The organism is Marinobacter sp. H13, from assembly GCF_059072335.1.
The window spans coordinates 3,946,808-4,004,478 of sequence record NZ_JCACRU010000001.1 but is presented as its reverse complement, the minus strand read 5'-3'; the positions used below and the strand labels follow the sequence as shown (position 1 = coordinate 4,004,478).

56 protein-coding genes and 4 pseudogenes (1 of these 60 cut by a window edge) are annotated in these 57,671 nt (G+C 53.6%); 12 read left to right on the top strand and 48 right to left on the bottom strand.

Annotated elements, in window-relative coordinates; genetic code table 11:
- A protein-coding gene (locus tag AC5JQH_RS18685; protein WP_493805844.1) for an aldehyde dehydrogenase family protein crosses the window boundary here: on the bottom strand, positions 1-834 show its 5' portion. The gene continues 435 nt to the left of window position 1, outside the view; only the first 834 of its 1,269 coding nucleotides appear in the window; its start codon is at positions 832-834; the stop codon falls past the left edge of the window.
- A gap of 665 nt (positions 835-1,499) precedes the next feature.
- On the opposite strand from AC5JQH_RS18685, the gene AC5JQH_RS18680 reads away from it, so the two are divergent.
- Positions 1,500-2,321, top strand: a complete 822-nt coding sequence (locus tag AC5JQH_RS18680; protein WP_168450401.1) for an IclR family transcriptional regulator — start codon at positions 1,500-1,502, stop codon at positions 2,319-2,321.
- Between the two features lie 58 nt (positions 2,322-2,379).
- Here the strand turns inward: AC5JQH_RS18680 and AC5JQH_RS18675 are convergent, their stop codons facing one another.
- From AC5JQH_RS18675 to AC5JQH_RS18585, 19 genes and pseudogenes are all read right to left on the bottom strand, one after another.
- Positions 2,380-3,345 (bottom strand): AraC family transcriptional regulator, encoded by a 966-nt coding sequence (locus AC5JQH_RS18675; RefSeq protein ID WP_493805843.1) that lies wholly within the window; start codon positions 3,343-3,345, stop codon positions 2,380-2,382.
- A 115-nt stretch (positions 3,346-3,460) separates the two neighbouring features.
- Positions 3,461-4,181, bottom strand: a pseudogene (locus AC5JQH_RS18670) (transposase); the annotation flags it as partial.
- A gap of 855 nt (positions 4,182-5,036) precedes the next feature.
- Positions 5,037-5,717 carry an acetyltransferase gene (locus tag AC5JQH_RS18665; RefSeq protein WP_342632597.1) on the bottom strand — a complete coding sequence of 227 codons (681 nt, stop codon included), beginning with the start codon at positions 5,715-5,717 and terminating at the stop codon, positions 5,037-5,039.
- A complete protein-coding gene (locus AC5JQH_RS18660; protein ID WP_210425228.1) occupies positions 5,674-6,060 on the bottom strand; it encodes a type II toxin-antitoxin system TacA family antitoxin in 387 nt (128 codons plus the stop codon). The genes AC5JQH_RS18665 and AC5JQH_RS18660 overlap by 44 nt, the downstream gene beginning before the upstream one ends.
- A gap of 701 nt (positions 6,061-6,761) precedes the next feature.
- On the bottom strand, positions 6,762-7,211 hold the full coding sequence (locus AC5JQH_RS18655; RefSeq protein WP_374815936.1) for a MipA/OmpV family protein: 450 nt from the start codon (positions 7,209-7,211) through the stop codon (positions 6,762-6,764).
- Between the two features lie 113 nt (positions 7,212-7,324).
- Positions 7,325-7,411 (bottom strand): annotated as a pseudogene (locus tag AC5JQH_RS18650) (MipA/OmpV family protein); the annotation flags it as partial.
- 139 nt (positions 7,412-7,550) lie between these two features.
- Positions 7,551-8,642, bottom strand: a complete 1,092-nt coding sequence (locus tag AC5JQH_RS18645) for an aldo/keto reductase (RefSeq protein ID WP_168450398.1) — start codon at positions 8,640-8,642, stop codon at positions 7,551-7,553.
- An 84-nt stretch (positions 8,643-8,726) separates the two neighbouring features.
- Positions 8,727-9,533, bottom strand: a complete 807-nt coding sequence (locus AC5JQH_RS18640; RefSeq protein ID WP_342632598.1) for a dienelactone hydrolase family protein — start codon at positions 9,531-9,533, stop codon at positions 8,727-8,729.
- Between the two features lie 144 nt (positions 9,534-9,677).
- Positions 9,678-10,244, bottom strand: coding sequence for a TetR/AcrR family transcriptional regulator (locus AC5JQH_RS18635; RefSeq protein WP_041336046.1), 567 nt, complete (start codon positions 10,242-10,244; stop codon positions 9,678-9,680).
- 43 nt (positions 10,245-10,287) lie between these two features.
- The gene (locus AC5JQH_RS18630; RefSeq protein WP_008170339.1) at positions 10,288-10,956 is read right to left on the bottom strand and encodes a cupin domain-containing protein; all 669 of its coding nucleotides are present in this window, start codon (positions 10,954-10,956) and stop codon (positions 10,288-10,290) included.
- A gap of 63 nt (positions 10,957-11,019) precedes the next feature.
- The gene (locus AC5JQH_RS18625; protein ID WP_041654905.1) at positions 11,020-11,640 is read right to left on the bottom strand and encodes a glutathione S-transferase family protein; all 621 of its coding nucleotides are present in this window, start codon (positions 11,638-11,640) and stop codon (positions 11,020-11,022) included.
- A gap of 236 nt (positions 11,641-11,876) precedes the next feature.
- A complete protein-coding gene (locus AC5JQH_RS18620) occupies positions 11,877-12,347 on the bottom strand; it encodes a GbsR/MarR family transcriptional regulator (RefSeq protein ID WP_053115209.1) in 471 nt (156 codons plus the stop codon).
- Positions 12,331-13,767, bottom strand: a complete 1,437-nt coding sequence (locus tag AC5JQH_RS18615) for an efflux transporter outer membrane subunit (protein WP_342632599.1) — start codon at positions 13,765-13,767, stop codon at positions 12,331-12,333. Before AC5JQH_RS18615 ends, AC5JQH_RS18620 begins: the two co-directional genes overlap by 17 nt.
- Positions 13,757-16,924, bottom strand: a complete 3,168-nt coding sequence (locus AC5JQH_RS18610) for an efflux RND transporter permease subunit (RefSeq protein WP_342632600.1) — start codon at positions 16,922-16,924, stop codon at positions 13,757-13,759. The genes AC5JQH_RS18615 and AC5JQH_RS18610 overlap by 11 nt, the downstream gene beginning before the upstream one ends.
- Positions 16,921-17,568, bottom strand: coding sequence for an efflux RND transporter periplasmic adaptor subunit (locus AC5JQH_RS18605; protein ID WP_493805842.1), 648 nt, complete (start codon positions 17,566-17,568; stop codon positions 16,921-16,923). Before AC5JQH_RS18605 ends, AC5JQH_RS18610 begins: the two co-directional genes overlap by 4 nt.
- Before the next feature lie 275 nt (positions 17,569-17,843).
- Positions 17,844-18,857 carry an IS110 family RNA-guided transposase gene (locus AC5JQH_RS18600; protein WP_286816921.1) on the bottom strand — a complete coding sequence of 338 codons (1,014 nt, stop codon included), beginning with the start codon at positions 18,855-18,857 and terminating at the stop codon, positions 17,844-17,846.
- Positions 18,858-18,922: 65 nt separating this feature from the next.
- Positions 18,923-19,543 carry an efflux RND transporter periplasmic adaptor subunit gene (locus AC5JQH_RS18595; RefSeq protein WP_493805841.1) on the bottom strand — a complete coding sequence of 207 codons (621 nt, stop codon included), beginning with the start codon at positions 19,541-19,543 and terminating at the stop codon, positions 18,923-18,925.
- Between the two features lie 56 nt (positions 19,544-19,599).
- Positions 19,600-20,532: a lipid A deacylase LpxR family protein gene (locus AC5JQH_RS18590; protein ID WP_493805840.1), complete on the bottom strand. Its 933-nt coding sequence runs from the start codon at positions 20,530-20,532 to the stop codon at positions 19,600-19,602.
- Between the two features lie 336 nt (positions 20,533-20,868).
- Complete coding sequence (locus AC5JQH_RS18585; RefSeq protein ID WP_041335715.1) at positions 20,869-21,315, bottom strand: MarR family transcriptional regulator; 447 nt, start codon at positions 21,313-21,315, stop codon at positions 20,869-20,871.
- Between the two features lie 701 nt (positions 21,316-22,016).
- Between AC5JQH_RS18585 and AC5JQH_RS18580 the strand changes: the two genes are divergently transcribed.
- On the top strand, positions 22,017-22,367 hold the full coding sequence (locus tag AC5JQH_RS18580; RefSeq protein WP_493805839.1) for a hypothetical protein: 351 nt from the start codon (positions 22,017-22,019) through the stop codon (positions 22,365-22,367).
- Positions 22,368-22,767: 400 nt separating this feature from the next.
- Here AC5JQH_RS18580 and AC5JQH_RS18575 read toward each other — a convergent pair whose 3' ends face one another.
- Both AC5JQH_RS18575 and AC5JQH_RS18570 read right to left on the bottom strand, forming a co-directional pair.
- The gene (locus AC5JQH_RS18575; protein ID WP_493805838.1) at positions 22,768-23,784 is read right to left on the bottom strand and encodes a hypothetical protein; all 1,017 of its coding nucleotides are present in this window, start codon (positions 23,782-23,784) and stop codon (positions 22,768-22,770) included.
- Between the two features lie 149 nt (positions 23,785-23,933).
- Entirely contained in the window at positions 23,934-24,863 is a 930-nt protein-coding gene (locus AC5JQH_RS18570; RefSeq protein WP_493805837.1) for a hypothetical protein, read from the bottom strand.
- A 218-nt stretch (positions 24,864-25,081) separates the two neighbouring features.
- Here AC5JQH_RS18570 and AC5JQH_RS18565 point away from each other — a divergent pair, with 218 nt between their 5' ends.
- Positions 25,082-26,353 carry an IS4 family transposase gene (locus AC5JQH_RS18565; protein WP_339779678.1) on the top strand — a complete coding sequence of 424 codons (1,272 nt, stop codon included), beginning with the start codon at positions 25,082-25,084 and terminating at the stop codon, positions 26,351-26,353.
- A gap of 158 nt (positions 26,354-26,511) precedes the next feature.
- Here the strand turns inward: AC5JQH_RS18565 and AC5JQH_RS18560 are convergent, their stop codons facing one another.
- Both AC5JQH_RS18560 and AC5JQH_RS18555 read right to left on the bottom strand, forming a co-directional pair.
- Positions 26,512-27,069, bottom strand: a complete 558-nt coding sequence (locus AC5JQH_RS18560; protein WP_493805836.1) for a hypothetical protein — start codon at positions 27,067-27,069, stop codon at positions 26,512-26,514.
- Positions 27,070-27,254: 185 nt separating this feature from the next.
- Positions 27,255-28,715 carry a hypothetical protein gene (locus AC5JQH_RS18555; RefSeq protein WP_493805835.1) on the bottom strand — a complete coding sequence of 487 codons (1,461 nt, stop codon included), beginning with the start codon at positions 28,713-28,715 and terminating at the stop codon, positions 27,255-27,257.
- A 619-nt stretch (positions 28,716-29,334) separates the two neighbouring features.
- Between AC5JQH_RS18555 and AC5JQH_RS18550 the strand changes: the two genes are divergently transcribed.
- Positions 29,335-29,640 carry a hypothetical protein gene (locus AC5JQH_RS18550; protein ID WP_493805834.1) on the top strand — a complete coding sequence of 102 codons (306 nt, stop codon included), beginning with the start codon at positions 29,335-29,337 and terminating at the stop codon, positions 29,638-29,640.
- Between the two features lie 299 nt (positions 29,641-29,939).
- Complete coding sequence (locus AC5JQH_RS18545; RefSeq protein ID WP_493805833.1) at positions 29,940-30,800, top strand: hypothetical protein; 861 nt, start codon at positions 29,940-29,942, stop codon at positions 30,798-30,800.
- Positions 30,801-30,806: 6 nt separating this feature from the next.
- On the opposite strand, the gene AC5JQH_RS18540 is transcribed toward AC5JQH_RS18545, so the two are convergent.
- The 9 genes and pseudogenes from AC5JQH_RS18540 to AC5JQH_RS18500 all read right to left on the bottom strand — a co-directional run bounded on the left by AC5JQH_RS18540 (position 30,807) and on the right by AC5JQH_RS18500 (position 38,589).
- On the bottom strand, positions 30,807-31,580 hold the full coding sequence (locus AC5JQH_RS18540) for a tetratricopeptide repeat protein (protein ID WP_493805832.1): 774 nt from the start codon (positions 31,578-31,580) through the stop codon (positions 30,807-30,809).
- Positions 31,577-31,774: pseudogene (locus AC5JQH_RS18535) on the bottom strand (IS110 family transposase); the annotation flags it as partial. The gene AC5JQH_RS18540 and the pseudogene AC5JQH_RS18535, both read right to left, overlap by 4 nt.
- Positions 31,775-31,801: 27 nt before the next feature.
- Positions 31,802-32,092: a hypothetical protein gene (locus tag AC5JQH_RS18530; RefSeq protein WP_493805831.1), complete on the bottom strand. Its 291-nt coding sequence runs from the start codon at positions 32,090-32,092 to the stop codon at positions 31,802-31,804.
- A gap of 106 nt (positions 32,093-32,198) precedes the next feature.
- Positions 32,199-33,476 (bottom strand): hypothetical protein, encoded by a 1,278-nt coding sequence (locus AC5JQH_RS18525; RefSeq protein ID WP_493805830.1) that lies wholly within the window; start codon positions 33,474-33,476, stop codon positions 32,199-32,201.
- A complete protein-coding gene (locus AC5JQH_RS18520) occupies positions 33,460-34,272 on the bottom strand; it encodes a metallophosphoesterase (protein ID WP_493805829.1) in 813 nt (270 codons plus the stop codon). The genes AC5JQH_RS18525 and AC5JQH_RS18520 overlap by 17 nt, the downstream gene beginning before the upstream one ends.
- Before the next feature lies 1 nt (position 34,273).
- On the bottom strand, positions 34,274-35,500 hold the full coding sequence (locus tag AC5JQH_RS18515; RefSeq protein WP_493805828.1) for a cyclic-phosphate processing receiver domain-containing protein: 1,227 nt from the start codon (positions 35,498-35,500) through the stop codon (positions 34,274-34,276).
- A gap of 2 nt (positions 35,501-35,502) precedes the next feature.
- Positions 35,503-36,267: a hypothetical protein gene (locus AC5JQH_RS18510; RefSeq protein ID WP_493805827.1), complete on the bottom strand. Its 765-nt coding sequence runs from the start codon at positions 36,265-36,267 to the stop codon at positions 35,503-35,505.
- Between the two features lie 135 nt (positions 36,268-36,402).
- Positions 36,403-37,704 carry an IS1380 family transposase gene (locus AC5JQH_RS18505; RefSeq protein WP_493805826.1) on the bottom strand — a complete coding sequence of 434 codons (1,302 nt, stop codon included), beginning with the start codon at positions 37,702-37,704 and terminating at the stop codon, positions 36,403-36,405.
- A gap of 156 nt (positions 37,705-37,860) precedes the next feature.
- A complete protein-coding gene (locus AC5JQH_RS18500; protein ID WP_493805825.1) occupies positions 37,861-38,589 on the bottom strand; it encodes a response regulator transcription factor in 729 nt (242 codons plus the stop codon).
- Between the two features lie 82 nt (positions 38,590-38,671).
- On the opposite strand from AC5JQH_RS18500, the gene AC5JQH_RS18495 reads away from it, so the two are divergent.
- The 7 genes from AC5JQH_RS18495 to istB all read left to right on the top strand — a co-directional run bounded on the left by AC5JQH_RS18495 (position 38,672) and on the right by istB (position 45,483).
- A complete protein-coding gene (locus AC5JQH_RS18495) occupies positions 38,672-39,526 on the top strand; it encodes a hypothetical protein (protein WP_493805824.1) in 855 nt (284 codons plus the stop codon).
- A 62-nt stretch (positions 39,527-39,588) separates the two neighbouring features.
- Positions 39,589-40,920 (top strand): sensor histidine kinase, encoded by a 1,332-nt coding sequence (locus tag AC5JQH_RS18490; protein ID WP_493805823.1) that lies wholly within the window; start codon positions 39,589-39,591, stop codon positions 40,918-40,920.
- A 160-nt stretch (positions 40,921-41,080) separates the two neighbouring features.
- Positions 41,081-41,308, top strand: a complete 228-nt coding sequence (locus AC5JQH_RS18485; RefSeq protein WP_493805822.1) for a hypothetical protein — start codon at positions 41,081-41,083, stop codon at positions 41,306-41,308.
- A 33-nt stretch (positions 41,309-41,341) separates the two neighbouring features.
- Positions 41,342-42,426 (top strand): IS3 family transposase gene (locus AC5JQH_RS18480; protein WP_493805821.1). Its coding sequence is split into 2 segments (ribosomal slippage): positions 41,342-41,603 and positions 41,603-42,426, totalling 1,086 coding nucleotides; the frame shifts between segments, so codons are not numbered across the junction.
- Positions 42,427-42,597: 171 nt separating this feature from the next.
- Positions 42,598-42,975 (top strand): hypothetical protein, encoded by a 378-nt coding sequence (locus AC5JQH_RS18475; protein ID WP_493805820.1) that lies wholly within the window; start codon positions 42,598-42,600, stop codon positions 42,973-42,975.
- 193 nt (positions 42,976-43,168) lie between these two features.
- Positions 43,169-44,713, top strand: a complete 1,545-nt coding sequence (gene istA, locus AC5JQH_RS18470) for an IS21 family transposase (RefSeq protein ID WP_011786424.1) — start codon at positions 43,169-43,171, stop codon at positions 44,711-44,713.
- Between the two features lie 14 nt (positions 44,714-44,727).
- A complete protein-coding gene (gene istB / locus AC5JQH_RS18465; RefSeq protein ID WP_011786423.1) occupies positions 44,728-45,483 on the top strand; it encodes an IS21-like element helper ATPase IstB in 756 nt (251 codons plus the stop codon).
- Positions 45,484-45,533: 50 nt separating this feature from the next.
- Here istB and ltrA (AC5JQH_RS18460) read toward each other — a convergent pair whose 3' ends face one another.
- The 15 genes and pseudogenes from ltrA (AC5JQH_RS18460) to AC5JQH_RS18390 all read right to left on the bottom strand — a co-directional run bounded on the left by ltrA (AC5JQH_RS18460) (position 45,534) and on the right by AC5JQH_RS18390 (position 57,614).
- Positions 45,534-46,838 (bottom strand): group II intron reverse transcriptase/maturase, encoded by a 1,305-nt coding sequence (ltrA, locus tag AC5JQH_RS18460; protein WP_405419182.1) that lies wholly within the window; start codon positions 46,836-46,838, stop codon positions 45,534-45,536.
- Between the two features lie 470 nt (positions 46,839-47,308).
- A complete protein-coding gene (locus AC5JQH_RS18455; protein WP_430417040.1) occupies positions 47,309-47,800 on the bottom strand; it encodes a hypothetical protein in 492 nt (163 codons plus the stop codon).
- Positions 47,801-47,908: 108 nt separating this feature from the next.
- A complete protein-coding gene (locus AC5JQH_RS18450; RefSeq protein WP_449288392.1) occupies positions 47,909-48,253 on the bottom strand; it encodes a DUF6930 domain-containing protein in 345 nt (114 codons plus the stop codon).
- Between the two features lie 101 nt (positions 48,254-48,354).
- Positions 48,355-48,657 (bottom strand): type II toxin-antitoxin system RelE/ParE family toxin, encoded by a 303-nt coding sequence (locus AC5JQH_RS18445; protein ID WP_405419176.1) that lies wholly within the window; start codon positions 48,655-48,657, stop codon positions 48,355-48,357.
- Entirely contained in the window at positions 48,654-48,935 is a 282-nt protein-coding gene (locus AC5JQH_RS18440; protein ID WP_405419173.1) for a type II toxin-antitoxin system Phd/YefM family antitoxin, read from the bottom strand. The genes AC5JQH_RS18445 and AC5JQH_RS18440 overlap by 4 nt, the downstream gene beginning before the upstream one ends.
- Before the next feature lie 206 nt (positions 48,936-49,141).
- Positions 49,142-49,414 (bottom strand): hypothetical protein, encoded by a 273-nt coding sequence (locus AC5JQH_RS18435; RefSeq protein WP_286893498.1) that lies wholly within the window; start codon positions 49,412-49,414, stop codon positions 49,142-49,144.
- A 122-nt stretch (positions 49,415-49,536) separates the two neighbouring features.
- A complete protein-coding gene (locus AC5JQH_RS18430; protein WP_138441980.1) occupies positions 49,537-49,842 on the bottom strand; it encodes an NIPSNAP family protein in 306 nt (101 codons plus the stop codon).
- Between the two features lie 622 nt (positions 49,843-50,464).
- Entirely contained in the window at positions 50,465-51,082 is a 618-nt protein-coding gene (locus AC5JQH_RS18425; protein WP_075267703.1) for a DUF2931 family protein, read from the bottom strand.
- Positions 51,072-52,637 carry a DUF2235 domain-containing protein gene (locus AC5JQH_RS18420; protein ID WP_273045867.1) on the bottom strand — a complete coding sequence of 522 codons (1,566 nt, stop codon included), beginning with the start codon at positions 52,635-52,637 and terminating at the stop codon, positions 51,072-51,074. Before AC5JQH_RS18420 ends, AC5JQH_RS18425 begins: the two co-directional genes overlap by 11 nt.
- A 156-nt stretch (positions 52,638-52,793) precedes the next feature.
- Positions 52,794-52,952: pseudogene (locus AC5JQH_RS18415) on the bottom strand (PAAR domain-containing protein); the annotation flags it as partial.
- A gap of 149 nt (positions 52,953-53,101) precedes the next feature.
- The gene (locus tag AC5JQH_RS18410; RefSeq protein ID WP_493805811.1) at positions 53,102-53,422 is read right to left on the bottom strand and encodes a helix-turn-helix transcriptional regulator; all 321 of its coding nucleotides are present in this window, start codon (positions 53,420-53,422) and stop codon (positions 53,102-53,104) included.
- Between the two features lie 8 nt (positions 53,423-53,430).
- Complete coding sequence (locus tag AC5JQH_RS18405; protein WP_008174260.1) at positions 53,431-53,712, bottom strand: type II toxin-antitoxin system RelE/ParE family toxin; 282 nt, start codon at positions 53,710-53,712, stop codon at positions 53,431-53,433.
- Positions 53,713-53,866: 154 nt separating this feature from the next.
- Complete coding sequence (gene ltrA, locus AC5JQH_RS18400) at positions 53,867-55,192, bottom strand: group II intron reverse transcriptase/maturase (RefSeq protein WP_405418922.1); 1,326 nt, start codon at positions 55,190-55,192, stop codon at positions 53,867-53,869.
- An 885-nt stretch (positions 55,193-56,077) separates the two neighbouring features.
- The gene (locus AC5JQH_RS18395; RefSeq protein ID WP_138441980.1) at positions 56,078-56,383 is read right to left on the bottom strand and encodes an NIPSNAP family protein; all 306 of its coding nucleotides are present in this window, start codon (positions 56,381-56,383) and stop codon (positions 56,078-56,080) included.
- Between the two features lie 502 nt (positions 56,384-56,885).
- The gene (locus AC5JQH_RS18390) at positions 56,886-57,614 is read right to left on the bottom strand and encodes a hypothetical protein (protein WP_493792076.1); all 729 of its coding nucleotides are present in this window, start codon (positions 57,612-57,614) and stop codon (positions 56,886-56,888) included.
- Between the last annotated feature and the right edge of the window lie 57 nt (positions 57,615-57,671).

Sequence of the window (57,671 nt, the reverse complement as noted above, 5' to 3'; positions counted from 1 at the left end):
TGCAGCGCAACTGGCGGCTCCATCAAGATCTGCATCAGGCAAAACGATGTGGACATTGTTTCCGCCGAGCTCAAGCGCAACCTTTTTCAACATTCCCCCGCATTTCTCTCCAATCAACCGACCCACCTGGGTCGACCCGGTAAAAGAAATCATGTCAATTTCTGGACTCGCCACCATTGACTCCCCCGCTTCTGCCCCCCCCGGAAGGACGTGGAGAACGCCATCTGGCAAACCCGCCTCGGAAAATATCTCAGCAATGAGCGCGCCTCCAGTGATGGCAGTCTGAGGGTCGGGTTTTAAGACTACGGCATTACCCAGCACCAACGCTGGCGCTACCGAACGCATAGACAGGAACAGCGGGAAGTTCCACGGTGCAATCACACCGACCACGCCAACTGGAACTCGCTGACAAAGGTTCAGCCGCCCTGCAACGGCCGATGGAAACGACGTACCATCAGGCAAGAACGCCAAACTCGCAGCCTGATGCATCTGCTGATAGGTAATCCCGGCCTCCCACAAGCCTTTCTGTCGAATCGCGCCGCATTCCCGAACGTTCCAATCGGCGAACTCATTTTCGCGCTCTTTCAGTTTTTCCGCAGCCTTTCGTACAATCTCGGCTCTTTCACTGAAGGGTATTGCAGCCCACCCCTTTTGAGCTCGCCTGGCTGTCTGCGCAGCAGCGGCGACATCCTCACCATTTGCAATGCCCGTAACGCCAAGCAGATCGCCATTGGATGGATCGGTAACATCACAGACACCACCCCGCGCTTCTACCCACCCAGAGCTGAACACTTTTCCAGACCAAATAGAGGCCTCTCTTCTTTCTTGCTGCATCACTCCCCCTCGACATTTAATAGTTATTGATTATTGCGCCCGCATCAAATACATTCCGACCCCGGAGTCAAGCGGAATACGAGAACGCACTACTGCCTAACCTTCTGACCAGATTGCGTCTTGGACTAACTGTTAAAATTGTGCCCTGGTTTCCATGCGCCAGACAGACGTTACTATCCCCCCCGCATTCTTCGTCTGTGCTCGAACAACTCAGGATCAACAACCATGCCCCAACGGTCACGACAAAGGTGTTTTTCGTCGTAGTCTTTGATAACGCTGCCTACTTTTGCCATTCGATTGCCTTGCGTGGATTCCTTTATTCTTCTTGATAATGATATAAGTCCCCTGGGGTGACTATCCGGACAGCGCATTCTTTGTCCTGGTACTGCAAATGTTATATTTTGGAATGCATCACACTATTAACAACACCGAAAGCAACAGCCTGAATTATTCCCAGAGTCCCGGATAAGCATTCAGTGAAATGAGCGATATATGGCGGCAAGTGACCAAGGCAGGTTGATATTCAGTGACAATTCCGAGCAGCTGATGGCACGGCTGGACGAGGTTGAGTCCAACCTCGCTGTCTGAACAACTTACTTGCCACCCGATCCGGATCGGTTACGAGTACAATCCCCCATCCAAGCAGCACTACAGGGACCCCGCCTATGACTGCAGAAATAGAAAAAAATGCCAACCCCCCACGTCAAGGGATCGGTTCTCTTGAGATCGGCTTGCGAATTCTGGATACCATTGCAGAGTCACCCAGGCCCGTGACCCTCAAAAACCTGTCCGACCGGCTGTCGCTTTCGCCCAGCCGACTGCACAAGTACTTGGTCAGCCTGCTGCGCATGGGCCATATCGCTCATGACACCGGCAACGGCTACACGCTGGGCAGATCCTGCCTGACACTCGGAGTAGCAGCCATTCGCCGCATCGATCCGATTCGACTGGTTTTCAGTGCGGCTGAAGAGCTGAATAAGGCCAGCAACAGGACCGTATCGGTGACAATCTGGAACGGCCATGCGCCGCTGGTAATCAAATGGCTGGACTCCACCTCTCCCGTCGCTGTCAATATACGGTTGGGGCTGGAACTGTCTCCCTTCTTCTCAGTGTCAGGCCGAATTTTCCTTGCCAGCCTACCCCATGAGCGCCGTGAAGAGATACTGGAGCAGTTTTTCCAGCATCCACCGGCCCTGCCTCGTCATGGCGGCCGTGCCCTTGAGCGCGAACAGTTTCGACAACACCTGCTTCAGGTTAGGAACGACAACCTGTGTTGTTTCTACGGCGACTACTTACCGGACCTGAACGTGGCGGGCAGCGCCATTTACGATATCAACGGCCACATCTCATCGGCCGTCAGCCTGATAGGGATGGCCTGCGACACCGACATCACCTCGGGTTCACCGCTACGGCAACAGCTGATAACCTGCGTACAGAAGGTCACGGATGAGATCTGCGGTCAGCCACAACTGAAACGGCACGCCTAAATCAGGCGTGCCGCTCATATTAACCGAGTGAGCTACCACTTGGTGGCATTCAGTGGCTTCAGCGCCTGCGCTGCAGCGTTTCCGACGGCAGCTCACCAAACATCTTGCGATAGTCGGATGAAAAACGCCCAAGGTGGGTAAAGCCGTAGTCCAAAGCAACTTCCGTCACATTGCGAATAGCCTTGCCACCGGCCAAATCTTCACGCAGGCTTTTCAGCTTGGCTTGCTTGATGAACAGCTTCGGCGTCACACTAAAATACTTGGCAAACAAGTTGTAGACGGTGCGGGTACTCACATTCCCCACCTGCGCCAGTTCTTCAACGCTCAGGTCAGCGCGGATATTGGTCTCGATGTAAGCCAAGAGGTGGCAAAAACTGGGATCATTGGCGTGTAGGTCATGCTCGGAGGCAATATTGCTGCTGAACTGATGCAGCAGCTTGCGGATCAGAATTTCGCGATAGGGCCGCTGCACATGCTCCAGACCCAACTCGCTGCCATTGGCCTCTGCTAACAGCACATCCAGCAACCTCAGGAAACATGCCGATTCACTCAAGTCTATAACATCAGATGAAAACTTAACCCCTTCACGAGGCAATGAGCCTGCCTGATCAAGGCATATTTCGTTGATCAGCGCTGGAGGCACTGTAACAATAACTTTTTCGCAATCAGCAGAATACGTTAGCGATACTCGATCATAGGGATTAACCATAAGTGCTTGACCAGGCAACAGCCGAATGTTCTTGTCCGGGAAGCGCCAAAGGCATTCACCTCGGGCCACAAACTGAAAATGGTAGATCTCTCGAGGTTCGGGACAACGAACATTCACCTTATCACCGTAGCTGATGGATGCCAGCCCGAGGCCAGCGAAATCACGGTAATTGAGGCGAGAGGCTTGCGTGCGACTGCAAACCCGATCCGCAAATTCCAGTATGTGGTGCCCGACATGACGACTGAAGTAATCGGATACTTCTAGCGGGTGTGCCTGAGCAAAAACCACGGCATTACTGAGCACGTTTGATAACATGGCTTGCACCGTATGTTGTAATTATTGTCAACGCTTTAATTATGGGTAAATTTGGGAGGGGTTGCAACGCCCCTTTTTTTGATTACACATCAATCCGCACTATCTGGAGTTATTATCAAATCTGGCAAATGGCCATAAGGCGGCGTCTCTGCCAGATTGATTGATCATCCACGCGTTCTCCATCCCGAAACTGGACGTTGTTCACCACCAGCTTCAGTTGGTTGAACCCCTTGATCCGCTTCCAGCGTTTCTGAACGGAATGGAGCAATTTGAACACCATCGATAACGTGGTGTCGGGTTGCCACAGGACCAGGTTCGCTTTGTACTCAGCCTTACCTTGGCGAAGGTGGACTCAATCAGATTGGTGGTCCGCAAATGAATCCAGTGCGCTGCCGGGATGTCGTAAAAGGCGAGCAGTTCATCCCGATCCTTTTCAAGGTTTTCCATGGCCTTCGGGTACTTGTCCCGGAATCGCTTCAAGGTGCTGTCAAAGGCTTTGTGAGCGCCCTCACGGGTCTTCGCCAGATAGAGAAACCAGAGCCCTGTCGCCTACGGCCAGCTTGGAGGCATAATCCAGGCCCCGCTCCCGCAAGCCGGTGAGCAGCTCTCGCCAGCTGGCTTCAGACCCCCGATGGCCATCTTCAACCGCGACCAGTTCCTTGTGGCCATACTCGGTAACTCCTATGATCACCAACAGGCAGAGCCTGTCATCTAGACAACCATTGCTGTAGACACCATCCGTCCACCAGTAGATGAGCGCTTCTTCTCAGCTCACGGCGACGCCAATCTTGGCGCTCTTGCAGCCACCTCGTCTTGAGACGTGACACCGTGTTAGCGAATCAGCCTCCGGATAAGCCAGCTCAATAACGGCCTTCACCCTGGGATCACCCGGAAACTGTGCCGGGGCAATCGGGTATTGTAGGAACATCAGGCTCCGGTCTCAAAATAATCAATCTCGGGCAGCTGACCGAACCTGTCCTAGGCATTTCCGCCATCAACAAACCGGCTTTGGCTAGATTCCAGGGAAAATTGGCTTGAGTCCTGCCCGGGTGAGTATATTCAAGCGTAGAGTCACTGATTCAGGAACAGGCCACAAGCCTCTATAGCTGAGAAGAAAGCTACTTCTGCTTCCTCCGTACCATGGGAGGAGCTACGTTTCAGAAGGTCATTGATCGACATACGCATCTTCCCATCTGGATCCAGTTACCATTGATCACTCTAGGCTATTGCAAATAAAAATCCTATTCTATTAATCTATAATATTTTAACTCATTGTTTTTACGAGATAAATTAAGGATAGTCTGAATTCATTGTGCTACTAAATGGAAATCTGATTATTAGCCCAGGCAGTTCAACTTAAATTTTTCAATGGTGCCCGCGTAGCCTTTTGATGGAGCACCGAGGCCCAATCGAACAACTTCCGACTCGCTACGACCAATTTCAATACGATGGCGGCCTTTACTGGGGCACGAAAGGTTCTGGCTCTGGCACTGCTATTGCCTGCTGGTAAGCGGGCCATGTCGTCTGTGACACAGGAGATCACGTGGCCAAGTGGAGGGAAAACTGGTACACAACCTGGTTTCGAAACTTGATCCAGGCGCTGAGCATGTCATTCCCCCCGATAGCGTAAAAACAGCTCAGGAAGCTGAAACTGATCTGTAAACAAGAATCAGAGCTGACGCGCGCCGCCTTCAACTCTCATAGATCGCATCTTCCAAAATGCCGACGCCACCGACTACATCGATCATCTTTCGAGGCGAGAGATCACCAAACAGTGAATCAGGTGTATCAAACCAACGTTCAGCTTTCGTTCTTGAGCCAAACTTTTCCTCGGCCCCCAGAAGCAGATCCGCTTCAATCATCTGTCGGATTTTTCTCATCGGCAAATAGAGAGTTTCTTGACCATGGAAAGAGCGCCCAATTTCCTGGAAATCGTATTTCCGGAAAAAGTCTTCACTTTTCTGGGTTAACGGGTCAACAACTAAGGCAACACCTAGTTGAGTGTGGGTAAAGAGCTCCCAAGACTGAAGCAGTGCCTCTACTAGCAGTTCTTCACCAACGCGCATTGGAGTGCCCTGATATTCATTATGAACACCGAACCAGGCTAACTTAAAAGCGGGTAATGGGTAGTGGGGATAGTTCCCCTGGATGTCTGTATGAGCCACCGTACAACTGGTTAGAGTGTAAAACCCAACTATTGGCGTTGGATGAAAATCCACCATTTCATCATCGAGTGCCACCCAGGTTCTATTGATGGATTGCTGGGCTTGCTGACTCGCCCGCTTTTTCAGGAACTCATTGACGTCAGCAAGCCCGCAATCAAACGTTTTACGGTCGTGAAGTTTCTTGTTCAGTTCTTCTATAAAAAGCACTTTCCTGTTTCCGTTTATGTCGGCGGCGCATGGCTGCTGACAACGCTTCATTTGCTGTCTCTGGTGACTCGCATGTCGCCTTAAAGGCAGCAAAGGCCTCGCTGTTCAACCGCACAACTTCTGCTTCCTCGATTGCTCGACTGGCTTTTTCGCGAATTGCTTGCACTACAAAATCGCTCAAAGTTTTCGAGCCCACTAAAGCAGAAGCCCGCGCCGCAAGGTTCTTGATGTCTGGATCCAATCGTAGGTCCAGCCTTGCGACTTTATGCTGCATTTTTTCATCTGCTGGAAATTTCTCTTTAAAAGAGTTTTCCTCAGCATCTCCCGTTATTGTGTTGGACAATATTTCTCTCTTTCTTCAGCGCCTTTGAAAGACACACCCAAATTGTACGGACATTTACCGTACAGAGCAAGAAGCCATTTATGGTTTGAAGGATAGGCCCCACTCCTGGCCCTATGTCACAAAAACAGGGTAAGGTTGTCATGCTGGGATTTCTTCACCGGAATTGACTGCATGCGAATAATCCGGGGATAACTTCCCAAGATGGACCAGCCCCAGAGGCTATGCCCGAGTCAGTACAACTGACCAGAATCCAGAACTTCAGGTTGAGGGTCTTGGGTATTGAGCGTTAACAGAAACGGCTTCGCCACTGGGTTACTCCAGAACTTGTTTTGCCCATTTGAGCTTTCCGCTGAACGTCGCCAGTAATTTCGCTTGCCCCTTGGGCGTCAGTTCACTGAAAGCTCTCACAAACGCTTGCTTTTCACGAGCCGCATGGCTCGCTCCCGCGTGCTCAAGCGCAACTCATAATTTTGCGGCGAGCGTTTTTTCATCAATGGACCGCCCCGTACAACTTGGCCGGGTCCTGAATCTTGTTTTGAGCCTTGGTGAAGATCTGCCCAAGCATTCCGGTCTGCCTGCCCAATTCACGCAATAGCTCAACATACAACACTTCGAGCTCAGCCCCCTTCTTACGGGTGAGCGACTGCCAGCTATACTACTCCGGGACCGCCACATCGCGACTGTAGGGCGTCTTGCTGTACTCATCCGCCATTTTCAGGAACATCAGGTAGGTAAGTGGCTCCAGATAGTCCCCCTAGCCCACGCCATCGTCTCGGAGAGTTGTACAGAAGCCCCCTAATGCTGCCGGTCAGACCAAAACGAAAGTAGCCATCAGGGCTGTAGGTACTCAGGCCAGACCGGACACTTTCGCTCGGGGAAATGCCAAACATGTCTTCGGTCCAGTCTTCACTGCTGTATGTCAGGCTTGGTCCGAAGGAAGCGGACCATTTCTCACTGAGTTGATCGCGCCATTGCGCCTTGAACGCCAATTGATAACCATTTACGTCGCCGGTAAAGGGTGTCTGTGCGGTGGCGCTGTAGGACCAGGCATTATCAGCGCAGGCAATGCGTAGACCGGCAATGGCGCCGCCATCAACCTTTTCCAGTAATTGAAGATCATTATCATTGTCACGCCCTGCTGTATAGCCAATGAAGGGTGAGACCCGCCAATTACTTTGGCGAATAGCATTCCAGCCCAGCCCATCGCGAACGTTAAATTAAAATAGAAACGATCGCCATAGCTCAGCCTCAGTATCGGCAAGGCCCGGGTTTCGTAGTCATCACTGCCCAGGTAATCAGGAGCATAGAGCGCACCGGCCCCGAGACTGGTTTCCCATTCTTCGCCTGCCACGCTTGGCGCTGCAACAGCCAGCAAATACAATGCAGCGATCAGTGAGCATGCGCTTCTGCGTTTTACAATATATTCATGCTCTCCTCCCCCGGTAGCCGCACCAGAGCGGCGCGGCTACCCGTGATATCAATTGGCGACATCATTCTCCCGGCTTTACCGGATCCCGGTACCCCGCCATCATCTTCATCATCCAGCCAGGGTACTCCTCGGGCAGGCGGCTGACTTCATCCAGGGCTACCAGTTCATCGTCGGACAAGCGGATTTGGGCCGCGCGGATATTGTCCCTGAGCTGCTCGGGCCGCTTGGCGCCAACGATGATGCTGGTCACAGGCTTCTGGTGTAGCAGCCATGACAGGGCAATCTGTGCCACATTGACCGGTTCGCCGTCGATCTGTTTGCCATCGGCAATCTCCCGCATAACCTTGATGACTTCGCTGCCCCGCTCGCGGTTGACGGGCGGAAAGTCAAACTTGGCGCGCCGGTTTTCTTCGGAAACGTCCGGCCCCTCGTATTTACCGGACAGGTAACCCCCGGCCAGTGGGCTCCACACCATCAGACCGACGTTCTCAGATTCCAGCATCGGAATAATATCCCGCTCCAGATCGCGACCTACGAGGGTGTAGTAGGCTTGCATGGATATGATCGGGCACAGGTTGCGGGCCCGGGTGATGCCGATGGCTTTCATCACTTGCCAGGCGGCCCAGTTGGACAGGCCCACGTAACGCACATGGCCTTGCTGCACCAGGGTGTTCAGTGCCTCCAGAGTTTCCTCGATCGGCGTGGCCGGGTCAAAACCGTGGATCTGGTACAGGTCAATATAATCCGTTTGCAGGCGCGCCAGGCTCGCCTTGCATTCGCTCATTATATGGCCGCGGGAAGCACCACGGGCATTGGGGCCAGCCCCCATAGGGCCAAGCACCTTGGTCGCCAGCACCACATCTTCGCGGCGAACGCCGAGATTCTTCAGGGACTGGCCGACGATGCGCTCACTGGCGCCGAAACCATAGATGTTGGCGGTATCGATAAAGTTGATCCCCGCCTCCAGGGCGATCTTCACGAGTTCGTCGGCCTGTTCCTGCTGCAACTGGCCGATCAGGCCCCAGATGTCCTCATCGCCGCCGAAGGTCATGGTGCCCAGGCACAGTTCGGATACGAACAGCCCCGAGTTGCCCAGCGACTTATAGTCTGGACGATTGTCTCCATCGAACAGTGGTAAACTCTCAGTTGCCATGTTGCACCTCATCATGCTTTTCGGTTGGTGTTCCAGAATTCACTGTAAATACTGCCGGTTTCGGTTTGTTTGCACTCGCTTGTGTTACTGGGTGAAGATGGCCTTGTAGAAACGCATGGTGCCATCCCAGGAACGGCTGGCAGCCTCTTCGTCATAACCAACCGGCATACCAAACTTTTCGGCGATCTTGTCGGCGCCCGGGTTGGTGAATGAGTGCAGCACGCCGGGGAAGCTCACCAGTGTAAGGTCGACTTCGGCATCCTGCATCTCCTTGACCAGGCCCGCGACCTGATCCGAGGGGACCAGCTTGTCGGCACCGCCGGTGTACACCTGGATCCTGGCTTTCACGGACCCGGGTTCAGCCGTGAGGGGGCTGCCGAGCGCGCCGTGGAAGCTGACAACGCCGTCCAGATCGACGCCCATGCGCGCCATGTTGAGAACCACGGCGCCGCCAAAACAGTAACCCTGTGCCGCAATTTGGGACGCATCAACACTTTCGTGGTTCTTCAGGATGTCCATCGCCTTCATGAAGCGCGCCTTGACCTGACTCATGTCCCGGGTGGCTTCCTGCATGAACTTCTGGGCGGTATCGGGATGGTCGGCTTGTTTGCCAGAGCCATACATATCCAGCGCAAACGCCGTATAGCCGGCTGAAGCAAGCCGTTCTGCCTGATTCCGGGCAAATTCATTGTGCCCCCACCATTCATGGACCACCAGAACGCCCGGACGCTTTTGCCCGAATTCATCATCCCAGGCCATGTAGCCGGTGAAGGTCTCGTCGCCGACTTGATACTCGATGGTTCTGGTTTGCGTTTCTGCCAGTACCTGCGTACTTGCAACAGTGAGTGACAGCGTGGCTGCTGCCAGTGCTGTTTTCAGGGTGCTCATCATCTGTTTGCTCCTTTTCGCTCGTTATGAGTCAATTTGCGTAGCGATTATGTACGGGTAGACATCGACCAAAGCTCACAGGAAATGTCGCCGGGTGAGCGAACACGAATTTAATCGCTCGCTCAAAGCGCGATTCCTGTCCCGTCGTTACTGGCAGCGGGCGCGCAGCAGTCGCGTTGCGGCATCAAACACGGCGAGGTCTTCTTCGGTGCGCGCGGCAAGGTGGGCCCCTTCCAGCATCGCCAGGGTCGCCTGCGCTTCATCGGCGGGACCCAGGATGGCCGAGACGGATCCATCCCTTTGTCCCAGTTCAAACGTTGCCGTAATCCACTGCAGAACCATTGCGCGAACGGCGCCGACTCTGGCAATGACGGTGTCGGAGAGGCTTTCGCGGCAGGTCGAAAAGGCAACGCACAGACACACGGTCTGGCCATCATGCAACGCCCCGCGGTACAGGGCAATGAGTGCCTTGAGGCGCGCGCAGGCGCTGGCATGGGCGGCGTCTATCTCGGTCAGACCCTGCTGCAGACTGGTCTGATAGCGCTCGATCAAGGCTTCGGAGAGCTTCGCCTTGGTGGGGAAATGATAATGGATCGAGGCCTTTCGAATGCCGATGGCCTCGGCGAGATCCGCGTAGCTGAACCCGTCAAAGCCCCGTGACCGGACGGTGTGCTCGGCAAGATCCATCAGGGCTGTTCTGGTATCACGGTTCATGGTTATTCACCTGTCTGCCTTTTCAATCCCGCTATTGCCGGGCTTATACCCTCGGCGCCCCGGCAAATCGCAGGTGCCCCGTTTTCATCCAGATCTTGGCGCCGTCATCCCCGGCCGTCACGGACAACCTGTGTCCTTCAGGGAGGCGCAGCCAGTCATGCCTGGCCAGCACCTCGCCATCCCTGATAGCCGAACCTTCGACCACCAGCAGTTCGATTCCGCCGGGCGCCTCAGAGGTCAGTGTCGCCCCCGCATCGAGCTGGCTGTAGGTCACGATCTCACGATCGTCCTCATGCAGCTTTGCGGTGGCAACGCCGCCCACTGGGGCGCCCAGCTCGGCCTCCATATTCTTGCTGAACTGGGTGCGGTCGGCCAGGTCGAACTGCCACAGTTTCACAAATATCGTGCAGCCCGTTTCAGAGCCCGGAATATGTGACGTGGTTGGGGGGTTGCGCACGTAGGTGCCAGCAGGGAAGTCACCGTGCTCGTCCTGGAACACGCCATCGAGTACGATGAATTCTTCTCCACCGGTATGGGTATGCGCCGAGAAATGACTGCCCGGCGCATAACGCACGATGGTCGTGGCGCGGGCAACTTCGTCCCCGATCCGGTCCAGCATGCGCCGCTCCACCCCTTTCATGGGCGAGGGCTGCCATTCAATCTGGTCGGAATGCATAACCACCGGTTTGGAGAAATCTGCATTGATCTCCATGTTATTCCTCCCTTTTGTGCCCTTCATGTTTTCAGCGCTTACATTAAATCCGAAGGTTTCGGATTACCCGGCAATTGAAGGACGGGCTGCGACTTTTGCGCGCCAGGCCTGGAGATTGGTCAGGGACTCGGGAATGTCCACCTTCGCGAAATCCGCAAACCCCAGGCCGGCAAAGGCGGTGATGTCTGCGACCGAGAAGCTGTCGCCTGCGAGAAACTCGTTGTCCGCCAGAACGCTGTCAAGATAGGCCATGGTTGCGCTGGCAATTTCTTTCTGTTTATTACCCCATTCAGCACACTGCCAGGTTTCCAGATCCGGACCAAGCCCGGGGGTCGCGTGATGGAAATAGGCACCCACGGCATTCATCAGACCGTTTTCTGCCCGCAGATTCATCATTGCGATACGGGCACGCTCCGCTGGGGTTGTACCCATAAGGGACGGACCATCAAAGACGCCGTCGATATATTCGGTGATGGCATTGCACTGGGCGATGCAGGTGCCGTCGTCAAGTTCCAGCATGGGCACGGTGGCATCCGGGTTTTTCGTCTTGAACGCCTCGGAACGGTGCTCGCCGCCCATGACATCGACCGGGACGAATTCCACCTGGTTTGTTGCGCCTTTTTCTGCCAGAGCGATGCGAACGCGGAGCGGGTTCGGGAAGCCTTCGATATCGTAGATTTTCATTGATTACCTCTGTTGGTCATTAAGCATACGACACTTAATTTACCTATCAGTAGGTAGGTTTGCAAGAGGCAAATTGACGAGCCTGCTTTGTTTTGAGCCGTTGACAAGACATTCCAAACGGTGAGAACGGTCCAGGCCCTCCTTGCAGTAACACCGACGGGGGTTGCTCTGACATAGCCAGCGTTTCATTCAGGCCCGGATGAAGCTCGAGCCTACTCCTTTGGTTTTATTTGGTTTTATTTTGTTTTATGACCTCGGACTTGAGATTTCAGTTGCTTCAGAAGGTCTTTGGAGCTCTCATAATACAGAGTGTAGAACTGATCGAGATCAGTCAGCTTGGCAAGCGTTTGTTCATTGGTAATGGTTGCCTTGGCTTCGGCAATCACCTCCTTTCTGGCCTCGAGCCGTTTTATCTGCCCTTCCACCAAGGCAGCATAAGGATGGGGACGAATTGCGAAAAAATCCTGGCGCTCACCCGGCATTGTTCGACGTTCAACAATACCGAGCCTTTCAAGAAAACACGTATTCGTACTGACGCTCGCCTTACTGACGCGCAACGTATCCACAAGCTGCGATGAGCTGACGGGACCATCCGACACGATAAGTGTCGCCCAAAGTTGCCCAGCGATGCGGGAAAAGCCTTCAGATTGAGCCTGAAGACCGAGGCGCTCAATAAAACGCCTGTCTGAATCAGTCAGTGTTTGCATAATCAGAAGATTGTAGCGAACTCTGCCAACCCCCGCCCAGAGCTCGATACAAATTAACCGTTGACTGCAATTGATCACGCCGCGTTTCCACGAGATCAAGTTCGGTTGTAAACAGGCTTCGTTCAGCGTCCAGCACCTCCAGGTAACTGGACGCGCCCCCCTCAAATCGCAATCGCGCAAGTTTAGTTGTGCTTCGCAGTGCTGCTACCTGCCGGGCCTGCGCTTCCAAGCGATCTTCGGTACCACGCACCCCGGCCATAGCGTCGAGCACCTCCCGAAACGCCACTTGAATGGCCTGACGATACGCAATCAGGGCCTGGCGTTGACGCGCCTCCGCCTGATTGACCAGTGCCTCGGATCGCCCGAAGTCCAGCAACGGGCCGACTAACGAGCCGCCCAACTGCCAAGTGGATGCGGAGCCCTGGAACAAGTCGCCACCGGAGGCACTTCGCAGGCCCAGCAGCCCCTCAAACGAAATCCTGGGCAGGAACGCCGCCCGGGCAACACCGATTTCGGCATTGGTCGCTATCAATTCCTGTTCAGCTGCAGCAATATCAGGTCGCCGGACCATGAGGTCCGCGGGCCGTCCGGCAGGGATTCTGGCCGGAACATTCATCTCATCAATGGTATCTGCTACGGAAATATCACTCCGTACAATCTGTTGTGGATCTCGCCCCAGAAGCACTGCCAAGGCGTTTCTCTGAAGGGTGTGCTGCTGGCGAAGCCTCGGAAGTTCGGATTCAGCGGCTGCAAGCTCGGCTTCAGCCTGCCGCAGGATCAATTCGTTAACTTCGCCTCCTTCGGACCGGGCCCGTTGCAGGGCGACCGATTCGCGGCGGGATGACACGGTGCGTTCCGCGATGTCGATCTGACGATCAAGCGCACGCAAATTGAAGTAACCATTGGCCACCTCACCAATCACGGCTAGTCGGACGGCCTCGCGATTCGCTGCACTGGCCAGAAGCCGTGCCCGGGCTGCTTCGCTGGCATTCGCAAGTCGCCCCCAAAGATCCAGCTCGTACGATAGCACCCCACCGACCTGGATATCGTTAAAGGGTTGACCACCACCAGCACTGTTGACAACCTCCTCACTCGGCCCCTGGCGCACCGCAGAGCCCTCTACCTCCAGAAGCGGATATTGTTCCGCCTGCTGGCCGGTAAGGAGCGCCCGCGCCTCGGCGACCCGGGCAGCAGCAAGTTGCAGGTCGCTGTTGGCACCAAGCGCCTCTTCAACAAGGGTGACAAGCGCCGGATCGCCAAAGCCACGCCACCAATCCAGGGGGAGTTTCTCGTTCGCCGAAAGTCGTGCGGAAGACCAGTTTTCTGGCACTGATGGCTCGGGTTTCTCAACAGTCGGCGCGAGTGAGCAGCCACCAAGTGACAACGCAATCACAGTGGCCAGCAATACCTTAACGATCATCAGCCACACCTCCGCCTGCACCTCCGGGAGCGGCCGCAGCCGAGTCATCCTGGTCTCTGGAGCCACTCAGAAAATCCGTGATACGGCGGACCACCACATAGAACAGTGGAATAAAGAACGTCGCCAATATCGTTGCCGAAATCATGCCGCCGAGAACCGCCGTTCCTATCGCAATACGCGTGGTTGCACCGGCTCCACTGGCGAAAGCAAGCGGCAACACACCCATGCCGAAAGCAACCGATGTCATCAGAATCGGCCTCAAGCGCACTCGCGCCGCTTCCTTGGTTGCCTCTATCAGCTTCATTCCCTGATCCTCGAGCGCTCGAGCAAACTCCACCAGAAGTATAGCGTTGCGCGCAGTCACACCGACGGTGGTCAGTATGCCAACCTGAAAGAAGACGTCGTTAGGGAGGCCGCGGACCATCGCTGCAAGTACTGCCCCGAGTACGCCCAATGGCACCGCCAGCATCACGGAAATGGGTATGGTCCAACTTTCGTAGAGCGCGGCGAGCGCCAGAAACACCACCAGTGCCGACAGCGCGTAAAGCAGGGATGCCTGGGCACCGGCCTGGCGCTCCTGATAGGACAGGCCGCTCCAGGCTCCGGCCACACCGTCCGGGAGTTGAGCGATCAAACGTTCGACCTCCGCCATGGCCTCACCGGTACTGTACCCCGGTGCCGGCTCACCCTGAATCTGGCGGGACGGAACACCGTTGAAACGCTCAAGGCGCGGTGAGCCATACTCCCAGCGTCCGTTCGTCACTTCGCTCAACGGGGTCATCTCTCCGTTACCGGCTCGCAGATACCACGCCTCAAAATCCTCAGGCAGCATCCGGAAAGGGGCATCACCCTGAACATAGACTCGCTTGACCCGCCCCTCATGGAGAAAATCGTTAACGTATTGCGAGCCCCAGGTCACCGACAGAAGTCGACTGATCTCGGACAACTCTATGCCAAGGGCCTGTGCCTTTTCGTGATCAATGTCCACTTTGTAGCGGGGATTGTCCGCCAAACCGTTGGGACGCACACTCGTCAGCACGGGGCTTTCGGCCGCCAACTGCAACAATTGACCTTGCGCTGCCATGAGTGCTTCATGCCCGATGGCACCCCGATCCTGTAAACGCAATTCAAAGCCCAGGGCCTGCCCCAATTCCGGTATCGGTGGGAGGTTGAAAGCAAAAGCCCGTCCATCGCGCACCAGCCCGGCAAGCGCCCGGTTCGCTCTCTGAATGATGGCGCCAGCGCTTTGCGTCTCGGGATCGCGCTCACTCCATGGCTTGAGATTAACGAACGCCAGTCCCGCGTTCTGAGCCCGGCCAGCGAAGCTGAAACCAGCGATTGTGAACAGGCCCTGCACCTCATCCTGCTCCATAAAGTAATCTTCGATAACCTCAATGGTATCGATTGTGCGCTGCTGGGTCGCACCGGCGGGCAACTGATACTGCACCACGGCAAATCCCTGGTCCTCCGCGGGCAGGAACCCGCCGGGCAACCGCACAAAGAGAACGGCCACCAGGACGACGATGCCCAGGAACGCCAATGTGTAGAGCCAGGCGTGGCGCGCCGTATGGCCAACCAGCCGGACATAGCCCCGGGTCAGCCGCCCCAGGCCTGCTTCAAACCAGCCGAACAGCTTTTGCAGCAAGGTTCTTTCGTGCGTGGGCTTGAGTATCCGACCACACAGCATGGGGCTCAGAATCAGAGCCACCAGCACCGAAAGCACCATGGCACCGGCAATACTCAAAGAAAACTGTCGATAGATTGCCCCCGTGGAGCCCGGAAAGAAGGCCATCGGAATAAAAACAGCAGACAGCACCACACCGATGCCAATCAGCGCGCTGGCAATCTGCCCCATGGACTTACGCGTCGCCTCCATCGGGCCCAGGCCGTCCTCATGCATCACCCGCTCGACGTTCTCCACCACCACGATGGCGTCATCCACCAGAAGGCCGATCGCCAATACGAGACCGAAGAGAGTGAGCATGTTGATGGAAAAGCCGAAGGCCGCCATGATCGCAAAGGTGCCGAGCAGCACCACCGGGATTGCGATGGCTGGTATCAGGGTAGCCCGCCAACTCTGGAGAAACACGAGCATGACCAGGACCACCAGGGCGATTGCCTCGATGATGGTTGTGACCACCGCGTCGATGGAGGCCTCCACGAAAGGGGCCGTCTGGTAGGGATACCGAATTTCCACCCCTTCGGGAAAATAGGGCTCGAGCTCCTGGAGCCGCGCTTTAACAGCCTCTGTGACCGCAAGCGAGTTGGCACCCGGCGCCAGATTGATGCCAAGGCCGGCAGCCGGTTCGCCATCGTAGAAAGTGTCAATCTGGACTGCACCGCCGCCCAGCTCAACGCGGGCAACATCACCCAGGCGCACCCGGGACCCGTCGGGCATACTCTTGAGCAGGATGTTGCGGAACTCTTCGGTTGAGGTGAGCAAGGTCTGGGCGGTGACCGTGGCATTGAGCTGCTGGCCCTCGACCGCGGGCAGCCCGCCGAGCTGGCCGGCGGTGACCTGGGCGTTTTGCGCCTCGATGGCGGCGCTCACGTCGGCGACGGTCAGGCCGTAATTGGTCAACGCCGAAGGGTCCAGCCAAATCCGCATCGCATATTCAGAGCCGAAAACCTGCACGCTGCCGATACCTGTTACCCGTCCGATAGGTTCGGCTAACTCGGAGCTGATAAAATCGGCGATATCCAGCTTGCTGAGGCGACCGTCGGTAGAGACGAATGCCATTACCATCAGAAAGCTGGTGCTGGATTTCTCGACGCTGATCCCCTGCTGGCGCACCACTTCCGGGAGTCGCGGTTCCGCCAGTTTGAGCTTGTTCTGCACCTGGACCTGGGCAATGTCCGGATCGGTGCCCGCCGCAAAGGTGAGAGTAACCGTAGCATGGCCTGAGGAATCCGCTGTCGAACCCATATAAAGCAGATTGTCGAGGCCCGTCATCTCTTGTTCAATAACCTGAACCACCGTATTGGACACTGTGTCCGCCGAGGCGCCAGGATAATCTGCCTGAATTTCCACCGCCGGCGGCGCCACTGACGGGTATCGCTGGATCGGCAAAACAAAGATCGCCATGATACCCGCCAGCATGGCGACAATGGCCAGAACCCAGGAAAAAACGGGCCTGGAAATGAAGAAATTGATCATTGTGCGGGGCCCTCGTCTTCGGAGGCGTTCTTCTTCGGATTATTCGTGCCACTGGCTTGCTGGTTTTGGGTGGGATGTAATGGAATATCCGCTGCGACCGGCTTCACCTTGGCTCCAGGCCTAACCTTTTGCAGACCGGACACAATGAGGCGATCCCCCGGTTCCAGCCCCTTTTCCACCAGCCAGAAAGCGCCAATGGCCCGCTCTGCCTCTAACTGGCGCGCTACAACTTCACCACCCGGGTCAACCAGCAACGCTGTGGCCTCTCCTTGCGGGTTACGGGTCACACCCTGCTGCGGGGCCAGAATTGCGTTGTCCCGAACCCCCTCACTCAGACGAACGCGCACATACATACCTGGCAGGAGATCTTCGTCCGGATTGGGAAAAACGGCTCTCACAGTGACGGAATTCGTGCTTTGGTTGACGGTAACATCCGTAACGTCAACGCGACCTCTGTGGGGATAGCGGGTGCCATCTTCGCGCAACAAAACAGTCTCAGCTTTATTTGGGCCGGCCTCAGAAGCAGCGCCCTCTTTCAGAGACGACCGAATTCGAGCCAGTTTTTCGACCGGTAGCTGAATATCGACATACATGGGATCAAGCTGCACCACGCGCGCCAGGATCTGGGGTTGATTGGCGGTCACCAGCGCACCCTATATGTAGACCTCTTGTTGCGCAAGCCTCCCAAGCTCTCGGTGGTGTAAAAAGTTAACTGGGTAAAACTGCGCACGTATATCCGGCCTTTATGATGAGTCACTTCGGTGACTCTGGCCTCAATGAAAACCGCGCCCTTGCCGCTTATCGTCCGTACGGAGTTGGAGCTCCGTGTGCTCGCCAGCATTCACAAGGGCCGGTTTAACCCTGTTAACTCATTACTCACCGCATTTGCGTGGGGTGCCTTTGCTCCTTGGGTGCTGCTTTACGCCGCCCGGTACTCCGTTTGGTGGTAGAGCATTGCCCATAGAATTCTTGCCAACTTGTTGGCCACGGCAATCACCGCTTTGTGTTTGCCTCTGCGCTCAATAACCCCTGCCGCCCAGCGTGATAGCCGGTCGGTGGCTTTATCCGTGTATCGGATGACCGACCAGGCACCCTGAACCAATAATCGGCGCAGATAGTTATTCCCTCGACGGGTGATGCGTCCGAGCTTTTGCTTGCCGCCACTGGAGTGTTCGTTCGGAACCAATCCCAGATTGGCTGCAAAGTGTCGCCCGCTCTTAAATGCCTTACCGTCACCGGCATAGGCCACCACCGCGGTTGCCGTTTTCTCCGCAACCCCTTTCACGCCCATCAGGCGCCGTGCCGGCTCCAGCTGTTTGGCTGTTTGCTTCAGTTTCGCCTCATGCATCTGTATCTGGCGATTGGCCTCTCTCCACTCTTCCAACAGACTCTGTAAGGCCTCTCTGGCAGCACAGGTCAGTGGGTTCTCCGCGTCCTCCAGCAACTCTGGTAACGCCTTGAGTAATCGCTCCTTGCCCGGCGCAACGATGACGCCGTACTCGTTCAGAAAGCCCCGGATCTGATTGATCAACGCGGTCCGGGCCTGGACCTTCCGATTGATCAGCTTATGCAGCACCAGTATGTCTGTTTGCTCCAGCGATCTCGGTTCCACAAACCGCATCCTCGGTCGCCGGGCGGCCTCTGTAATCGCAAAGGCATCGTTCCGGTCGTTCTTGTTGCCCTTCACAAACGGCTTCACATGCTGGGGCGGAATCAATAACACCTCAAAGCCCAGCTTCTTTAGCTCCCGACCCCAGTAGTTCGAACCACTGCAGGCCTCCATGGCAATCGTCGCTTCCGGATACTGCAGCAACTTCTCAATCAGCCTATTCCTGCGCACTTGATGATTGAACGCCGGGTTGCCGCTTCGGTTCACACCACAAACCTGAAAGACAGTTTTTGCCAAGTCGATTCCGATTAGGGTAACGTTCATCTGAACACCTCTTGTTGTTGACCTATTGATTTTGCACATCTAATAGTGGCGCTTTGACGCCGATCTCAACAAGAGGTGTTCATCCCATCATCCGTGTACAGTGTCGGGCCAATGCGCCCTGCGATGGGAGCCTTGACCTCGGTATACTCCAGTTCGATACCAGCAGTTTCGACCATAGCCTGGGATCGGGAGACATTCGCCCGGGCTGTCTCCAAGGCCGATAACGCTTCATCACGTTGACGCTTGCTGACCGCGTTCTTCTCAAACAAGTCTGACGTACGTGCCCACTCCCGCTGCGCCTGTCGCAATTCGGCCTGTGCGCGCTCCAGTTCTGCTTGGGCCCGTTGATGGGCAGCACGGTATCGGTTGGGGTCGATCTGGTAGAGGACCTCACCTGCTTTGACCTGGGCGCCTTGTTCAAACAAGCGCTCCTGCAAAATGCCCGTGACTTGCGGCCTCACCTCCGAGATACGGTAAGCGGCGGTTCTGCCCGGCAGTTCCATTGAAAGATTCACACGCTGCGACTGCATCTCAACAACTCCTACTTCCGGAGGCGGCGGTGCAGACTTCTCAGCCTTTGCCTGACCGGGGGAATTGTCGCAACCAGCCAGCAACAAAGCCGCCATCCACATTGGCAACATGCGGACCCCGAATAGACGCGCCATCAAACTCTTCTCTGTTTCCATATAGCTAACCTCTGAATGGGCCAAAGACTCAAAAACCGCTCGATCCATGCCTTTATTTATAACCAGGTAGACAGAACGATCGATCCAAACTGATCGACGCCGTCCTTTTCCTCGAATTCTTCGCTACGCCATAGGTAGGTGTAGGCGATCTGCCAGCGATCCCAGGTCAATGCCGCACCCACCTGGGCGTCGCCAACCCATTCGCGGCTATCAACCGAGTGGCTGCCCTCGAAACTGTTGCCGTCGAGCAGCAGGTTGTGCGCCATATAGCGCCCTTCAACGGCAGCGAAGACGTACCAGCTAAAGCCCTGATCCCGCCGAAAAGAGGATTGCCCGCCTTGTGCAGGAGCGACTGACGGAATGCCGAAACTACGATCAAGCCCCTCCCCCAAACGAAACCCAAGGCCGCCGGAAGCGTAGGTATACAGGTTGCCGAGCGCAAACCCGGCAGACGGCCCATATTCAATGGTCAGCCCAGAAAAGTTTTGCTTCATAAGCCAGGCACGTTCATAACCGAAATTGATGATTGGCTCGTTATCAAGCTGGTTATCCCAACCCCTCGGCTTGTCTGCCGCAATCAGTTCATGGAAATTTCGTTGGACTACTTCAGCACCAGAAGCCGGTCCTACGATGCCCACGTCGATATGCAGGCTGTCTGTCAAACGCAAACCACCGTGCTCCCTTTCGCTTAGTAGCGAAATCCCGCCAAACAAAAGGCCGGCATAGGGACGGTCATCTTTAATAAGCGCTTCAACCTTTATATCTTCCGGCGTATACATCTGTTGACCTAGCCGATATGTTGCGCCGGCAAGACTACTGCCAGACCAGCCCGGAATGACGTCCGCAAGACGGCGGGTCCAATGTCGATCAGGGGGCTCAAAGGCCCAGATCACCTCTGCGCCGTTGGTGTATTGACCATCGCCGCCGGCGGAAAACGCATCATTTTCTACTTTCAGGGACAGCAGGCCTTCAGCGGAAGCTGATGTCACAAGAGAACCCAGCAACAGACCTGAGCACCAATTCCGATAACGCTTTCTGCAACATCCAGATTTCACTGAAGGTTCCTCTGCCAAAGCTGGGTTGAACCGGATGCAAAAGAACTTGCTCCAGGATGCTGACATACCTTCCGCTACGGCGACTTTTGGTCGCCGGCCAGAAATGATGAGACGGCTGCCCACACAAATTGTTCAATCTGTTCAGTATAAACTAAACGTAACACAATTAATGATTGACCGCTAGCCGTGATGGAACTGTCCTGTCCCGGTGGAATGTGCGGAACGCTCCCGTTCTAATCTTGTCGCTCGCGCCTGAAAAATGTCTCGGGTTCAGGAATTTTTGAGGTTGACGGAATTTTCCATAACCCGCTCAAAAACACGCAGGGCGACTTCCAGGTCGTTATTTTCAATGCCTTTCAGCATCTTCTCTCGCAAGACATTCGCCCGCTCATTCAGTTCGCTCATAAAGCGCTCACCGGCATTGGTAAGGTACAGCAGCCTGACGCGGCGATCACGCTTACAGTGCCGGCGTTCAATCAGACCCTGCTCCTCGAGGCTGTCAAGCAGGCGGACCAATGTCGGATTCTCGATGGTCATCAAATGGGCTAACTCTCGCTGGGTCAATCCTCCACCACCACGCTGCAGGCAGACCATGGTGAACCAGCGAGCTTGGGTAACCCCCAGGTCTTTCAGGCGCTCATCCAACAACTTACGCCAGCACCTTGCTACCCGGGCATTGGTGAATGGAAACTGATCTCGAGGGGTTTGTGGGTCCATGTCACTGTCCTGCTATTGATGATTCAGTAACAGTAAATCGTAAGCTAATCATATAGACAAGCGTCGGTTACACATTAGCCAGGTTTGCGCCAGATCAATATGCAACATCACGCGGATTCCGAGGCCAGCTAAGGAACCTCTCCTTCCAGTGAGACAGGTAACTCCTCACTTCTTCAGAGACAGGAGGCCTTCAGCGTATTGTCGCCCTGGTGGACACCCTTGCTGCGTGACCGGCAGCCGGCTTAAAAAAGCTGGCGCCGAGCGCTCCACAACGCCGTAGCATCTTCACTCGAAACCAGCCCGGTCTTCGGCACGGCGTCTTCCAGGCAATCCGCATCAGCTAAGGTCAGTCCCCAGTCGAGTAGAGTATGCGGGGTCGACAACAAGGCCAAGTTCCGCTTATCGGCCAGAATGGCATGAACTCGGGGGTTGGGTGACCAAAAAACCAGTAGTTCAATAGGTTGAGAGTGTTTTTGGGCTATTTTTCACGTTTGTCTGCCAACCCTCAGCTCCAGCGTGATGGCCGTGTGCGAATCGGTCACGATCCCCGGAATGACCGGTCACGTTCGCCGGAATACGCACCGTAGAGGCATTGATTGACACAGGTTGTGACAGCAAGGTTGTGCAAGTGGTCTATCGCAATATGCTGCACGAAACCGGGAAAATCTCGGCTGACACTTCACTCCGATATGGAGAAATTATTGGCAATGATTAGCTTTGAAAACCAACACGATGGCTTCTTGGATATGGATTGCACACAGGAAGAGTTTGATGCCATTAAAATCATGATCAGCCATGTTCTGGACAATTATGATCAAACAGAATTATTTTACGCCAATATTAATCGCGAAGATGTTGAAGACTTAACAAAAGAATTAGCCATGTTTCACGACTTACCTTTACCATTGGAAGAGAAATATTTTTTCCGCCTCTTGGTCGTTATAGACAGTGCACATTCATTGCTCATCCCAGAAATTTCTGATGAGCGGAAAAAAGACATTAATCGACAACTACAAGCGATCAGTATCGACAAGTTATTTTATACGCGATAACTCTTCTGAATCGCACACCTTATCGTCATGAGACCTTTTTTGAGGTTTAACCGAGCAGAAAATAGGGCAAAAAATAACGGGACGATCATCGTCTTCAAGCTGACGATCACAACAGCTTCTTGGACCTTTCGCAGGCTCAGAAGGTGAAGACTGGCAAGGTACACTTTTTTGGGGCACTGAATCTTGTGATTGTAGCTGGGGTTGCGCCTGGCAAGCCACCAAAAAAGAAGCTATAAGTGCAAGTAGTACATTAGAAGGTAACCGCCAGCCTGTTATTGGCTTTTTCAACCGTTTGCTATTGCTTTCCATTCAACACCAGCTCTCAAATTCAATACCGGCCCTCAATATTATTAAGGGTATACGCAAAAAAATGCGTTCTCACTAAGCTTACTCTGCCTTTTCAAGTCACTCTTCCCAATAGCTCTCTCAGCCAATCTTGCGACTTAACGTATTCGGTTTTACCGTCTTTTTTCCTTACTGACATCCAGTGCGGCTCTACTTCAGCCAGTAGATCAATGATGACGGCTTTACTTCCTACAGGCCAAAGAGGAACGGCTAAATCATCCAGAAGATAGGCAGAATGCAATGTCATTAGTAGATTGTCAGAAAACATGCCCCAGGTAGAAAAGTCTCGACGGTCATACTGATTTTTAAGCAGAGATTCCTCATGAAAGATCACCCGATCCAGAATCCTTTCTTCTACTTCCGTATAAGCCTGCGTCCGGGAAAGTGCTTTATCCAAACGCTCCGATAGCATAAAGCGTCGTGCCCAGGTAATAAAACGTTGACACTGTTCTTCATTGAGGTCGATAAGCCAGTAAGAATTGGACAAAGCACGCAATGGATAATGCTGTGCACAACTGAAAAACAGTTCAAACTCATCTTCGCCATAGAACCAGTGCGCCATGCCGATGAGATCATCGACATCTTTATAGGAGTGCTCTGCCAACGCACTGTAGATCGCACTTTTATACTCATCCCGATTAAACAGGTTGGTTAAAGACTGTATCGAAGGTTTTAGCACACCAAGATGAGCCGGCCCTTCGTCATCGGTTTCCCAGTCGAAAAAGCTTGTCACAATCTCGGTGAGATGATGCAAATCACCCAGACTCAGTTGCAGCTCAGTCACATACTCAACAAATAGCGGCAGGGCTTTAAGCGCTTGCTCATAGGCATCATTTTCTTGCAAGCAGATAAGTTCAGGTTGTAAGAAGATAATTTCAGCAATCATGCCGTACGCTTCGGCAAGATTGCGAATCACTGCTTCTCCCGGATCTCCTGCTGCTAGAGTGTCGTAAAGTCCGGCGTCGTAAAGGGCCTCCAGATAGGCTTCTATATTATCTATTACGGGATAACCAATCTGGCCAACTGTGTACAGTGAAACAGCAAGCGGGTGAGGTGCCTGACTGGATGACATCGCTATGAGTCTCCTTGTGAACCCTGAGAAAAACCTTTTCAGGAAGATTCAATGTTTATGTTTCTTTGCACGAGCACTGCGCCAACGATCTTTTAATGCCGCCGGTTGTTTATCGTCTCGTTCTATTGGCAACTGGCCATTTTGCTTCATTACTTATGCCCATTCGCGCGGGCCACGCGTTCATTTTGCGCGGCATTGTGTTTGTCATACATCGAAAATAAATTTGCCTCGAACTGAGACTGTTCAGGCGTATTGCATGATAGCTTGCTCATGAACGCACGTGTGGCAGCTGTGACGTCAGATACTTCCAAACGCTCTTTATCGCTATGCATTAGATTTAAAATGCTATCTGAAGCTTCTGCCTGGTAAGGATCTGCTCGGCTTATGGGCACAAGTCGATCATAAAGACGATCTGGCACGGTGTGAACGATGGTATTCGGAGACGTTACCCGCTCTGATTCAACGCCTAAACCATAATCAGTTTTGGTGATTGCTATCCAAGGAATACGAACAGATTTTGGGTTCGGCCCCATACATTGTGGAAATGCATCCTCATAATGGAAAAGATAGGTAACGTAGGCGGCCGGTAATAGACTTTGATTGGCGACCCATTCATCCATTGCGGATCTTTCGCGCTCTGTCAAAAACCCTTTCCCTGACAATAAAGAGCCCAAATCTTGATAGGCTTGGTTTCCTTCTCCCGTCATGGCCTTCACATAAAGCCTTGAAAAACGACGATCAGACGCAGCAACCTTATTCGGTAAATTCCGATAAATGGCCTCTACATAATTCCCACCTGTGGGCAATTCTCTGATCAGTTCTGCATCCTTACCCTGTAACTCTTTATCCGCGAAAGGGTTATTTGTCGGGGCCATGGACGCATAGATACTTTTCTCGGGAATTCCTTCACGAGTTAGTTTTACGGTGGTCAGGTATTCTCTCAACGTCGGTGTTATCGTAGAGGGTATTAACGTTGCCTCTAATTGTGTCGCATCAATACGTCTATTGACTGCAAGCTCGCCTGACCATTGGCGATCTGCTGCTAAATTAAGCCGACCATACAGGCTGGATTGTGCCATCACGTCTTCCGACCCGCCGCCGCAATTTTCAGACATTAATTCCGGGTAGATTTTGGAATGATCTGTTATCTGACCGCCATCCGTCTGAATATCAACGTCATTGAATTAGTGACGTTTATCCAGAGATATCATATAATTACGGTTCACAAACACACGAGGAATACGCCTCATGAAACTTCCGCCAAAACTAACGGTTGACACGCCCAGCGAGATCCTGACTGAAAATTGTACATAAAATAACCAGTCTACTGGATGACCCCGCCTTTATCGCCGAACACCGCCAACGTCCCCAGGATTTCACCCGCCGCTGCCACCTGAACTTCAAACACCTGGCCCTGTTCCTGCTCAATCAGCCCCAGTCTGCCTTGCAAACCGAATTGAACGGCTTTTTCCAGCAGGTCACCGGCGCGGCCCTGGAATCCTGTCAGGTGACCGCCTCGGCCTTCTGCAAGGCCCGCCACAAGCTGGATCCGACCGTGTTCGAGGCCCTGAACCAGGTGGTTCAGGCACAACTGGATGCGCAGGGTCTGCGATACCGCTGGCGCGGCCTGCGCCTGCTGGGCATCGACGGCTCCAGTGTCCATCTCCCCCTGGAAGACAGACAGGCCAGCCATTTCGGCACCCACCAGGGCCTGCCGGTGGCCCGCTTGTCCCAGTTGATCGACCTGGGCGACGGCCAGACCCTGCACAGCCTGCTCGTCTCCCCGACGATCTGTGAGCGCGGCTGTGCCCAAAGCCATCTCGATCACGCCCCCTCAGGCAGCCTGATCCTGTTTGATCGCGGCTATCCCGCCCACTGGCTGTTCGCCGATCTGGCGCAACGCCGAATTCCGTTCGTGATGCGCCTGCGCCTGAACTTCAATCGCGCCGTGCGGGACTTTGTCCAGTCCGGCGACCGGGAAACCCAACACACCTTCACCTGCACCAACTGGCTCTCGCGCCAGGTGTGCCAGCAGTCCGGGACGGATCTAGACGGCCCGGTGACCCTGCGCCTGGTGCGGGTGGACCTGCCGGGGGGCACCACGGAAGTGCTCGCCACCTCCCTGCTGGATGCGCAGGCGTTTCCTGCGGCAGACTTTGCCGACCTGTATCACCGCCGCTGGGGCATCGAAACCGACTACCGGCGCCTCAAGCAAACCCTGAACCTGGAGAACTTCAGTGGCCGTTCCCCCCAGGCCGTCCAGCAGGACCTGCACGCCCGCATCCTGCTCAAGAACCTGGCACTGCTGATGCAAACCCTGCAGCAACCCGAGATCGACCGGCGTCACGCCCAGCGCAAACACCGTTGGCAGCCCAACTTCACCCAGGGGCTGTCCTGCCTCAAGAACAGCCTCGTCCGGCTACTGCTCAACCCCACCCGCGCGCTGCTCTCAGGCCTGCTGGAACTGATGGCCAGCGCCCTGGGCGCCATCCGCCCCGGCCGCTCCAGCTCGCGAAAACGCCGGCGGTGCGCCACCAAAGGCTGCGAGGGGTATAAGCCCACCCGCTAAGTTGCGTTAACAACCCGGACCCCACCACTCACCCAACCAACAGGCTGCTTCCGGAGCGGTCGGCTTCCGCTCGCCCTGAAAACGCGCCTCCCCACCTGTACAGGTCACGACCCGCCTGAAATCCGGTCTATCCCCCAAAAAATCGCTTCAGCTGGCGCTCATTGCCGCGATATCGTTACGATGATGCCACCAAACCCCGCCCATGGCTTCGGCTGGAACTGGATTTTGGACTCTGCGGGGCTTAAGTTGATGACGTTGGTCTGAATATAATATCGACTGGTATTATATTGTGCTGTCACGGAACGAGGATACTTGTCTGGAATACGAATATGAATGGGTAAAATACAATCTCTCACGGTATCGTGGGCAAAACCGTCATAGATTCTCTCTGCATACGAACTGCCCTTCGTCTCATAAAGAACAAGATCAAGCGATCTGTTTGGTACCGTCAGTCGCCATGGCCCCTCCAGATTGGCTGCGGCAGGGATATTACTCGCAGCCTCACGTGCTTTTTGTATGCGATCTCTTTCTTCCTGCCGTCTTTGCGCGGCCGGCTTTTTCATTTCGACACCCGATTGTCCGAATAAGTCTTGCAGAGCTTTGTTCATCTCTTCCGGTGTTTGTGCAGAGGCCATCGTTGGGAGCATACTAAATGACCACAACATGACGAAGGACATGAATAGCTGATAGACAATTGTTCGAACTCGATTCTTCATTGCTGTCTCTTACCTATTTTGAGTTTACATATTTGGTTTTAGGATGACGAAAGACTGAACTCATAGTGTTTTATCCTGTTTTCTTCCATAAAAGTCTGGAAATAATCCATTTAATTTTCGGTAGTATCTCAGCTTAAGCTGTTTACCTTCATAATCTTCAAAGCGCCTGATTCCGACATGTACGACTATTCGTTAAACAAGCAGGCAGCGTGGAACCCCTTCAACCCTTTTTCATCAGACTCTGAGCCAAAATCACCTAACATCACAGTCCGAACCGTACCATTCTGTCTGATATCGGCGTAGATTTTCAAAGTCTTGGATTTCATCGCCTCTTCTAGCGAAAGAAAGCCCCCCGCCATCTTCATCAATCCCTCTACGGATGTTCCGAAGAGTTTGGCTTGACGCCGCATACGCTCAAGCGCTGCCGGATCCTGAACGTATTTGTTGTCTAGTCTGGATGGAATCAAATCTGCGAAAGTAAGACTCAACGTATTGGTGTATAGCGTTTTGTTGACCTGCTTTAATGCAGCGTTATGAATGATGGTACCGCGTTCAGTTTCTATTCGAACCGGTATCGTATCGCCCCGCCTCACCGCCCATGCGGCATTCGTTGCTGACGAGGATGCATGGGTGACTGTTACGTAAATTGCCTGATAACCTGAGAGGTTGTGGCAAAGCATCTTACTTTTGAATAAGAGTCCACGGTTGCGGAAATTCCGTTCAACCCCGAAGTATTTTCCGCCAACACCATCAAGTGTGCCCCAGCGTTCACTCTCCAGTTCGTTATTGATGTCATAGGCTTCCCGGTGCAAGCTGGACAGCTTTTGGTTCAAAGTGGCAAGTTGCTCCTTAGGTGTAAGTTCTGTCTTTTCAGATACCCCTGCATTTTTAGCTATTTGCCGGGAAGCACGCGCCTCGGCCAGCTCTACGGCACTAGCCTTCATCTTAGTCATCTGTTGTTTCGCTTGCGCCTTGCGCTGAGCATCACCTCTGGTCACGGCTTCAAAGAGCTCATCCTGATCGCCGTGGCTATGCGTCTCTATTTTGTATTCATCACATTCCAGTTCACCGCGGCGTTTAGCTTCTGTCACTTCGTTCAGAACAAGCATCGCTATTCCGGCCTTTCTGGTGAACGCCTGTTCGGGGGCGTGTATTGATGCAAATTCCGAAAACTCTTCGTGCAGTCCCTTTCCTTCTTGAAGAAGAGTTGAACATATGCCGATAACGTCATTCGAGACGAAACTCGTCAATAGCAACTGACCTGGCTGCTCAGCTTGCTGCAGAGTGGAAATAAACAGAAGGGTCTCTTCATCCTGAAAAATCGATCTGGAAAATGTATGATTCGCCCGCCAGTCTTCACGCGGTTTTTTATAAGCTGCCATTCGATCCACTGGAATAAAGCCAATATCGAACATTCTAAACTTTTGTTCGAACGAGTTTTTCTCAGCCTCTTTAAAAACGGGTACATATTGGTTTTCAGAGTTGATTGAATAAACACCAAGCGGCCCGAACTCGTCACTGATAGTCACTAGGTCACCTTGTACCGGCAAAAAATAATCGTCGGCATTATAAATATTGTCTTCAGATTGCCAGCAGCCAGCAATTGCTAAGACTGAAAGTACAAGTAATATTCGGCTCAAAATCACGATCACACCTTCTTTTCAACTTAGCAGTAATATATTTCAGATTTGTACAGAACCTATGCTCCCGAACAGTATCTGGCATTTCGCTGAATGCCACAAATAACCTTTTCGGTTATTACTCATTCCCTGTCGGTCACCGGCTTTACCCACTGACTGACATCCATTGCTCCCCTCCGAGACTGTAATATCTTTTATCTTTTCGAGAAATATCCCGCGGCGAGTCTTGCGCTTCTTAGTGGCATACAAGCAGAAAACGAAGGGTCTCGAAGACTAAAATTTGTCGCGAACGATAGAAAGAGCTAACCTTTAAAGCGTTGCACACTACAATCAGGACGAATATCATCACATTAAGAATACTCTAAAATCCGTCTTACTATCCGTTTTTACTCTTGTCTTATTTGCAGTCCCGTTTTCGGTTTCTGCGCAAGAGCCTGACGAGAATTATAAATACGGCGTTATTCTGCTTGATATCGAGACATACCAGATCTTCGATGGCCGCGTGATCGAGCTTCCGACATCCTCAAACATAAGTCCTGAATTTAAGGACGAGATGTAGTACGCCTACGCGGAATGTAAACTGAATGATCTTGACTACGGCCCAACCGATTGCGGGTGCCGCGCAATGATCATTCTAAAAACCCGCCTGGATATGCCCGAAGCAAACGTACGGAATGTGAGGAAGGAAGCGGGAAAGAAGATGCACTGCTACGTCCCCGAAAAGCTTCAGGCGAGATACGCCTTCGAATGTACGAATTCCATGGCCTACAAACGGGCGGCCTCCAAGGAAGAAGGCGATGCGTATTGCGCCTGTTACGCGGAAGAGACAACGTCGCAGCTCATGGCCCTTGAGCCTGGCTACCACTACGACAACAAATTCATGAGGAATAGCGCTCTGGGGAAGAGGGCTCACAAAAAGTGTCGTCCCTGACGGCCCGCAGAACCAGCTACTCTTGTGGCGGGGGTGAGCGTGACAGTTTATCGTTTCCACCACGCCAGTCCATTGGGTCTGAATTTTCTGAACCATAGCTGTTATGTGAATCACCGGCATCAATCGATGTCAGCCCGTCGGTCAAGTCCAATGCGGTGTCGTCATAACTTTTATTTTGAATACAGGTATAATCCTGCTTATTGCTGGTCTGGTGTAGATTATCAGCGGATGAATTGATAGTCTAGCTACATTTATTTAAGTTTTTTCCAGATAAAAGTACCAGCATCAAGGATATGTTTATGCAGTTACCATTCATATTTTCAAACAAACAAATTATCTATGGTGTCTTCGGTTTTTTAGCTCTGATTATCCTTCCGCAAATTGTTTTTTCTTCGAACGATCCTGTCATTCATGCCGATTTACCGATCCTTGAAGACGTCTATAAGGATGTGCATGCAAAGCGTAAAGATTACGAAATTTATGGATTTTACCCCGGCATGTCGCGTCAAGAAGTGATTGATCAGGCCCAGAATATAGCTGATGAAGAGATCAAATATATTCGCCCTCAAAGCGATGCCCCACTCGAATTTTATACCGAGAAAGGTCGCATGCAGATTAAAACTAAATTTTCGACATCTGCTGCTCATAAAAAAATCTTGCGGCATCGTGGGCAAAAAGAAGATGACTCCGTTACTTTTGCTACCTGGATCCAGATTGAAGAATTATATGAAGATGGAAAACTCAATGGTGAAAAAGTTTTAAAACGTGCCCGTACAAAATTTGGTACGCCAATCGCGGAGACGCAGAGCGATAAGTTTCATGCATTAGAATATAAAATGGATGATGCGATATATGAAATTGCGCGGCGCCAATGCATTGCTGAAGTGATTGAGAAGCGTGAAGACAAGGCGTATGGATATGGTGCTGAGTTCGGACGAAAAGTGGCACACATGAAAGCGGAACCGTTAGCTGAAGCTATGAAAATGTGTCCGAATAGTGTGCCTGCATTACGCCGGGCAATGATCAGTGAAATGAGTCCACGATTAGAGGTCCGTGTTATTGCGCCTCGTAACCGCGTTATTTATACCATGAGCTATGAAGCAGGAAAGACATTCCAGCATCGTAACGCAATCAAAGATTTAGCGGAGATCAAGAAGTAATAAATCTCATTGCGCAGGACACGCACGTTTTAAGACAGCTTCAAGATCAAAATCACGCGTTCGCCAATCGCGCATATCGCAATAAAAATTACCGGAGCGATCATAGGGCGCGCCGTGATCATCACATGAGGTTAGCCGCTTGTCGCACTGAATAATCTCCGGGCAGCCCCATGTTTCACAATTTTGATAATCCGTAACCTTGGCACATGTAATGATGTGCTTCATTGCTTCATCGCGGCACGCTTTCACTTGTTGGCTATACTTAACAGTACCCGCGGGAGCGCTTGCGGTGTTGTCACGGCTGTTATTCTCACTGCCATACTTCAGCATCGTACCGATAGCTTCCCCCAGCTCGTAGGCCGTCATTTCTTTTTTAGGCTGTACGTCGCGGGCTTTTTTCTTGGCGACCATCAACTCGATCGCTGCTTTGTCCATGGTATCCATGTCTTCTCTGGTACCGCCAATCATCTTCAAGCCGTTCAAATAAAACATAGTGGGCTTTTGATACCACCTGAGCGCTCTGTCTGTGTCTATTTCCACACCTTTACCGTAGCGATAAATATCACCGACTTCTCTTTGTGCGCGGATATGCCCTTTATTTCCGGCTTTTTCAAACCAGAAAAGGGCCTGCTGCATATCATATCTGGGGTTATTCTTATCCGCATATTTTTTGGCCAGCTCATATTGACCAACGGGATCAGTCTGTCCAAGCACGTTTTCAGCCTGCGACGTTGTTAAAGTTAAGCTCAAAAAAAACATTACCACTAGAATGTATTTCATACCTTTACCTGAGTTTTCATGTCGTCCCGGGCACGGGCCAGGTCACGCATGGCTTCCTGTTCCTGGTTGGGAACCCAACGGATGTCAGATCGCCCAGAACGCAGCAGCCTGGCCAGCTTCAGCGCATCCAGTCGATCGGTCTTGACCCGCTCACCCGGATTGCGAGGAATCAACGACGGCGCTACGACCTGACAGTCATGCCCTGCCGCGAGGACCTGGCGTTACAGGCCGCAGCCACAGGGCCCCGCCTCGTAGCAGAACTGCACAATGCCTCCGTCCGGCTCCTCACTCAGCCGCTGGATCAGCTTCTCCACCGCCATCGGCGTATTGCCAATCTCGCCACGGTACTCGGGCTCACCGCGTCCCGGTCTAGCCACCGCAATCCCGATATTCTCCTTATGCATATCCAGTCCGACATAAAGACTGTAGAAATCCGATCGAAATCCATCCTGAACGACTTTCAAAGCCGATGCGCTCTCGACTCTGACGTCGTTTGCGTTAAACTCCTTCATGCCTACCCTCCTCAATGTGACTTTGCCACTCGGTTTATTTGTTCAGCGGCCATGGTAATCCACGAGCGTTGAGGTAGGGCAGGTCAAAACATCATGTCTAATATCATCATTTGTTTTGCAATCGACCGTACAGCGCCAGAGCTTTGTCATAATCTTGTACTATGTAAACAGAACCAAGATACGGCTGGTTACGCTGGCGCAGCGAGCAACGCACACGCCTGCAGGAGCCGATGGCCACCTCATAAGCGACACATGCATTACCATTTCTCTGCCGGTTCGGCGAATCTTGGCTCCCTTCGTACCAGACACCTGGCGCTTCCCATTCGGAATACTTAAAACTAGCGGACCAATACGGATCGGTATATTCAGCACAGGATCCATTCCGGAGGGCGGCATAGGACTGATACTCAAGCTGTTGTGTATCAGCGAAAAAACGAGTTCGTGCCATATGTCCGCCAGGCGCTGCAGGATGACCTTCAACGACGTTGAGATTGTAGGATTTAACGCCCCCTCGGTATCCGCCTGATTCAAACCGCGCGATGCCTATTTTGTTGACCAGATAATATCCACTCAGCTCCTTAAGGAGGGTTTGAGCCCCTTCGGCTTCCTGCTTGGCGAGTCTATCCCGTTCCATATTCGCTTGTCTGGCTGCAAGGCCAGCCTTGCGCGCCGCCTTCGCCGGAACAATTCCTGCAACTGTCACGCGTACCTGCGCCCTTGATATCTCACTTACTTTATAGGCTTGCTCGCCACACTTCATTCGGTCATCTTGGACAGCTCCCATCATATTTTTGATAACAGCTTTAAATATTGCACGTGTTCGCGCCGCAGGAACCATATCTTCGCGAAACAAAACGTCAACGAACTTCACATAATCATCATGGCCCGGGCCGCTTGGTGCCATTGAAAAGACACCATATCCGTTACATTGGCTGATCGAGTCGCCATTGATCAGGGCTGGCATAATGTACTGACTTTTGGGCCCAGAGCCAGCGTATTCCTGTCCCACTAAAATCACCAGTTTCTTGTTGCGATCCTGACTGTATCTGTCCGAATACTGGCGTGATGACACATGACTGTTTAATGAAAAACGGCTCACGGACGGCGCTAACTTGTCGATAAAAACAACCGCAAATTGACTGGCTTCAAATTTCTTTTGGGTCCGGTTTTTCTCAACTGGATCAACATGATGCTCTGGTACCAGCCAATTGCCGTCTTTCCGATAGACCCCAATCGGACCGAACTCATCACTTACCGAAAAATAAGTACCGCTAAACGGATGATCGAAGTCGCTTTCATCCAATTGGAATCGGGCAAGATCCCAACAGGCGGTCAACGTGATCGATCCAAAAATCACCATGAGAGCCTTAACAATCTTTATCATAAAAGTATCTCTTTCCAATTGACTGGCATTCACCTTGCGGAATAACGCAGTCGGATTGGACCGTAAGGAATCTGCGTGGTGCATCGGGCGCGCAAACGAGTGCCGTCAGCCCGCCACCGTGAACCGCACCGGTATCAATACCTGTGGCGTAGGGAAATTCTGCTGGTCCTTCGAGAAACGGCTGGTGGCCAAATACAACATGCCCAAATCGGCCATCATAAGTCTCAGCCCAGAATGGATCGTCTGGGCGCTGGGCGCCGAGCGCCAGAAACTTGCCGGAGGCGGCATCGACGTAACGCGTACGAAAAATCTTTTCAAAGCTTTTTGCTTTACGGCCAGTCAGCGATTTAGCGGCTTCGATTGACGCAGGGAATGTGCTCATGGTGCCAGGAATTCCGCCGTGAACGACAAGTACATCAAGTGACTTACAGTGAAAAAACGGCACCGACCAATCCAGAAATGCCAGCCTTTCCGCTGTCAGCTGTTTACTGAGCTGTTCCAGCTCGGGTGTGTGGGTCGCTTGTTCTGTTGCTACTTTTGGCCGCACTTTACGGTTACGCAAGTACCGTCGCATCCGGTCTTCGTGATTACCTTCAACAAGAATAACCTCAAAGCTGGCATGGCGACGAAGTGCTTCGACATAGCTTAGAACACCGATAGAGTCCGGCCCCTTGTCGATCAGGTCGCCCACAAAAACCAGCGTGTCCGAAGGTTGAATATCCAGCTCACCGACAAGCTGGCGAAGCGCATCGAGCATGCCATGAACATCACCAATAATGAGAAGCCTGCCGTCCATATCAGAGTTGAAACCTGTAGCTGTCGAACTCATCGATACCCAGCATGTTTTCGATAACGATCACGTTTGGTTCAACTTCGCCCTTTAAGTGCATATTGCAGTCGTGCCTGCCAACAATCAGCATCCGTAAATTGTAAAACCCGTCCCAAACGTAAATTTGCCCTGAAGCACCATAAGTGGTTCCACCGCCGCAAAGACGCCCGTCTGACGTAATTAACCAGTCTGAGTAGCCCGCCTCTGCGCCAGCAAGATCCCATATCCGGTAGCTCGCGTGCTGTTCTGTGTTTGGCTGCCAGGGTTTTACCACTTTTTGCGTCTTTTCAGATTGAGCCGCACATTTGAAACTGTATTGCTTTCCACCCGGCTTGACGATCCAGTCAATGCGTACATCTGGTGACGGCAGATGGCGGGTGTTGATGTAGCGCTGTTTTTCGGAAAGCTTCATCTGGCTAAACTGCTCGTATGACAAGACCGCACGACGATCTGATGGATCCGGCCACAAAGGTAGCGGCAAAATCTCAGTACATTCACCGGACTTGCGATCCCAAACACGCACAAGATAATCGCGGCCCCAGGTAATCAGGCGCTTATCATCGAGCCGTTCGGCACCTGTTACATCGCCCAAATGATGACCCTGCAAATAGCCTGTGCGCCCCCCCGTTTGCGCATCCCAGATCGCCATGGGTTGGGGCGTTAGTGGTCGCCGCCAGCCGTCATCAAGAAACTCTTTGCGATAGCACTTCCAGCCAAAATCAACACCGAGAACGGTTCCGTCGCCAAGATCAAAAAATTTGGATACCTCAGCGCTGCCCGCCAGTAATACCGGTTCACCTGCTTGCGGGATAAACCAGGCCGGTTTGCTTCCATCCCAGATCCTTAGAAATTTTCCATCTTCCCAATGTTTTTCATAGTCACGCTGAGCTGCGGTTAGTTTGTCTATCTGGCGGATTGCGGCCTCCATCTTTTGCCGGGCTGATGAATTCGCCGAATGAACCGATATCTTTGGTGGGTGCCAGCCGCGCCCACCAACCGCTTCTTCAATCCATAGCAACACGTCATAGCCAGTGCCTCGCTCATCATCGCCGAGGTCATGATCAAGGCTGATCTCCGTTACCTCGCCAGAATAAAGCAGCTCAATGACCTCATCAGGCCAATAACATCTTACCCAGCCATCGGGTGTCTTGCGTTCATCATCAAGGTAAACTTTCATGTGCTCTTTATCTTCCATGCTCAGGCTTCGCTGCGAGCATTCCGTCTCAAAATTACATGGTTAAATGACATGACTTTTGACATCGCAGTTTCCTCGTCCTCGGTCAGCTCTCCATCGTCGAGATCAAATGCATGCGAGCTGTAAGAGCTATAAGTCGCCCATTCACTAAAATTCAGTGGTACTACCACAGGCGATTTCATACTCTCATCAAGCTGTTTCAGCCTTGAAACGAGTGCTACGAATTTATCCCACTCGGTGAGATCGTACATTGAGCTGTCGATGCACTCAGGGTCATCAATCATTTTCTGAAAAACCCGATTATGGGCTGAGAGCTCTTCAGACGTAAATTCCAGGACAATATAGAGCTGATCGTTATAGTTCCGATCTTTGCCATAGCCATCGTCACTACAGGCCTCGTATACCATCTCAAGCAGTGCTCGATCAGCAAGTGCTGGCGCAGCGAACCCGGCATAATCCAACAGCCGGACGAAATCGTCATACCCATCTGTACTCATCTGCAGCTTGACACCTCGATGCGCTGTTGTAACGTAAGGCTCAAGCATTGAGAGAGTTTTCTGAAGGTCTGCTTCGTTTATGATCCATGCCGCATGGTCGATCACCCCCGCTGTGTGATAATTTTCCAGCATGTAAGCAAAGGTCTCGTAAGCGACGTTGACAATGCGTTGATCGAGCCACAGCGAGACAGGTGCCGCTGTTTTTTCCGGCAGGGCTGCCACTTGAGTGTGTTTACCACCTAGCCCGGATTTCTCATAGTGCTCCAACAACCTTCGCAGACCAAGCCTGGTAGTGCCAGATCCGAGTGGTCATGGTCGAAGTTGGCGATTATTTAGCCAGTTTCCGGCATTCAGGCACAACTCCCCCTTTCCCCCATTGGTATCGGGCCGGGGGAGCCCGATTATCTACTGGGGCACCAAGCGCTGAACCAGTGCTGAGAGATCGTTCTTGTGTGGATAGCTATCACTCATAAACACCCGTATTCGGCGGGTGTTGCGGATGATGACTGCGCCAACCTTGATCAGCTTCAAGCGCAAGGTGCCGGCACTCATACGTTCGAAGGGCGTGTTTTTCAGATGCACCCGCAAACGCTCGAACAGGGTGTAGGCGAAGCCGGATAAGATCAGCCGCCACTGGTTGGTCCACCAGTGTGTGCTGGAGGTGCGACCGGCAAACAGATCCAGTTGTTGATCCTTGATCCGGTTCTCCATATCACCCCGTGCGCAATACTGTTCGTAGTAGAGCTTGAATCCGTCATCGTAGCGGGAGCTGATAACGAACCGGGGGTTCGGGCCTTGAGGGCCATATTCCAGGCGCGCAACCACCCAGCGTGGCTTATGCCAGCTTCGGGCTTTGTAGCGGAAGCGGAAGGTGCTGGCGAGCTTATGGCCATGAGCCTCGTAGTAGGTCCGGACTTTGTCCATGGCTGGGGCGGCAAGCGCCTCCAGCCGCTGGTTGCGGGCCATGCCTACGATGTAATCCACCTGGTTGCGATCGCACCAGGCCAGCAGTCGGGGCTTGCTGAAGTGGGAGTCGCCCCGGAATACGATCCGGGTCTGTGGCCAATACTGGCGAATAAATCGCACCAGCAGCGCCAGAATGGCCCAACTGTGCCGGGCATCACCCCGGTTGCTGGTGCGCAGATAGCTCACCAGCAAGTGCCGGCCGCAGAAGACGTAAAGCGGGAAGTAGCAGTGATGGTCGTAATACCGGTTAAAGAATTTACCCGGCTGATCCCCATGCACCGGGATATCGGTGCCGTCAAAATCCAGCACGATTTCCTTCGGCGGCTCTTCGTGTTGTTCAATAAAGTGGTGCCAGAGCAGCTCATGGGCCTTCACAATGGTTTGCCGGTCCATTGCCTGTTCCATTCGGCACAGCGTGGATTTGCCAGCCAGAGCGGAGGCGTTACCCGTGGCGGTTTGTAGTGCCTGATCAAAGCGAAGCGCTTCATGATCATTCAGATCTTCGTAGCCGCTGGCCACGCCGTAGACGCGCTGCCGGATCATGGTGTTGAGCCCATGACGAATCATCCGGGGATCCCGCTGGTCGGTCAGAGTCTCGGCCAGCCGTTGGGTTAACCGGTGTTGTTTGTCGACTTCGCGCAGTAACAACACACCGGCATCCGAGGTGATATGGCCTCCGGAGAAATCGGCTTCAATCTGGCGGCGGGAGAGTGGCGAGAAGGTCAGTTTTTGAGGTACCATTTTGGATGCGGCTACTGGTGCTTGGTGGATTGGTTAGGTTCTTGAAACTATAGCACTTTTAGCCGCTTCTTTTTATCCCTTCATGAGAAATCCGGGCTAGCAAGGCGCTCAATCGCTTTTTAATGGTGGTTAGAACACCCATAGTTAATGATTTCCCTATACAGTTTCAGAGTCCAAAAGTCTGTCATTCTGGCTCACCAGACGATAGCCCAGGTTTTCACTGACAATCTCCGGTGCGCCTTCTACGGTAGATAACACACCCCGTAAACGGCTAATGGCGGTATTGATAACCGTGTCTTGCGGTGACAGGTTTTTGTAATCCGTCCACACTTCATGCCAAAGCGCCTTGCGACTGACCCACTCTCCCTGGCGTTCGGCTATCGCCATCAACAGTGCAAATGATTGCGGGCGAAGCGGTAGTGGTGTGTTGTTGACCAACGCCTGGGCACTCGATTTTCTGACTTCAAGTGTGTCAAAAATCAGCACACTCGCCGGTGCCCGATTGGACACGGCACGACGTGCAACAGCGCGCAGGCGCGCCCTCAGCTCTTCGCGTTCGAATGGCTTGTTGATGTAATCATCAGCGCCCGTTTCTAATCCCAGCACATGGTCACTCACAGAAGTCAGACGGCTGGCGATGAGAATCCCAGGGCGCTTTCCCTCCAGCGTGTTCAGCCACTCGATATAACCAAGCCCTTCACTGCCATCTCCCAGCATCCGGTCGAGAATAACCAGATCAGGCAGATGTGCGGCGCTCTCCCGCTTGGCCTGGTCGAGGGTTTCGGCCAGACTTATCCCATAGCCAAGTTCACTGGCCACATCCGCCATAAGCGATGCCATTGTTGGATCGTCCTCAACGATCAGTAATTGACTGCTTTCAGACATTTCCTTTCGCTTTCCTATATCATCCTGGCTAGCGTACCCCGAAAACACGCTTCCGGCACCTAACAATCGAGGTTAGATACCTTTGAGCTATTCCAGACTATTAACCTTGGGGCTGACATCCCTGCTGATCACCGGATGCGTTTCGCAAGCGAAAACACCCCCAACATTATCAGCTGACGCTTTTGACCCTTATGAATCTTCGCTTGCGAGTGCTCTTTACCAGTCTGAAGTCCGCTTTTTGGAAAGGCAGACCGCAGGTGACGCCTATGGCATGGCACGCACCGCGAAATCACGCTTGAATCTGGTTAAACGGCTTGAGGCAAACCCTCCGGAAGAAGACACCCGGGGTTTTGATCTTAAATCTGACCAGCGCCGGGCTGCTATTCTGACGTCTGTTCGCAACATGGTTGAGGCCGCCAACCGTATGGCTGCCGATGATGAAGACACGCTTCGCCGAATTGAACAGCTATCACCTCTAACGCCAGCTAAACGGTCCAATCTACTTGGCGGATTTACCGGCATCTTCGGCGGCCTGCGGGAAGTCAAAATGACCATAGGGCTGGAAGTACAAGCAACCCTCTCCCCCACTGAAAAAGACAGCATCAGATTACCTATTGATGGAAGTCAAGGCACAACGATCTACGCCCAACCTGCCGGCCATCAACACCCTGAAACAGCAGCCAAAATCACCATGAACATCTCGCGTTATGCCCAGAATGAAGAAAGTTGGAAAAGTGTCATTTGCCCGGAGACGACTGCAGCGCGGCTGCCTTGCTTTGTCCCACCAGGTGACCATTCTGAAATCGAAATCAGCCTGCAGAATAATGGTGATTCAGGGATTGATGTACTGGTTTTCATCAGTGGCAATGCCAAAACCGTGGCCACATCAATGGAACGACAACAAGCAAACCAACCCAATCGGTTAGGTGACGAGTAACCAACACTTCGCCAATAACAAGCAGAACTTGCGTATCAGCATACCCATCTTAGGGAGGGACAGTGCGAGCCAGAAATCCAATCGTTGTTGCTCTACTCATCAATATACTGGTGACCCTACTGGTTGCCTTGATTGCCGGGGTTACGGCCTACAGCGCGATCAACATTGCGGTTGAGCGATCAGTCAAAGAGGATGTATCTCGCGACATAGCGGTTATGCTGGAACGGGCGCCAGAGCGCGGCATCATTCCCGACATTACTATTTTAATGAAGAACATAGATATACGCCTATCGGGAGATGAAAGTGGGGAAAACGGCGCAGTCTATTTGCTGGCTAATTCCAATGGCGAAAAGATCATCGGCAATGCGGAACGAATGCCGAATCACCCGTCAGATTCCTGGATAGAACTGGATGGCGTAGACATTGGAATAGCCCCAGGCCCATTGCTTCTACACCGCGTTCATATTGAACCAGATTTTGCACTTGCCGTTGGCCGCCGCCTGAGTGCGCGAGAGTCATTGAATCATTGGTTTGTTCCAGTGATGATAGTGGCTGTTATTTTTCTCGGTCTTTGTAGCTCTCTTCTTTTGGGGAGCCTCAACCACCGCTTTCGTAGCAGAATTAGACGTATCAACTCCGTTTTTCATCGCGTTGAAGAAGGCGACCTATCTGCCCGAATTCTATCAACACCGGCAGGTCAGCCTGATGACCTTTCACGATTATCTGTCAATATTGACAAAGCCCTGGCCGAAGTCGAGCGCCTGCTGCGCGGTCTTGAATCCTACAGCCAGGTCGCAGCACACGAGCTTAATCACGCCATATCGAATCTTCGCAACCGCATAGTCGCCGCCGGCAATACCGAGATCGCTGCTGAAGCTGACCGGCTGATTGAACTTGTCACCCATATTCTGGAGCTTGCCAAAATCGAGGCGACTCCCGGCTTTGCCATGAAACCACTCAATCTTGAGAACATCGTACAATCGGCTATAACACTTTATGCTGAGGCATTTGAAGCAAGTGGCGTCACCTTGAAACAGGAAATATCATGCGAAACAGCAGAAATACTGGGCTCCAAGCCGCTTATTGAGAGCGCCCTGGTTAACCTCGTTTCAAATGCACTGAAACACGCACCATCAGGCTCAACAGTACTGATAAGTCTCAAGCGCGATGGTGAACGATTCTCGTTAAGTGTGCGTGACTATGGCTCCGGCGTTGAGGATACAACACTGGATGTGCTGGCAGCTTTAGGCCGCCGCCAGAATTCAGGCGGGCATGGATTTGGTCTGCGCCATGTGGAAGCCGTTGCGATCCGTCATGGCGCGAAGCTGTCGCTGGAAAAGGCTGAGCCAGGGCTCAGGGCTACCTTGCATTTCAACACGACGATAAGATCCTAACCAAAATGGTTAGGTGATATGCCAAGCGAAAGGGTGTAAAAATATGTGGGATTGCAAAAATTGGAATGGCTACTTATTAACGAGATTGAATGAAGACAGAATTTATCAGTAAATCTATATACGAATTTCTGACTTGGACCTAATCCAGGGAATTTCAACTATGCCTGCAGAAGAAATGCAAAACCGCGAAGCGTATATCATGAGCCAAGCTTATCAGGTTATCGCACAAATCGCGTTGGCAGCTGACCTCTTCGAGAATGACGACGTTCAGCGTGCGTTGGATTACTTTTCCACCAATGAATATCGGGAAGATTTTTTACCTTTCCCATCAACCCCAATGACACCCTCGAATGTAATCCCCCCAGAAAATAATCGAGGTTTTGAGTAGAGACTTTCACAACGATCGCAAAGGGAGCGACAGATGAAGAAGTCTCGATTCACCGATAGCCAAATCATGGCAATCCTCAAACAGCACGAAGCCGGAGTTCCGGTTGCTGAACTGGCTCGGGAGCACAATGTCAGCTCGGCGCTGATCTATCAGTGGCGCTCGAAATTCGGCGGCATGGACGCATCGATGATGAAGCGTCTTAAAGAGCTGGAAGCTGAGAATGCCCGCCTGAAAAAGATGTACGCCGAAGAGAGGCTCAAGGCTGAGCTTCGTCAGGAAGCCTTGGAGGGAAAGTTGTAAGGCCATCTCAGCGCCGGAAGATGGCCAGAAAGGGCGTGGCCAAGCACGGTCTCAGTATCCGGATGGCTTGCGTGGTATACGGTATCAGCGAGACCTGCTATCGCTACCAAGCGAAGCTCAGTGGCGAAAACGCTCTGGTGGCTGACTGGCTGTTACGACTTACCCAGACTCACAAACGCTGGGGCTTCGGTCTGTGTTTTCTGTATTTGCGCAACGTGAAGGGCGTTGCTTGGAACCACAAGCGTGTATATCGCATTTACCGGGCACTTGAGCTGAACCTGCGCATTCAGCCCAGGCGACGCATCCAGCGGGATTATCCGGGCGAGCTGGATGTTCCGACTGCGCCGAATCAAGTCTGGTCGATGGACTTCATGAGCGATCAGTTGGTCAGCGGTAAGACCTTCCGGACGTTCAACGTGATTGACGACTACAATCGGGAAGGCTTGGGGATTGAAGTCGATTTGTCGTTGCCCGCTCAGCGGGTGATTCGCGCCCTGGATCAGATCATTGAATGGCGCGGTAAGCCAGCGGCCATTCGCTGTGACAATGGGCCGGAGTATATCTCGCAGACTCTGGTGAGCTGGGCCCACACAAACCGGATCACGCTGATCTACATTCAGCCCGGTAAGCCCACGCAGAACGCTTATATTGAGCGTTTCAATCGAACTGCACGGCATGAATGGCTGGATTTACATCAATTCAACAGCGTGGCTCTTGCTCAACTATTAGCCACCCAGTGGCTCTGGCAATACAACAATGAGCGGCCAAATACGGCCATCGGAGGAATACCCCCGGCCAAGCTGTTAAAGGCAGCTTAACCCTCTACTCAAAAGGGCGGTTAAAAATGGGGGGATTACACTTCCGACCCATCTCTCCGCTTTACCTCCCATGGCCTGCTTAAAATAGACGACCCCATCATCAAAGAACCGGGCCTGGAGAGCGACCTGTACACGCCTTCAGTAAAAATCCAGTCATTATTGGGTTACGCCATGGTTCAGCCCTTGCATAATAACCGTGATTATTTTTTGTATTTCAATGACTTTATCAATGCCTATAGTGAGCGTTGCTCCAATTTTATCCAAAATAAAGTGCGCTACACTACTCGCGCAGATCAAGTCACCAGACAGGGTGGCTTTGAGGTCGGTCGCGTCAAAGGCCAAGAACATACCGTTTATATCGATGAGCGTTATCTGCCTTACTACAAGGCATACACCAAGCGGTTGAATAATATGCTTGCAGGTGACCTATTTCGATTATTGTCACGCGGTCAAAATAAAGAGGCCATTGCGAGTGGTATGTCTTTAATTAATCGCAAAAATGGCACCGTATGCATATTCCGGCCCATCGTGACCGCCCATTCCGTTTGAACGTGACCGCCTGTTCCGGGTGATCGTGACCGCTCATTCCGTTTTATCGTGACCGATTTTGGACGTTTTTCCGGAATCGCTGGTCACGATGCCGGAATCCCCGGTCACGTTCCTCCGGAATCATTGCCAACACGCTGGAATTCTTCAACTTTGTCCGGCATACCCCTTCCTTTTTCATCACGAGGAAGGGCGGATGCCGGCAGCGAGGATTTCCATGCGACAGATCATCGAGGTCTTGCGCCTCAAGTACGAAGCGGGCCTGAGCCATGAGCGCATTGCCCGTGCCTGCGGACTCTCCAAGGGCGTGGTCGGCAAGTATGTCAGCCTGGCCACCGCGCAGGGCATCACCTGGCCGTTGCCGGAAGGCACGGACGAGGCACGACTGGAAGCCCAGCTCTTCCCGGCCAAGACACCCCCATCTCGATTTGCTGAGCCCGACTACTTCCAGGTCCACCAGGAACTCAAGACCAAGGGCGTCACCCTGCAATTGCTCTGGGCTGAGTACGTCGAACGCCACGGCGACAAGGCCCGCCGGTACAGTCAGTTCTGCCATCACTACCGGCTCTGGCGCGGCCGGCAGCGGCGCAGCATGCGCCAGGTCCACCGGGCCGGCGAGAAGATCTTTATCGACTACTGCGGTCCCACCGTGCCGGTGGTGGACCGCAGCACCGGCGAGATGCGTAAGGCCCAGGTCTTTGTGGCTGTGCTGGGCGCGTCCAGTTATACCTTCGCCGAGGCCACCTGGAGCCAGAGCCTGCCGGACTGGATCGCCTCCCACCAGCGGATGCTGGCGTTCTACGGTGGTGTGCCGGAACTGCTGGTTCCGGACAATCTCAAGGCAGCGGTCACCAAGGCAGACCGATACACGCCCCAGCTCAACGAGACCTACGCGGAACTGGCAACCCATTACCAGACGGCGGTCTTACCGGCCCGCCCCTACAAGCCCAAGGATAAGGCGAAGGCCGAAGCCGCTGTGCTGCTGGTTGAACGCTGGATCCTGGCCCGGTTGCGTCACCGAACGTTCTTCTCACTGGCCGAACTGAACTCGGCGATTGCAGACCTGCTACCGGCACTGAACCAGCGCCCGTTCCAGGGGCGCTCCGAGAGCCGCCAGAGCCTGTTCGAAGCGCTGGACCGACCTGCACTCAGGCCACTGCCGGCAACGTCCTACGTCTACGCCGAGTGGCGCAAGGCACGACCGGGCATCGACTACCACATCGAGATCGACAAACGCCTGTACAGCGTGCCTCACGCCCTGGTGGGTGTGAAGCTGGATGTTCGGGTGACCGATACGTCCGTTGAGGTCATGCACAAAGGACAACGGGTAGCCCTGCATCCTCGCCACGGCAAGAGCCGCTTCGTGACCCTGACCGAGCACATGCCCAAGTCCCATCAGGCCCATCAGAACTGGTCACCGGGACGGTTCCTGAACTGGGCCAGTGACATCGGTCCCGCCACGCTCGACGTGGTACAGCGACAGCTTAAGGATCGCCCTCATCCGGAGCATGGCTACCGATCATGCCTGGGGCTGTTGAACCTGAGTCGACGTTACAGCCGTGACCGGTTGGAGCAGGCCTGTAGTCGAGCACTAGCTATCAACTCGGCCAGCTACCAGAGCATCAGCTCGATCCTGAAACAGGGGCTGGATCAGCTCCCGTTACCCCTGGCCGAGGAGGAGTCGGAACTGACAGAGCTGCCAGTACACACCAACGTTCGCGGCCCCCGCTACTACCACTGATCCCGGAGAAACTGATGTTGACTCAAAACACCCTCGACGCCCTGCGCCAACTCAAACTGACCGGCATGTGCGATGCCCTGGAACAGCAGCGGGCACAGCCCGACACCCACGACCTGGCGTTCGAGGAACGCCTGGCCTTACTGATCGACCGGGAGGTGCTGCACCGGGAAAACCGCCGCCTGGAACGGCTGCTGAAGGCGGCCCGGTTGCGGGTCTCGGCCTGCGTGGAAGACATCGATTACCGCCACCCGAGAGGGCTGGAGCGCTCCCGTATGGCGGGGCTGGCCAGCTGTGACTGGATCCGCCAGTCCCTGAACCTGTGCATCACCGGGCCTACCGGTTGCGGCAAGACCTGGCTGGCGTGCGCCCTGGGCAACCAGGCCTGCCGGCAGGGGCTCTCAGTCCGTTACTTGCGGGTACCGCGCCTGTTCGAACAGCTGCGCATCGCCCACGGCGATGGCAGTTACGCCCGCCTGATGAACCAACTGTTGAAAACCGACCTGCTGATCCTGGATGACTGGGGGATGCAGAAGGTCACCGTGCAACAACGACAGGATCTGATGGAAGTGATTGAGGATCGGCACGGAAGAGGCTCAACCCTGATCGCTAGTCAGTTACCAACCGAACACTGGCACGACTACATCGGCTCCGCCACACTCGCAGACGCCATTCTGGACCGGCTTCTGCACGGCGCTCACCGACTCAATCTAAAAGGAGAATCACTAAGAAAAGCCAAGGCACAAAACACGGAATCGGTTGACCCATCGTGACCGCTCAGAGTACAAAACTGACTCCAGCGTGATGGCCGTGTGCAAACCGGTCACGATCCCCGGAATGACCGGTCACGTTCGCCGGAATACGCAAGTGCCGGCGAATGACTCAGCCGCCACGGGCCGTGGGCTGATTTCGCAGTGTTCCAGGCCAATTTGACCGAGACGCCCCGCTTTCTCAGCTCACGATACCCCTTTCGGCCCCATTGCTTCCACACGTAACTTCTCATTCTCCGCCGTATCCACTTGTCCAGGTCCCGCAGCGGGCTCAGTACTTCGGCTGCGTCGAAGTACGCTTTCCAACCAAGCAGGGTGTCTTTTAAGTCTGCGATCACCCGGGCTAATGAGTGGCCCCGTGTTCGGCGGCTCAGTATCCGGATCTGGGTTTTCAGCTTGGTGATGGCTTTGTCAGCCACTTTCAATCGCTGCCCTTTCCGGCTGAGGGTGAAGCCCAGGAAGCTGCGCTTCCAGGGCCGGTCTACCGCGCTCTTTCGTGTATTCACTGTGAGCCTCAGTGAGTCCTCGATAAGGCGCGTCAGACTCACCATCACCCGCTCGCCTGCGCGGTGACTGCCCACGTAGATCTGGCAGTCATCCGCGTAGCGAGCGAAGCGCAGGTTGCGCCGGTCCAGCTCCCAATCCAGTTCGTCCAGCACCACATTCGCCAACACCGGGGACAGTGGCCCGCCTTGCGGCACGCCCTCGGGGGTCGGAGCTTTGCGGTTGTCGATCTGAACGCCTGCCTTCAGGTACCGGTTGACCAGCCTGAGCATCGGCCTGTCCGGCGTATGCCGTTTCAGCCGTGCCATCAGCCGATCATGATTTACCCGATCGAAGAAGGCTTCCAGGTCCAGATCCACTATCCAGTTACGGCCTTCCCGAGCGCAATGCTGTCCGTATCGGACCGCATGATGCGCAGAGCGTCCCGGACGGAAGCCATAGCTGTGTGGATGGAAGCGGGGTTCCCAGTCCTGCTGGATAACCTGAGCGATTGCTTGCTGGATAAAGCGATCCAGCACCGTTGGAATACCCAGAGGGCGGGAACCGCCGTTGGCTTTGGGGATGGTGACCCGCCGGACCGGTTTTGGTCGGTAGGTCTGCTGGAGCAACTGCTGCCGAATCTCCGGCCAGTGTTGGCGCAGATAATCTGGCAGCTCATCCACGGTCATGCCGTCGATGCCCGGCGCTCCCTTGTTACGTCGAACCTGTTTCAGGGCGCGATTGAGGTTGTCCCTGCTCAATACACGCGCCATCCACGGTGAAGGTTGAACGGAGTGCGAGTCTTCCCGGTTTCCGGCAACGGGTTCATCCCCTGGTTGCTCCAGGGGCAGCGCAAGCTGCTTTGCGGATGCCATCCCGTTTCCCTGCACGGACTCTCGACTCCTGTCTCTGTTCGGGCCTTCAGTTCACGGGCGAACCTACTATGCCCTCGGCTGATTTCTGCCACGCGATCAGAAGCGATCGCTCGTCTCTCAGTGGGTCCGTCCACACGTGGCAGACCTCCCGGGGTAAGGCACAGAGCTTTCACGGCGTGAACGCCCGATTTATAAAGTACACCCCAATCGCAGAAGGAGGGCTTCGCGGTCACGTGCCCACTCGCCCCGGGTGTACCACACCTCGTATCGGGTTCCTGTTCGTCGCCCCGCCGCTTTGGATTGAGCTTCCTCCAGACCCCACCTCACGATGACGCCCTTGCCCTTCTCCTAGCCTTCGGCTCTGCGAACACCTGGCAGGAGGACTTTCACCTCCCTAGTTCTGTGCCATGCCCGGCACACACGCTGATGCACACCGGCGCCATGCCAATGGCGTCCGGTGCTGTGACTTGTTAGTGATTTTTTAGCCATCGTTCACTCTCTGCGACAATCTCCGATTTGATCTCCTGGATACCTCCATCTCTTTTGGAGTATTCCAAATCATCAACGGCGAAGTACAGGCCATACAGGACGTCCACTCCAATGGCATCACCAACGTAATGCTTCACATCTTTGTGGAGATCGAAGCGTTTAATGTCTTTCCATAGAACCGACAGTTCGAGAAGCGGCTCTACCGTGCCAGCTGCAATTAACTCAAGGTGGTAACGGACAAGCTGAATAATGGCATCTTCGAAACTTGGCACCGGATATCCCAAATCCCTGACGGCCAATTCGAAAAGAGGTGCAATGGTATTCCAACTTTTTGGGGTCTCATCCAGAATAGCTACAAGGTAGTCAGAATAGGCACCTTCCATTAGTGTGCTGTCTGCATACTCGACAAGATCCTCGGTGCCTAGTCCCCCAGCAACATACCTAGCGATGACAATTGGATCGGAGCTGGACACATCAAAACTCACTAACGCCGTTGTTCAGCGGTGCCCTTGTAGCGCAGCGAAAAGGGCATCCGGTGGAGGGCCGTCAGGCCCGGAACGAACTGGAACACTTGGTTAGATTTATTGGATCCTACCGCCTGAAACATGGGCCGCGAAACCTTCCCTCGCTTCCTGTGTTATGCCGGATAGATCTTTGGCCGGGACTCGCTCAACTTCAATCCCCATGGCCTCAGCGACTTTGACCAGATCATCCGCGTGGTACTCAGTCGCTATGAACAATTTTTGGGGTCTTGAGCCAGATTGGCCTTCAGCGTCGGCCAACAATTTCCGTGACAGGAATTCCGGCAAACCAGACATGCTTACCTGAACAAGCTCCATGCCAAAGATCATCCCCGTTGCCACCTCCATGATGGCCATAGCGTTGAAATCTCCATCGGCCTCCGTCATCACCGGTGCTTCGTTCAATTGGCAACGTACTCTCCTGATTCTTTTAAATCTAACGCCCGGCTCACGCGCCGGTTTGGAGCCGCCAAGCGGCGGAAAATCGGTCGCTGTGCAGCCGTTGGTTATGTTTCATCATCACCGAGTTCAGACACCCGCAATAACTGGCTACTGCGACGCACGGTCAAAATATCAACCTGATCTTTGACGCTGTAAACAACCCGATACGTTCCGGATATCAGCTCCCTGATGCGAGGCGACCCCACCTCGGGAACCATACGTCCACTTTTAGGAAAATCAGCTAACCGCTCTACCGTGGAAAATAACCCATCAACCCACTTTACCGCAGCATCTGGTTTGTCTTCTGCAATGTACCGAGCTATATCCTCAACACGCTCCAGCGCAAGCGGAGACCAAACAATCTTCATCGGGCCAGACCACTCAGAACCCGAGCCTTCGCGTCTTCATGCACAATACCATCCCCGGAGGCTATTTGTTCTTCCGCCTTATACACCTCTTCTAGTATTTCCAGACGTTCTTGCATCTTCTCGTACTCGTGAACATCCAGCAGTACAGCAACGCCACGACCTCTTTGGGTCAGCACCATAGGACGACGGTTGTCATGGAGTTGCTTTACAAATGTGGCTACCCCTGCCCGAAATTCAGACAGAGGGCGGATATCTTCATCTACTCGGACCCTTGACATAAAAAGCACCTCAGTACATTTAAGTGTACATTAAAGAGTACGATTTTGCCTGGCGAAGAGCAAGGTGCTTAGGGGGAGGAACATAACGCCCTTGTTTAGCGGCGCACATGTAGCGCAGCGAAATGGGCGTCCGGTGTAGGGCCGCGAGGCCCGAAACGTACTACAACTATTTGTTAAAGGCTTTTGCAGTAAGCGCTCGGTAGCCACTACAACACCGACGATATTGTCTGAAAGACGCTCACAACTGTCAGGAACCCGCCAATGACGATCAGTCGTCTTTGAGAGAGATCGATGCCCTGAATCAGAACAAAGGTTCCGACCAAGCCGCTGAAAAAGCCTCCGCTAAACTGGGCACCACCAACCGCATAAACAAACACCAAGTAAACCACTGCCAGCAAATACAGCAATACTCGTAACGGCTTAAACTCAAAACGCTTGTAGTAGGCTTGGTCTTCTGGAGAAAGATCTTCCTTGTTCACCGGGAACTCCCTTTAGCCTTTAACGCCTGCATAAACGGCGGCTTTTGCGCAGCGAAGCGGAGAAAAAGCCGTCCGGTGGAGGCCCATCGGGCCGGAACGAATTTGATGCACTTGTTACAAGCTTACTCAAAAACCGGCCTCATAAAACTGCGCTCACAGCTTAGTACACAACGAGTTTCTTCGGCGTATTTGAATGCGGCTTGGCAATCGGAGTCTTTGAACGAGGCTTCACGGTATTTTTCGTAGGCTGCCAAAGACTCGAAGGTGAATAACGCGATAGCAATATTGTTGGCACCCTCGGACGGCAGAAAATACCCATGATGCTGACCGCCGAATTTCTGGACCAAGGGTATCCACATTTTCGAGTAGCGCTCGAACTCGGCGGCTTTGTAGGGATCTATAACGTACTTTAAGTAGCAGGTAACCACTTGAACTACCTTTCAGTTGACCTTGTAACGCCAACGTTTAGCGGCGCCCATGTAGCGCAGCGAAATGGGCGTCCGGTGGAGGGCCAAAGGCCCGGAACGAACTACAACGACTGGTTATGCTTTTAAATCTGAGCTTAACGTGAGGTGGTAAATTTCTATTCGCTACGGAAACGCGCCTCAAATGCCTTTGACCCCATGCCAAGCGATACTGAAAAATAAACAAAAGCTAAAAGAGAGGCTAAAGCGTAATCCTCAGAAAATATCGTTTTCCCGACAGCAATCGCCATCACCGCAGTAAATATTCTTACCCATGGCCTCGAAACGAGGACTCCACCACAAGTCTTGCACTGATAATCCTTTACTACATAAGGCCGGATGGAGAGTTTGGCATGACAATTCGGGCACTTCATAAAAGTCCTTAGCAAAATTTGACTCGCAACTCAAGCAACCGAATTACCCTCTCCTAATCAATCGGCAGCGGTCACGAAAGTTCCCCGTTAGTATTTTGTGCATAACGCTGGCGTAACGGGCCGATTTGTGGAGCGGCAGCGGAACAAAGCGGTCCCGTTGACGCGCTTGGTTATGTGGTGACTTACTCCCAACCTCAACCGATGACGGACAATTACCAGCCATCAATCGGTATACCGTGCTTCTCAATATAATCTCGACTGTCACGATTATAGCGTTCAGTGATTTCACGGTAATGCTCTGGGTGTGTTTCTATTTCTGAGGCCTCGTAACGCCCCACCTCAATCGCATTTTCCGCGCCGTTCATGATCCAGACAACCACCGTGCCGCCCGGCGCCAGACCAAACGTCAGGTCGTTGAGAGGCATGTCAAAGGTTTTACCGTAGCGTTCAATCGGAGCGATTTCTTTCATTTTCTCCTCAATCTCGCGGGCATTCTCAAGCTGGATCAACGCCCGGTAAGATTGCTGCTCAGCAAACGAGAACCACTTGATGAGCACAAGCCCCGGCATTGCCTGCCACTCCGCGTTTTTGCCCGACGGATGTTTCCAACAGCAGGTGATTATCCCGATAGGTGCCCGCCAACCGATTTCCCCCGATACCGATTCCAGGATAAAGGTCTCAACCCACGCATCGTAGTGCTGAGGTACGACAACGGAGATACTTCGGTAAGTAGGGTCTGGGCCATACGCTGGTCCTTCCGATTTGCTCTGATCCGAACACCCCAGTAGCACCAGAACACAGAAGCTAATGGCAAGCGTTTTAACACTCATGGTATTGCCCCTCACTCCATTGCCCTTTATTCGGATGGACAGTTCGACGGCCATACTTGCCGGGCTTGAAAGGGTACAACGGGCCAAGCTGCAGATAGTGATCGGAATGATGAATATATCGCTGTTTCAGTAGCGCGTTAGATTCCGGAGTCATCAATAGCGGGCTGCCATGCCAGACGTGGGCCGCGAGATTTCTGGCGATAGTCATTAGTTCCGGCGGCAAAACCAGCTGAGGGCTTTCCGTAGGTATAGGATCGAATGGCACACCAGCATCCACCGCCAATTTGTGCATCAGATACAGCGGAATACGGGAGTACTCACTAAGAACCTCGCGGTCCAGCCAAAGGCGAAGCGTAATGTCGCCACCACGCAAACCGGGTGGGCGTTCCTGTTCAATTTCAAGTGTGGCGAGTGGGTTCAGTGGCCCGATCCAACCCTCGTGTTTGATCAGCGCACGTTCCTGCAACATGCGGGAGAATTCAAAACTGGCTTCGGGATTGCGGCGATCCTTTCCTTTGACAACCAAGGGCGGACGAACTTCAACCCGTTCTCGAAAGCGATCCGGGTAACCGCCGCCAATATCAGAGTGAACACCCGGAAGCACCCATTCGCTGAAGTGCTCCGGCAAATCGCCGGATTCACCTCGCAGGCTGTTCAGTGAGAAGTTGTGCCGGCGCTCATCCCGCGCGGCAAACTGAACCACCCGTTCAGCATCCTCCGGCCGCAGGTTGACGTTGATGCGTCCGGTTTCTGCATCGTGTGCAGAGAAGTCCAAATTGCCGAGATCGGCAATCCCCGCAACGGTATCGAAAAGACCTACAAAGCGAACGGTGATCTTCTTCGCCCAGGGTATGCCCTGCTGTTTAAACGCGGCGGCCAGCGCACCGCCTTCATCCTGAACTTCCCGGCTGATGAAATGGCGGGCCGTAGCCGCGCCACGGCTGAAGCCGAAAACGTCAAGCACGAGTTCGTCGATGGGGTCACTCACAAAACGGATGATATCAGCCGCCAGCGCCTCGCTGCCTTGGTCAATTTTCTTGAGTATGCCTTGCTCACCAAGTCCAAGCCCCATGCTGGGACCATCATCCGATTCGCCGGACTTGGTGCCAACACCGGAAACGTAGGTCGAGATGCGGTGAGCTTCCTTCCATTCCTCACTCTGGAATTGACCCTGCTGATACATTCGCTCCAGCTTGGAGACATTGGTTTCCGCACTGAGGTAACTGCCTTCCATCACCTGCGACAGTTCGGCACTGCACTCGTCCTCGGAGATGGCCCCAGCCGCATTGGCCGTAAGACAATCGTCCATCTGTCGCTGGTACGTCTGTGTGTTATCGCGGTTGTTGCCGGTGCCATCGAAAAAGATGCCAGCCTCCACCCGGACCTTAGGACGGTTCTCTTCTTCGGGCGAATCCTCTGGCGATTCGTCAGAAACACCTTCGTCAATCAACGCGCCTTTCTGCGCAGCTTTGCGCACAAACTCCTGCGGATCTTTGTCCAGCAACTCTTTGGCGGCAGGGGTAAGCTGGCCTTTGTCATCCAGCGCACCAGCCATGGCGAAGTCCACAACCGGTGCCGTATTCGTGGCGACACCCAAAATCACTCGTGGATTACCGCTGACAATGGAACCACCATGACTGGTGGGGCTGCCAAGGTATGCCACCGGCATACCATCGGCTAACGCCAACGGGTAGCCTTGAGTAATAACCGCACCACAGCCGGTGACATCACCAACGCGAGCGATAGGTTTACCTTCAACAAGGATGCTGGAGCCGTTTGGCATGATGGGGGAAGAGCCGTGCCCTTTGATCGGGCAAACGTGCATATCGCCGACGCAGGCGGCAATCAGATTGCTCATGGTGAGAGTTCCTTTCTGTGATAAGTAGCGTCCTGGCTATCCGTGATTAAACATTGTTCAAAACCGGCAATTTTAGCATGGTTGGCACCACATAACGCCCGCCATCACCGGTGACAAAACCAGAGCGAAGCGGAGGTTTTGGCATCCGGTGCATGGCCTGGTTATGCAGCATGTAGCGGCTTGATCCGATCCACTTCTTCCTTGACCGACTGAGCGGCGGTCCAAAGATCAACAGATCGCTGCGCATTCAGCCAGAATTCCGGCGAATTACCAAACAAACGTGCAAGCCTAAGCGCCATTTCAGGGCTGACAGCACGACGCTCGCGCAGTAATTCATTAACTGACTGGCGAGAGACACCCAGAGACTCAGCCAACCCCGAAACAGTCAGGCCATAGTCCGGAAGAAAATCCTCCCTCAGCATTTCGCCAGGATGAGTCGGTTTGCGCTGCATACCGGCAGTATTAAGAATAGCCATAGTCATCCCCTCACTCAGTGGTAGTCACACACCTCGACTTCATACGCATCGCCATCTTCAAAACGAAAACAGATACGCCACTGATCATTTATTGAAATTGCATGCTGCCCCTGCCTGTCTCCCGACAGCGGGTGAAGGCGATTGCCAGGCGGCACTTTCAAATCCTCTAACTGTACGGCCAGATCCACGTATTCAAGTTTTCTAGCGGCTCTCGATGCAACATCCGCAGGAAATTTCTTTGACTTGCCCTTGGAGTAAAGTTCTTGGGTTCGTTTGTCAGCAAAGGATTTGATCATGAAACGAAGTGTATTGCGTCACGTGACGCTTGTCAATATGGCCTGAGAATTACTGCATAATCGGGATAGGGAGGCACCTCACGATGCCCCTCCTCCCACATCACCGGGCATACGGATCACGTACCACGGCGATTCAGTGACTTGATTCAACCCGTTACCGCACTGCCAGTTCCGGCAGTCCATAGCTCCGGAACAACCGGGCCGGTAAGGCTTCCCGCAGGGCCGGCGAATGACTCAGCCGCCACGGGCCGTGGGCTGATTTCGCGGTGTTCCAGGCCAATCTGACCGGGACACCCCGCTTTCTCAGCTCACGATACCCCCTTCGGCCCCATTGCTTCCACACGTAACTTCTCATTCTCCGCCGTATCCACTTGTCCAGGTCCCGCAGCGGGCTCAGTACTTCGGCTGCGTCGAAGTACGCTTTCCAACCAAGCAGGGTCTCTTTCAGATCTGCGATCACCCGGGCCAGTGAGTGGCCCCGTGTTCGGCGGCTCAGTAGCCGGATCTGGGTTTTCAGCTTGGTGATGGCTTTGTCAGCCACTTTCAATCGCTGCCCTTTCCGGCTGAGGGTGAAGCCCAGGAAGCTGCGCTTCCAGGGCCGGTCTACCGCGCTCTTTCGTGTATTCACTGTGAGCCTCAGCGAGTCCTCGATAAAGCGCGTCAGACTCACCATCACCCGCTCGCCTGCGCGGTGACTGCCCACGTAGATCTGGCAGTCATCCGCGTAGCGGGCGAAGCGCAGGTTGCGCCGGTCCAGCTCCCAATCCAGTTCATCCAGCATCACATTCGCCAACACCGGGGACAGTGGCCCGCCTTGTGGTACGCCCTCGGGTGTTGGTGTTTTGCGGCTGTCGATCTGTACACCTGCCTTCAGGTACCGGTTGATCAACCTGAGCATCGGCCTGTCCGGCGTGTGCCGTTTCAGACGTGCCATCAGGCGATCATGGTTTACCCGGTCAAAGAAGGCTTCCAGGTCCAGATCCACCACCCAGTTGCGACCTTCCCGGGCGCAGCGCTGTCCGTATCGGACCGCTTGATGCGCAGAGCGTCCCGGACGGAAGCCGTAGCTGTGTGGGTGGAAGCGCGGTTCCCAGTCCTGCTGGATAACCTGAGCGATTGCTTGCTGGATAAAGCGATCCAGCACCGTTGGAATGCCCAGAGGGCGGGAACCGCCGTTGGCTTTGGGGATGGTAACCCGCCGGACCGGTTTTGGTCGGTAGGTCTGCTGGAGCAGTTGCTGCCGGATCTCGGGCCAGTGTTGGCGCAGATAATCCGGCAACTCATCCACGGTCATGCCGTCGATGCCCGGCGCTCCCTTGTTACGTCGAACCTGTTTCAGGGCGCGATTGAGGTTGTCCCTGCTCAACACACGCGCCATCCACGGTGAGGGTTGAACGGAGTGCGAGCCTTCCCGGTTTCCGGCAACGGGTTCATCCCCTGGAGACTCCAGGGGCAGCGCTAGCTGCTTTGCGGATGCCATCCCGTTTCCCTGCACGGACTCTCGACTCCTGTCTCTGTTCGGGCCTTCGGTTCACGGGCGAACCTACTATGCCCTCTGCTGATTTCTGCCACGCGATCAGAGACGATCGCTCGTCTCTGAGTGGGTCCGTCCACACGTGGCAGACCTCCCGGGGTAAGGCACAGAGCTTTCACGACGTGAACGCCCGATTTATAAAGTACACCCCAGTCGCAGAAGGAGGGCTTCGCGGTCACGTGCCCGCTCGCCCCGGATGTACCACACCTCGTATCGGGTTCCTGTTCGTCGTCCCGCCGCTTTGGATTGGGCTTCCTTCAGACCCCACCTCGCGATGACGCCCTTGCCCTTCTCCTAGCCTTCGGCTCTGCGAACACCTGGCAGGAGGACTTTCACCTCCCTAGTTCTGTGCCATGCCCGGCACACACGCTGAGCTTAGCGGCGCCCTGACAAGGGCGTCCGGTGGAGGGCCATTGGCCCGGAACAACCTTAATGGCCTGGTTAGGTGTTCCCCAAAGTTTGCGGCTATTTTTTGTAGGCATAGTAGGTTTTTACTGCCTTTTTATCGCCATTTTCGACGGTTACTCGTAGCATTCCGTCGTCGATCGATATGTTTCCACAGGTACAACAGTGGCAACCGCCCTTTTCCAGCAGATCTTTACAAATGGGGCACTCTAAGTAATGGCCCGACCAGCCCTTTTCAGTTGGTCCCTGTGAACAAAACTCGACTCTAAAGTTGCTAGAAAGCTCATCTAGTGTCGTGCGCCCTGGGAATTTCACATTTACACCTAACGCCTGCATAAACGGCGGCTTTTGCGCAGCGAAGCGGAGAAAAAGCCGTCCGGTGGAGGCCCATCGGGCCGGAACGAATTTGATGCACTTGTTACAAGCTTACTCAAAAACCGGCCTCATAAAACTGCGCTCACAGCTTAGTACACAACGAGTTTCTTCGGCGTATTTGAATGCGGCTTGGCAATCGGAGTCTTTGAACGAGGCTTCACGGTATTTTTCGTAGGCTGCCAAAGACTCGAAGGTGAATAACGCGATAGCAATATTGTTGGCACCCTCGGACGGCAGAAAATACCCATGATGCTGACCGCCGAATTTCTGGACCAAGGGTATCCACATTTTCGAGTAGCGCTCGAACTCGGCGGCTTTGTAGGGATCTATAACGTACTTTAAGTAGCAGGTAACCACTTGAACTACCTTTCAGTTGACCTTGTAACGCTGAATGTTAAGCGGCGCCTGCGGAGCGCAGCGTAGTAGGCGTCCGGCGGACGGCCGCCAGGCCGGTAGCGAACTTGAACGATTGGTTATACATAAGGCTACCACCCCCACCAATGCCAAACCTTGGCTATGCCGCGCCAGACACCCCCGAGAATAGACGGAAACAGTTTCGGGAGCAGCAACGCCAACACCGCGAAAACTACGATGCAGGAAATAAGGTAACGACTGCTGAGAAAGCCATCCCAGTAGACGGCCAACTCCAAATTGACCCAGAGCCAAACGAATACTGCCGTTGGGATAGAGAAAAACAGCGATGCAAAAAGGCTGATCAACCTTGTTTCAATCGGCCCATCTTGGCCGCGATTCCTTGCCATGATCTATGAACATTCCTTGTGTATAACGCTGAAATAAGCGGCGGCCCGACAGGGGCGTCCGGTGGAGGCCGAAGGCCGGAACGAACTTGATTGACTTGTTACAGGGCATTGGTCAGCTCCTGAATTTGGCGCCTACGCAGGGCTTCGTAGTCTCCGAAAACCTGATGGAAACGATCCTTTCTTACGAAGGGAAACTGGAGATGGTAGTGACGGCTAAAGCCCTGTACGTGACAAGTTTCTTTGCCGTAGATCGGGTTTTCGTCACACCACTCATTGTTAACGCCACGCACGGTAGCTCTGTAAACACTAATGGTTTGATCTTTGATATCCACGATGTAGGTGGCAAACGCACCTTTGATAAGGAGATAACCTTTGCATGACGACTGCTCAACGAACTTTGAGTGATCGGTTTGTCCAATCATGACCGGGACATCCCTAAACGTCTCAATTTCACCGAAATTCGTTTTGATCGTCATGCCGTAGGCATCACAACCCATCCGGAACTCTCCGAGAGGGTTGAGCTCAATATGCTCGACTACCGCTTCCCTTCTCATGACCTGCTTTGCAATTCCCTGTAACGCTGAGGTAACCGGCGCCGGAGCGCAGCGGAGGGAACCAAAAGCGGTACGCTTTTGGCGTCCGGTTGACCGACTGGTTAAGGGCCGGTTACCCGTTGTTTTGTATTGGCACTCAATGCTGAATGCCCACTCCGGATACTTTGTACCAACTTGACTCATGCCGCCAGGAACCAGAGCACCGTATGAGAGGATTTCCTCCAGGGAATGCGCCGGATTGCCCCCCGACCTAAACTTCTGATTGGCCGCCAAAACCGTTGCCAGACTGAGGGCTGTTTTCTGCCTGCAGGCAACCACCCAAGCCGCGGC

Excerpts from the sequence above, each read along its gene's own strand:
- AC5JQH_RS18680 (WP_168450401.1), top strand. The coding sequence starts at position 1,500 with ATGACTGCAGAAATAGAAAAAAATGCCAACCCCCCACGTCAAGGGATC.
- AC5JQH_RS18675 (WP_493805843.1), bottom strand. The coding sequence starts at position 3,345 with ATGTTATCAAACGTGCTCAGTAATGCCGTGGTTTTTGCTCAGGCACAC.
- AC5JQH_RS18645 (WP_168450398.1), bottom strand. The coding sequence starts at position 8,642 with ATGGCAACTGAGAGTTTACCACTGTTCGATGGAGACAATCGTCCAGAC.
- AC5JQH_RS18640 (WP_342632598.1), bottom strand. The coding sequence starts at position 9,533 with ATGATGAGCACCCTGAAAACAGCACTGGCAGCAGCCACGCTGTCACTC.
- AC5JQH_RS18635 (WP_041336046.1), bottom strand. The coding sequence starts at position 10,244 with ATGAACCGTGATACCAGAACAGCCCTGATGGATCTTGCCGAGCACACC.
- AC5JQH_RS18630 (WP_008170339.1), bottom strand. The coding sequence starts at position 10,956 with ATGGAGATCAATGCAGATTTCTCCAAACCGGTGGTTATGCATTCCGAC.
- AC5JQH_RS18625 (WP_041654905.1), bottom strand. The coding sequence starts at position 11,640 with ATGAAAATCTACGATATCGAAGGCTTCCCGAACCCGCTCCGCGTTCGC.
- AC5JQH_RS18620 (WP_053115209.1), bottom strand. The coding sequence starts at position 12,347 with ATGCAAACACTGACTGATTCAGACAGGCGTTTTATTGAGCGCCTCGGT.
- AC5JQH_RS18615 (WP_342632599.1), bottom strand. The coding sequence starts at position 13,767 with ATGATCGTTAAGGTATTGCTGGCCACTGTGATTGCGTTGTCACTTGGT.
- AC5JQH_RS18610 (WP_342632600.1), bottom strand. The coding sequence starts at position 16,924 with ATGATCAATTTCTTCATTTCCAGGCCCGTTTTTTCCTGGGTTCTGGCC.
- AC5JQH_RS18600 (WP_286816921.1), bottom strand. The coding sequence starts at position 18,857 with ATGAACGTTACCCTAATCGGAATCGACTTGGCAAAAACTGTCTTTCAG.
- AC5JQH_RS18595 (WP_493805841.1), bottom strand. The coding sequence starts at position 19,543 with ATGGAAACAGAGAAGAGTTTGATGGCGCGTCTATTCGGGGTCCGCATG.
- AC5JQH_RS18585 (WP_041335715.1), bottom strand. The coding sequence starts at position 21,315 with ATGGACCCACAAACCCCTCGAGATCAGTTTCCATTCACCAATGCCCGG.
- AC5JQH_RS18575 (WP_493805838.1), bottom strand. The coding sequence starts at position 23,784 with ATGTCATCCAGTCAGGCACCTCACCCGCTTGCTGTTTCACTGTACACA.
- AC5JQH_RS18570 (WP_493805837.1), bottom strand. The coding sequence starts at position 24,863 with ATGGCACAATCCAGCCTGTATGGTCGGCTTAATTTAGCAGCAGATCGC.
- AC5JQH_RS18560 (WP_493805836.1), bottom strand. The coding sequence starts at position 27,069 with ATGAAGAATCGAGTTCGAACAATTGTCTATCAGCTATTCATGTCCTTC.
- AC5JQH_RS18550 (WP_493805834.1), top strand. The coding sequence starts at position 29,335 with ATGATCATTCTAAAAACCCGCCTGGATATGCCCGAAGCAAACGTACGG.
- AC5JQH_RS18545 (WP_493805833.1), top strand. The coding sequence starts at position 29,940 with ATGCAGTTACCATTCATATTTTCAAACAAACAAATTATCTATGGTGTC.
- AC5JQH_RS18540 (WP_493805832.1), bottom strand. The coding sequence starts at position 31,580 with ATGAAATACATTCTAGTGGTAATGTTTTTTTTGAGCTTAACTTTAACA.
- AC5JQH_RS18530 (WP_493805831.1), bottom strand. The coding sequence starts at position 32,092 with ATGAAGGAGTTTAACGCAAACGACGTCAGAGTCGAGAGCGCATCGGCT.
- AC5JQH_RS18525 (WP_493805830.1), bottom strand. The coding sequence starts at position 33,476 with ATGATAAAGATTGTTAAGGCTCTCATGGTGATTTTTGGATCGATCACG.
- AC5JQH_RS18520 (WP_493805829.1), bottom strand. The coding sequence starts at position 34,272 with ATGGACGGCAGGCTTCTCATTATTGGTGATGTTCATGGCATGCTCGAT.
- AC5JQH_RS18515 (WP_493805828.1), bottom strand. The coding sequence starts at position 35,500 with ATGGAAGATAAAGAGCACATGAAAGTTTACCTTGATGATGAACGCAAG.
- AC5JQH_RS18505 (WP_493805826.1), bottom strand. The coding sequence starts at position 37,704 with ATGGTACCTCAAAAACTGACCTTCTCGCCACTCTCCCGCCGCCAGATT.
- AC5JQH_RS18500 (WP_493805825.1), bottom strand. The coding sequence starts at position 38,589 with ATGTCTGAAAGCAGTCAATTACTGATCGTTGAGGACGATCCAACAATG.
- AC5JQH_RS18485 (WP_493805822.1), top strand. The coding sequence starts at position 41,081 with ATGCCTGCAGAAGAAATGCAAAACCGCGAAGCGTATATCATGAGCCAA.
- AC5JQH_RS18475 (WP_493805820.1), top strand. The coding sequence starts at position 42,598 with ATGGTTCAGCCCTTGCATAATAACCGTGATTATTTTTTGTATTTCAAT.
- istA (WP_011786424.1), top strand. The coding sequence starts at position 43,169 with ATGCCGGCAGCGAGGATTTCCATGCGACAGATCATCGAGGTCTTGCGC.
- istB (WP_011786423.1), top strand. The coding sequence starts at position 44,728 with ATGTTGACTCAAAACACCCTCGACGCCCTGCGCCAACTCAAACTGACC.
- ltrA (WP_405419182.1), bottom strand. The coding sequence starts at position 46,838 with ATGGCATCCGCAAAGCAGCTTGCGCTGCCCCTGGAGCAACCAGGGGAT.
- AC5JQH_RS18445 (WP_405419176.1), bottom strand. The coding sequence starts at position 48,657 with ATGAAGATTGTTTGGTCTCCGCTTGCGCTGGAGCGTGTTGAGGATATA.
- AC5JQH_RS18440 (WP_405419173.1), bottom strand. The coding sequence starts at position 48,935 with ATGTCAAGGGTCCGAGTAGATGAAGATATCCGCCCTCTGTCTGAATTT.
- AC5JQH_RS18425 (WP_075267703.1), bottom strand. The coding sequence starts at position 51,082 with ATGAGTGTTAAAACGCTTGCCATTAGCTTCTGTGTTCTGGTGCTACTG.
- AC5JQH_RS18420 (WP_273045867.1), bottom strand. The coding sequence starts at position 52,637 with ATGGCTGGTGCGCTGGATGACAAAGGCCAGCTTACCCCTGCCGCCAAA.
- AC5JQH_RS18410 (WP_493805811.1), bottom strand. The coding sequence starts at position 53,422 with ATGACTATGGCTATTCTTAATACTGCCGGTATGCAGCGCAAACCGACT.
- AC5JQH_RS18405 (WP_008174260.1), bottom strand. The coding sequence starts at position 53,712 with ATGATCAAATCCTTTGCTGACAAACGAACCCAAGAACTTTACTCCAAG.
- ltrA (WP_405418922.1), bottom strand. The coding sequence starts at position 55,192 with ATGGCATCCGCAAAGCAGCTAGCGCTGCCCCTGGAGTCTCCAGGGGAT.